Genomic DNA, 57,671 nt, shown 5'->3' on the forward strand with positions numbered 1-57,671 from the left:
GATTGTAACTGCTCATGTGAGAGTTTTTGGGTTAGCGCGCTGAAGAATAAGGATAAAGGGGCAATATGAGTGAGTTAACTTGGTGGCGTGGAGCCGTGATCTATCAAATCTATCCACGTAGCCTTTTGGATACTAATGGTGATGGCGTTGGCGATCTGCGCGGTATTATCACCAAGTTGGACTATATTGCCAGCCTGAATGTGGATGCCATTTGGATTTCGCCGTTCTTTAAATCGCCAATGGACGATTTTGGTTACGATATCAGTGACTATCGTGAGGTCGATCCCTTATTTGGTTCGATGCAGGATTTCGATGAGCTGATTGAAAAAGCCCATCAACGCGGCATTAAGGTCATTATCGACCAAGTGCTAAGCCATACCTCAGATCAGCATGCTTGGTTTTGTGAGAGCCGCGAGAGCCGCACCAATCCTAAGGCCGATTGGTATGTGTGGGCCGATCCTAAGGAAGATGGAACGGCGCCAAACAACTGGTTAGCGATTTTCGGTGGTTGCGCCTGGGAGTGGGAACCACGCAGACAACAATATTACCTGCACAACTTTTTACGCAGTCAGCCCGATATTAACTTCCATAATCCTGAAGTGCGTCAAGCCGTGTTAGATAATGTGGAGTTTTGGTTGAAGAAGGGCGTCGATGGGTTCCGCTTAGATGCGATTACCTTCTGTTATCACGATGAGCAGCTTCGGGATAATCCGGCAAAACCTAAGGATAAACGCCAAGGTCGCGGATTCAGTGAAGATAATCCCTATGCCTATCAGTACCATTACTACAATAATGATCGTCCGCAAACGATTCTATTTATTGAAGAATTACGCCAGTTGATCAATCGCTATCCGGGCGCTGTGACTTTAGGCGAAGTCTCCGCTGAGGATTCTCTCGCCGTGATGGCTGCCTATACCAAGGGTGAAGACCGCTTACATATGGCCTACAGTTTCGAGCTGCTGACCGATGACTATAGCGCCGCTTATATTCGCCAAACCGTCGAAGCACTTGAAGCGAGTATTGGTGATGGTTGGCCTTGCTGGGCGATTGGTAACCACGATGTGCAGCGCGTCGCCAGCCGTTGGGGACGGGGCAAGCAAACCCACGACATGGTGAAAATGCTTAATGCCATGCTCAGCTCACTTCGCGGCAGTGTCTGTAGTTACCAAGGAGAAGAGCTTGGCTTAACCGAGGCGCCAATTGAATACCATGAATTGCAGGATCCCTTCGGTAAAACTTTCTGGCCAATGTTTAAGGGCCGTGATGGTTGCCGTACTCCGATGCCGTGGGAACAGCACGCCGATTTTAGCGGCTTTAGCCAAGTGACACCTTGGTTGCCTGTGGCGAATGCACACAGAGCATTGGCGGTCGATGTGCAGGAAGCCGATCCCGCTTCAATGCTGCAGGGCTATCGTCAGTTCCTCGCGTGGCGCAAAGGCTATCCTATTTTAATCGAAGGGGAGATTGAGTTCCTCGACGCGCCAGAACCCTTATTGGTGTTTGTGCGCACGCTCGGTGAGCAAAAGTTACTGGTGTGCTTCAATCTGCTAGATCAGGAAATTGAATGGTCACTGAAGGAGCTCAACCTGCAGCAAGAAATTACCGGTCACGGGTTGAAAACTGCGCAAAGGGTCGCCGACACATTGACATTTTCGGCCTACGCCTGCTTTTATGCGCTGTTGAACTAGTTTTCAACCTCGCATAACACCACTTCGGATGGGCAGTACAAGTTATTATGACTGCCTGTCGTGGTACGAAAACGCCTAAGGGACATTCCCTTTAGATAATAAAAACATGATTAGAGAGCACAACTATGGCGTCATCTATAAACACCAGCAGCCACACGAGCAGCGTGAGCGAGGCGGGAAACGGTAATTATCGTTTTGCGTTAGTCTCATTGACCTCACTGTTTTTTATGTGGGGCTTTATTACTTGTCTGAACGATATTCTGATCCCCCACCTTAAGGCGGTGTTTTCACTCAATTACACCCAAGCGATGTTGATCCAGTTCTGTTTCTTTGGCGCTTATTTTCTGGTGTCGATCCCGGCGGGGCAGTTAGTGAAACGACTCGGTTATCAAAAAGGCATAGTCACAGGGTTAGTGATTGCGAGTATCGGTTGTGGTTTGTTCTATCCCGCCGCGTCCTTTGCCACCTACGGATTGTTCCTCGGCGCACTGTTTGTCTTGGCCTCAGGGATCACTATTTTACAAGTGGCGGCTAACCCCTATGTTAATGCGTTAGGCAGCAGCGAGACAGCATCGAGCCGCTTAAACCTGACGCAAGCTTTCAACTCTTTAGGGACGACGGTCGCGCCATTTTTTGGCTCGATTTTGATTTTGTCCGTTGCAGCTACGGCATCCTCTGAATTAGCGCAAGCCAATGCCGAGGCGGAAGTGGTTAAGCTACCTTATTTACTGTTAGCGACTGCGCTTGCAGTACTGGCGGTGATTTTCGCTAAGCTTGATTTGCCAGTGATCCGTGAACACAGCGAAGCCGCTGCGGGCGAAGTACAAACTCATTTAGGCAAGACTAGCGCACTGCAAAGCACCCATTTGGTGTTAGGTGCGGTGGGGATTTTTGTTTATGTGGGCGCAGAAGTGTCGATTGGTAGCTTCTTAGTTAACTTCCTTGGCGAATCACACATCGTCGGCATGCCAGAAGAGCAAGCGGCCCATTACATCGCCTATTACTGGGGCGGCGCTATGGTCGGACGCTTTATCGGTTCGGCGGTAATGCAAAAAATTCCTGCTGGCACAGTGCTGGCTTTCAATGCCTTGATGGCGGCATTGTTGGTGCTGGTGGCGATCACCAGCAGCGGCACGTTGGCAATGTGGGCGATTTTGGGCGTGGGATTATTTAACTCGATTATGTTCCCCACTATTTTCAGCTTAGCGCTGCGTGACCTCGGTCCACACACGTCGCAGGGTAGCGGTATTCTCTGTTTAGCCATTGTGGGTGGTGCGATTGTGCCATTATTACAAGGCGTATTAGCCGATAACTTAGGCATTCAATTGGCCTTTATTCTACCAGTGGTGTGCTACGGTTTTATCCTGTTCTATGGAGCGAAAGGCTCTAAGATGTAACGGCTTTGACCTATTCGATAAAAGCGATCCCCATGGATCGCTTTTTTATTGGACTTTTTTGCCTCTAAAAGGCGACTGGGCATCAGTTTACTTGCGTATTAGTGCCTGACCTCCTATGATCCCCCGGTTTTATTACTCACGGTGACCTGTAAATGTTGAATTCTCCGCTTTCTGCCAGCTCGAATGAATTAGTGATCAGTATCTTAGCTATGGTACTGAGCGAAGGAAAACCCTTAGACCGGGCCTATTCTCAGCATTTTTCGGGGTTAAAGTTAGTACCCGCCGAACAGGCGCGTATTGCCACTGTGACGGGCGATATTTTGCGCCGGTTAAATCTATATTGTTTCTTAGCCGAAATTAAGCCGGAAGAAATGGAGCGTTTAGGCTCTAAGCTGCTTAATGCGTGGCATTTATTCCACAAGCTAGAACTGCCTAAGATGCAGTATTCCTTGCCTGTCGATGCCGAGCGTTTGGCTGAGCGTATCGAGCAGGCGCAGCGCCAACCCGTACTTTGGGACGGTTGCCCAGAATGGCTAGATGCTATGGGTCAAGCCCAGCTTGGTGCATCCTGGGAGAAGGAGCGCGCCGCCTTAAGCACTCCACCCAAACGTTTCCTGCGGGTCAATGGCCTTAAAGTGAGTCGTGATGAGCTAGCGCAAAAACTGGTGGCCGAGTTTGTCACCACCCAAGCGGTGGAGGGCGTTGATTCAGCCCTTGAAGTGACCTCTGATTCCGCGCTGTTTCGCACTAACAGCTTTAAAGACGGTTTATTTGAGCAGCAAGATGCGGGCTCACAACGTGTGGCCGCCGCGCTCGATGCCAAACCGGGAATGCGAGTGATCGATGCCTGCGCGGGAGCGGGGGGCAAGACCCTACATATCGCCGCGCAGATGCAGGGCAAAGGCCGTTTATTGGCGATGGATGTGGAGCAATGGAAACTCGACAACCTCAAGGAACGCGCCCGCCGTAATGGTGCCCACAATATCGAAACCCGATTAATTGTTGGCTCAAAAACCATTAAACGCTTAAAACTCAGCGCCGATCGTGTACTGCTCGATGTGCCTTGCTCTGGCCTTGGGGTTTTAAAGCGCAATCCCGATGCCAAATGGCGTGATACCGCCGAACGTTTGCCGGTACTGATGGAGCTGCAAAAGCATATCTTAAGCAGTTATAGCCGCATGGTGAAGGTTGGTGGCATTGTGGTATACGCGACCTGCTCAATTTTCCCCTGTGAAAACCGCGGCCAAGTGGATGCTTTCTTAGCGGAAAATCCCAATTTCCGTTTACTCGAAGATGAAACCATCAGCCCCGCCGAGACGGGTTTCGATGGCTTTTATTTAGCAAAACTTGAGCGAATTCAAGAATAAACCCGCATTTTATCTCGCCACTAAAGCACGTTTTCATCCATCATTGAAAAGTTGCTTTAGTGCGCCTAAATACCTAAAATTCACCCCTGATTTACAAAGATTGTTCATCTTAGTAAGGTCGTTAACTTAAGCGCTAAATGACTAAGGGATGTATGGACGAAGGAATTGCGGTTACGGGCAGTATCGGCGAGATTAATGCTCAATTTAATCAAAGCGTTAGCTTAGAATGCTATAACGGCATCTTGTCTATGCTGCTCAATGGTGCGCCATTAGCAGAAATCCTCCATGCTTTAGTGTTAAAAATTGAAGATCAGCGTTTAGGCACGCATGCCTCCGTATTGCTACTCAGCGAAGACGGCAAAAAGCTGCTCACGGGCGCCGCGCCCCATTTACCCGATAGTTATAACCAAGCCATTCATGGGGTCGAAATTGGTCCTGGGGTTGGCTCCTGCGGTACCGCGGCATTTACTGGTCAGCGGGTGATTGTCGATGACATTGAACATCATCCCTATTGGGCACTGTATAAAGAGTTTGCATTAGCCCACGGGCTAAGGGCTTGTTGGTCTGAACCCATCAAAGATACTCAAGGCAAGGTCCTAGGTAGTTTTGCCATGTATTATGAGGAGGTTAAATCGCCGACTGCCGCGGATTTAACCTTGATAGCCGAGGCGGCGAGACTGGCGAGTTTAGCGGTAGAGCGCAGTCGGTCACTCGAGTTTCAGCGCCTTGCGGTGAAAATATTTGATCGCCTACCTCTGTCGTTAGTCATCACCAATGCCAGCCATTCCGTGCTCTATGCTAACGATGCATTCACCCAGATGGTTTATCCTGAAACCACTGATATTCATGATTTTTGCCCCGAACACTTTTTCTCTCCCTCTGAGCCCCACGAAATCGATTCCCTGTTTCAACATCTGTCTGAGGGCAAAATGTGGCAGGGTGAGTTGATTGGCCTGCGTAATAACGGTGAAACCTTTTACCTCGATTTAACCGTGACCGTGTTTCGCGAGCCCCATAGCAACGAGAATGGTTTTGCTTGGCTATTTTCCGATATCAGTGAGCGTAAAAAAGCGGCGCAGTTAATTAAGTATCAAGCCAACAATGATTCTCTCACTGGGCTGGCAAACCGTAATGCCTTGTTTAGACAAATCCAAGAGCTGATCTCCGCCGACAGCTTAACCCCTGGTTTTAGCTTTATGCTGATGGATTTGGACAACTTTAAACAAGTGAACGATACCTACGGCCACGACAAAGGGGATGCGTTGCTGGTGCAGGTCGTGGAGCAGATTAAGACCTGTTTAAATGAGCAGGCGGTATTTTCACGACTGGGTGGCGATGAGTTTGCGCTGCTGCTGCCGGGCCTTGTGACACAAAGAGAATTGTCACAACTGGCGGAGAAAATTAATCAGCAGGTTTATCGCCGTTATGAGCTGTCCCAAGATAAAGGGGTGTATAGCTCCGTGAGTATTGGGATTGCGCGCTTTCCCGAGGATGCGCTGGATTTGGAGCAGCTCTTAAACTGCGCCGATCAGGCCATGTATATCTCCAAGGCGAATGGCCGTAACCGCTATCATTTTTTCACCGAGCAAATGCAGCAGAATGCCGAGCGCATTGCGAATTTACATACACTGCTGAAACAAGCCTTAGAGCAAGAAGCCTTCGAGCTGTATTTTCAGCCGATTGTGGATGCGACAACTGGGCTTGTTCTGCGCGCCGAAGTACTACTGCGTTGGCAGCACGAGGGGCAGTTTATTTCCCCCGATGAGTTTATTCCTATCGCCGAGAACAGCGGTTTAATCGTTAACATTGGTCGCTATGTACGCAAGGCCGTGATGCAAACCATCATCGACATGCAAGCTCTGGGCTGGCCAATCAATTTAGCGGTGAACGTGTCGACCTTTGAGTTTTGGTCCCACGAGTTGCAGGATGCGTTTTGTGACTCCTTTGCCGATATTATCGAAGAACTGGGGTTAATTGAATTTCCCTACGAGCTTATCACCCTAGAAATCACTGAATCGCTGCTGATGAAACAGCATGTGCATTTAATCCAAGTGCTCAACGAGTTACGCGGCCGAGGCATTAAAATTTCCCTTGATGACTTTGGTACTGGCTATTCCTCCTTATCCTATTTGGCAAATTTCCCGATCGATCAAATCAAAATCGATAAGAGTTTTATCGATAGGTTAGATGAAGGCGAGCGCCACCTCGCATTGATTGAGGCGATTGTACGCTTAAGTCATGCGCTGAATTTGAGTGTGACGGCAGAAGGGGTCGAAACCGAGGCGCAGCTTAAGGTGATGATGGAAAACCATATTCAAGAAATTCAAGGCTATATCTTTTATAAGCCCATGCCCAAGGCGGCATTTTTTGAGTTACTTGCCGAGCAAGCTGCGGCCCATCACCATTCATGATGAGTTCAAACCAACTTCAAAAAAGAAGAGCGCCATAGGCGCTCTTTGTTTATCACTTAGTCGCTAACTGGCCATTAATCACCAAACTTAAGTATTCGGTAAAATCATGCCCATGGTTTTGCAACATCTTAGGGAACATCGAAATCGGCGTCGAACCTGGGAAGGTATTGATTTCGTTGAGCAGGATTTCATTATCTTGGGTTAAGAAAAAGTCGATGCGTGACAGATGGCGAAGCTTCATGCCCTTAAAGGCTTTAATTGCATAGGCGCGGATCTGCTCGCTGATGTCCGTTGGCACATTTTGCGCGACCACATCGGTGCGGGCCTTACTACTTTTCGCGTATTTCTCATCGAAGGTGTAGAAGGTATTGCTATCGCAGATGATTTCGCCCGGCAGGGTCGCAACCACTTCGCCTTGATACTCATAAACAGCGACTTCAAGCTCACGGGCTTTAATGGTTTTTTCGACAATCACATAGGGCGCATAACCGAAGGCATCTTTTAACACGCCAGCGACTTTGCTGCTGTCATCGACTTTATAGCAACCCACTGAAGAACCTTGAGATGCGGCCTTGACGAAAATCGAACCCCAGTTTTCGAGCGCGGCTTGGGTTTGGGCAATCGCTTCATCATCGTATTGATTTAAGAAGATATAAGGTGTGTTAGGAATGCCTAGGGCACTAAACCACATCTTAGCGGTGATCTTGTTAAAACAGTTGCTGCTGGCTTCGGATTCGCAACCAAAGTAGGGCAGTTGGATAAGGTTAAAATACGACTGAATGTCGCCTGTCTCGCCCGGATAGCCGTGAATGCAAGGGATCACATAATCCACAGGCCAAGGTGCCTTGGTCTCATCACGGAAGCGGATTTCGCGGTTATTGGTCAGCTCACAGTCATCGCCAGCGGCGGTTTGGTATTGGCCAAACTTGTCCAGTACTACGCGCAGTACATTAAACTGCTCGGATTTTGCTAATGAGGTTTCAAAATAATTAGCCGACAGTAGGGAAATATCGTGTTCCGCACTTCCACCGCCGCACAGCAAAAGTAAATTGATTTTTGACATTGTGATTCCTCGATTGAGCAAAATGCTGTTGAGTTGCCTTTTGCAACTCGCTTACTAACGACAACTAAGTGACTTCCTGCCATAGGGCTTTTATCTGCGACACGCACATAAGTTAGCCGCAGCCATCTTAGATTTCTTGCCACCTAAAGTGCAAGGACTCAGGCAAAGGAGTTTGACCGAGTGATGAATTTTAACGCATTTTTTATTGGGCAATAAAAAACGCGCCGAGGCGCGTTTTAAAGGATCTGTCTTTTAACGGACAAATTAGAAGTTCGCAGTGCGTGGCGCGCGTGGGAATGGGATCACGTCACGGATGTTCGATACGCCCGTCACGTAAGACACTAAACGCTCGAAGCCCAGACCGAAACCTGCGTGTGGCACTGTACCGTAACGGCGCAGATCGCGGTACCACCAGTAATCTTCTTTGTTCAGATCCATTTCTTCTAAACGCATATCCAGTACGTCTAAACGCTCTTCACGTTGCGAACCACCGATGATTTCACCGATGCCAGGGGCTAACACGTCCATCGCGGCAACGGTTTTACCGTCTTCGTTAAGGCGCATGTAGAAGGCTTTGATATCTTTTGGATAGTTCTTCACAACCACAGGGGCTTTGAAGTGTTCTTCGGCCAGATAACGCTCGTGCTCAGAGGATAAGTCGATACCCCAAGAGACCGGGAATTCGAACTCACGTCCACATTTTTGCAGGATCTCAACTGCATCGGTGTAATCTACTTGGGCGAAATCACTCGATACGAAAGATTGCAGACGCTCAATCACGGTTTTATCCACGTGCTGGGCGAAGAATTGCAAATCGTCCATACGCTCAGTTAATACCGCATTGAAGGCGTACTTCAGCATGCCTTCGGCAAGACTGGCGATATCGCTTAAGGTGGCGAAGGCCACTTCAGGCTCAACCATCCAGAATTCCGCTAAGTGGCGGCTAGTGTTTGAGTTTTCAGCACGGAAAGTCGGGCCGAAGGTATAGATTTTTGACAGGGCGCAGGCGTAAGTCTCGCCGTTCAGCTGGCCAGATACGGTTAAGAACGCCTCTTTACCGAAGAAGTCTTTGTCGTAGTCAACTTTGCCGTCGCTAGTGCGTGGCAGGTTTTCCATATCCAGTGTGGATACACGGAACATTTCACCCGCGCCTTCACAGTCCGATGCGGTGATCAGCGGTGTAGACACCCATACGAAACCGTTTTCGTGATAGAAACGGTGAATCGCTTGAGATAAACAGTTACGTACGCGGGCAACGGCACCAATAATGTTGGTACGTGGACGTAAGTGCGCTAGTTCGCGTAAATGCTCGATAGAGTGACGTTTAGCTGCCATTGGGTAAGTGTCTGGATCTTCAACCCAACCCGTCACTTCAACTTGTGTGACTTGCAGCTCGTAGGCTTGGCCAGCGCCAGGAGATTCCACAATCTCACCGGTTACGATCACAGAGCAGCCAGCTGTCAGCTTTAACACTTCGTTGTCGTAATTTTCTAAGCTATTTGGCACAACACCTTGGATAGGATTAAAGCAGGAGCCGTCATAGACAGCTAAAAAAGAGATGCCAGCTTTAGAGTCACGACGGGTTCTGACCCAGCCACGGACTGTGACTGTCGAACCAACTGCGTGCTCACCTTTAAATACAGAAGCGACCGATGCAATGCTCATTGTTGCTTAGTTCTCCAACGAAACGTTTTATATGAAAATTTTTGGAGGTTTATATTACCTTGCTGGTGGCTTTTCTCAAGCTGAAAAAGGTATCCTGAGGTTAATATTACTAATATTGAGTGATAGGGTGCCTTAAAACTTGGGAGGCGGTATGCGGAAAGTCAAAATATTTCAGATGATCCTCGCCACATTATCCATTCTGGGCTGGACCTTGGCGGTGTACGCGCTGATGGTGTTTGGCGAGGCTCGCCCCGAACGAGAGGTCGGATCCTACTTGAGTCGCGGTGAAACCTTCAGACACTATTGGGACCCAAGCGAAACCGAATTACTGCAATACATCATTTGGGGTTGCGGTGCGATAAGCCTGATAAGTCTGGCGTTTAATTACTATGTCGCCCACCACAGCAAACTGGGTTATTGGTTTAATATTCCCCTGTTGCTGTTAACCTCGCTGGTGGCGGGCTTATATGTGCATTTTGTGATTTAAACCGCCTAAAGCTGTGGGCGCTATTTACAACATCTCCTCGGGAAGACTCAAATGGCGGCAGAGGTGATCGATGATCGCCGCCGTCGCGCCCCAAATAAAGCGCTGCTGATAGGGAATAAAATGCACGCTGTAGTAACGCCCTTGGCGTAAAAACTGTTTGCGGTGGCGATTTTGCGGTTCGATAAAAAAGCTTAACGGCACGCGAAAACAGTCGGCGACTTCACCGGGATCGAGCCTTAAGGCAAAATCCTGCTTAATCATGCCCACCACCGGGGTGATTTCAAAGCCTGTAAAAGTATTGTGCGCGGGGAAGGTGCCTATCACTTCAACATTGTCCCGGCAAAGACCAATTTCTTCTTCCGCTTCCCTAAGTGCTGCCGTAATAGCGCTGCTATCACTGGGTTCAATCTTGCCGCCGGGAAAACTAATTTGCCCTGGATGCGCCCTAAGGTGCATCGGTCTTTGGGTTAAAATCAGATTCAGCTCGCCTTGGATTTCCTGTAAGGGGATCAGTACCGCGGCTTTACGTAACCCAAGGTGAGGGATAGCCGCCGGATCTTGCGTGGCTAAAGGATGCAGATTAAATCTGAGTCTAAATTCCGCTTGATCCATAGGCTTCCTATTCGTGTGCTGACGCTTATTGAGGGCTATCGAGTAAGGGTAAAATTCGGCTTATCTTGTCGAAGCTTTCTTGGTACTCGGCATCGACATTCGAGTCGGCGACTATGCCGCCGCCCGCCCAGCAATAGAGTTTACCTTGCTCAGCCACTAGCGTGCGTATGGTGATACTGGTGTCCATTTGTCCATCTTGGCTGATATACCCCATGGAACCACAATACAGACTGCGGCGTGAGGGTTCCAGTTCTTCAATAATTTCCATCGCGCGAATTTTGGGCGCGCCGGTAATTGAACCGCCGGGAAAGGCCGCCCGCAGCAAGTCACTGGCGTGGTATTGTGGGGCGAGTTTGGCGGTGACGGTACTGACTAAATGGTGCACCGCCGGAAAGCTTTCGACGGCAAATAAATGAGGTACTTGCACAGTACCGGGCGCCGCGACTTTGCCGATATCATTACGTAGCAAATCCACAATCATCACGTTTTCGGCGCGATCTTTAGGGGAGTTGGCGAGTGTTTGAGCCACCTTTTTATCCTGGTCAGGATCAGCATGACGTGGCAAGGTACCTTTAATCGGTTTGGTTTGAATGTCGTTACCGCGCAGCTGGATAAAACGCTCAGGCGAAATTGATAAAATCGCATTGTCATCCAGTCGCACAAAGGCGGAGAAGGGCGCCTGATTGGCACTTCGTAGTTTGCAGTAGGCCGTCCATTCATCGCCTTGATACTCTGCTTCAAAACGCTGGGTTAAATTAATTTGATAGCAATCACCACTATGCAGATACGCCTGTACTTGATTAAATTTCGCGGCGTACTGGGCTTTAGTGAGCTGCGCCGACCAAGGGCTGGTGAGAAGAAATTCCGCCTGTTTTGTGGTGTGGGCAATTTTTGCATCAATTATTTTCAACTGAGCTTCTAGCGCGGTTTCACCCAAATAGTGCACCATAAACCAGCTTTGCTGCTGATAATCGAAAATCAATGCCCAGTCGTAAAAGCCAATATTCATCTCGCCGAGGTGAATATCCTTTGCCGCAGTGCAGGGGAGCTGCTCAATTCGGCGGCCTAAATCATAACTAAAGCAGCCCATGGCGCCACCACTGAAGGGCAAATCGCAGGCAAAAGAGTGTGGATACCAATGGCGCAGCAGCTGTTTGACCAGCGAAAATGGGTCATCCTGCGGGCTGAGATGAGTTGGCTTGGCTAATTCAGGCAGATGAACTCGAATGTCAGTCAGCTCGCCTTGGGTGATCAGGGTGGCAATAGGATTTGCGCAAATAATATCGAATTTAGCGTCCTGATGGGACGCATTGGCCGAGTCGAGCAAGATGGCCCAAGGCTCGGCTGCAAAGTGTTCGAAGATTGCTGCAGTGCTGAATGTCCAGTCAAGTTGGCGTACTGCCAGCGGTAATGCCGCCCTATTTGCCATCTATTAACCCTATCTAAAAATGTGATGTAGCCCAAAAAGATGGGAAAGAGTATCATATTGGCCCAGAAAGAATTACACAAAAAAACAAGTAAGGCCCTAAAGGCTGCTGGAGCGCACCTACTATGTCATCTCACCATGAAACGTCTGAAAATGTAGTGATTAAACAAGCCGACTTCATTGAAAGTGTGGCGGATGCCCTGCAATACATCTCCTACTATCACCCCAAAGATTTTGTCGATGCCATGAGCGAAGCTTATGAGCGTGAGCAGAGTGCGGCGGCGAAGGATGCGATTGCGCAAATTTTGATTAACTCGCGTATGTCTGCCGAAGGTAAACGCCCACTGTGTCAAGACACGGGTATCGTGACCACCTTCGTTAAGATTGGTATGGGAGTTAAGTGGGACAAAACCGATATGACCGTGCAGCAAATGGTCGATGAAGGTGTGCGTCGTGCTTATACCAACCCAGATAACCCATTGCGTGCATCGATTGTGGCTGATCCTGCGGGTAGCCGTAAAAACACCAAAGACAACACCCCATCCGTGGTGCATATCGATATGGTGCCAGGCAACCATGTTGAAGTGGCTATTGCTGCTAAAGGCGGCGGCAGTGAAAACAAAGCCAAGATGGTGATGTTAAACCCATCTGATGATATCGCTGCTTGGGTTGAAAAAACGCTGCCAACCATGGGCGCGGGCTGGTGTCCTCCTGGTATGCTCGGCATCGGTATTGGCGGCACAGCTGAAAAAGCCGCTGTGCTGGCGAAAGAAGCGCTGATGGAAAGCGTGGATATCCATGAGTTAATGGCGCGCGGCGCAGAAACTACAGAAGAAAAACTGCGTTTAGACATTTTCGAACGTGCTAACAACCTCGGTATTGGTGCGCAGGGTCTTGGCGGTTTAACCACAGTGTTAGACGTGAAAATCAAATCTGCACCTACTCATGCAGCATCAAAACCTGTGGTGATGATCCCGAACTGCGCGGCAACTCGCCACGTACACTTCCATTTAGATGGTACGGGCCCTGCTGATCTTGCGCCGCCATCACTGAGTGACTGGCCAGAAATCACCCGCGAAGTGGGTAGCGATGTGCGCCGTGTTAACTTAGACACAGTCACTCAAGCCGATATCGAGCAGTGGAAGAGCGGTGAAACCATTCTGTTAAGCGGTAAAATGCTTACCGGCCGTGATGCTGCCCATAAGCGTATCCAAAGCCTGATTGAAAGCGGCGAAGGTTTACCAGAAGGCGTCGACTTTACTGGCAAGTTTATCTACTACGTTGGCCCAGTTGACCCAGTCGGTAACGAAGTTGTGGGTCCTGCTGGCCCAACTACCGCGACCCGTATGGACAAGTTCACCGATCTGATGCTGGATAAAACCGGCCTGATGGGCATGATTGGTAAGGCTGAACGTGGTCCAGCGACCGTTGAGTCTATCAAGAAGCACAAAGCTGTGTACCTGATGGCTGTGGGCGGCGCGGCTTACTTAGTGTCGAAAGCCATTAAGAAATCCCGCGTGGTGGCCTTTGCCGATTTAGGTATGGAGGCGATTTACGAGTTTGACGTACAAGATATGCCAGTGACTGTAGCGGTAGACTCAAACGGCGTGAATGCCCATGAAACGGGTCCAGCGATTTGGAAAGTGAATATCGCTAATGCCAAAGCTTAAGCAAATGGCCTAAGCGAATGTCCTTCTTGCAAAAATGTCGCTTTTTTAAGCGGGATTTGAGCGGGAAAGGGCGGCGAGTGGCACTCAATGACACCATTCGATGCAGACTGACAATTTGTCACAAAAAAATACGCTCAAGTACGCCTTTTGGCTTGCTTGAGCGTTTTTGTTTCGTTAGTGTGGCAAACTTATCTTCACAAAGACGATTGATGATCGTTTTGACCGTTCATTCGGTACAACTACCGAATGTGTTTAACAAAAGATGGATATAACAATGAAAATAGCTCCTCTCCTATTGGCGCTTAGCGCGGCAGGTTTGGCCTGTTCAGCCCACGCGGCCGATCCTAAGCCTTTTACTGTGCAACAGCTGGTTAAACTCAACAAATTGCATTCAGCCGCGGTGTCCCACGATGGCACTAAATTGGTCTACGGTCTGAAAACCGTTAATGACAAGGGAGAGGCGAGCTCAGATTTATATATTCTCGATTTGACGCAAGCGGACGCTAAGCCGATGCAGATCACTTCTGCTGCGGGTACTGAGCACGATGTCAGCTTCGCAAACGATGACAAATCGATTTATTTCCTCGCCAGCCGCAATGGTTCAAGCCAACTGTTCCAACTGCCATTAACGGGCGGTGAAGCGCAGCAAGTTTCTGATCTGCCATTGGATATTGATGGTTACAAACTCTCTAATGATGGCAAGCAAATCGTGCTCAGCATGCGTGTCTTCCCAGAGTGTAAAGACTTAGCGTGCTCAAAAGACAAATTTAAGGCTGAAGAAGATCGTAAATCGACGGGCCGTGAATACAAGCAGTTGATGGTACGTCACTGGGATACCTGGGAAGATCATGCCCGTAACCACTTATTTGTGGGTGCCCTTAACGGCGAGAAGCTGACTAAAGTGGTGGACATCACCCAAGGTTTAGACACAGAAACTCCACCTAAGCCATTCTCAGGCATGGAAGAAGTGACCTTCACTCCTGATGGCAAATATGTGGTGTACAGCGCCAAAGCGCCAAGCAAAGATCAAGCTTGGACGACAAACTACGATCTGTGGCAGGTGAGTGTGAACGGTGGCAAAGCCACTAACTTAACCGCCGCTAACATCGCCTGGGACGCCCAGCCAACATTCTCAAGCGATGGTCGCTATATGGCGTACCTCGCGATGACTAAACCCGGCTTCGAAGCTGACCGTTACCGCATTATGCTGCGTGATACCAGCACTGGACAGTCGAAGGAAGTGGCACCACTGTGGGACAGAAGCCCAGGCTCGCTGATGTTTGCACCGGACAACCGTACTCTGTATGTGACGGCACAAGACATTGGCCAAGTGTCTATTTTCAAAGTGAATACTCAGTTTGGTGATGTGCAGTCTGTCTACAGCGACGGCAGCAATAGCCTGATTGCGATCGCCGACGATCAACTGATCTTCGACAGCAAAACCTTAGTTGAGCCGGGCGATCTGTATCGCATCAACACCGACGGTCAAGGCCTGAAACGTCTGACAGAAGTCAACAAAGACAAACTGGCCGAAATCAAATTCGGTGAGTTCCAACAATTTAGCTTTAAAGGTTGGAGCAACGAAGATGTTTACGGTTACTGGATCAAACCTGCCAACTACCAAGAAGGCAAAAAGTATCCGATTGCATACCTAGTCCACGGTGGTCCACAGGGGTCATTTGGTAACGCCTTCAGTGGTCGTTGGAACGCCCAGTTATGGGCAGGCGCGGGTTATGGTGTTGTGATGGTGGACTTCCACGGTTCAACTGGTTACGGCCAAGCCTTTACCGATTCTATCAGCCAAGATTGGGGCGGTAAGCCATTAGAAGACTTACAAAAAGGTCTGGCAGCGGTGAGCCAACAACAAAAATGGCTCGATCCACAAAATGCCTGTGCCTTGGGTGGCTCTTACGGCGGCTACATGATGAACTGGATCCAAGGTAACTGGAACGATGGCTTTAAGTGCCTCGTTAACCACGCGGGTCTGTTCGATATGCGCTCTATGTACTATGTGACCGAAGAAGTGTGGTTCCCAGAGCATGAGTTTGGCGGCACTTACTCAGATAACAAAGCCTTATATGAGAAGTTTAACCCAGTAAACTATGTGGAAAACTGGAAGACGCCAATGCTGGTTATCCATGGCGAGAAGGACTTCCGTGTGCCTTATGGCCAAGGTTTAGCCTCATTCAGCTATATGCAACGCAAGGGGATTCCATCAGAGCTACTGATTTTCCCTGATGAAAACCACTGGATCTTAAAGCCAGAAAACCTCGAACAATGGTACGCGAACGTGTTCCGTTGGATGGACAGCTGGACGAAAAAGTAACGGATGATGGACTTAAATCCACTGGGTATTAAGTCCCATTAACTTGTTGCCAAAGCCAGAACCCTGTTCTGGCTTTTTAATACTAGGATTGTGAATCTAAGTCAGTTAAACACTGGACTTATCAAGGAATGAAGATGCTGATCAGAGCGGCGACGACAACAGATATTGAGGCGATAAGCGCATTAATCACGCAGCTTACACGAGTTTATATCGCCCCCACGTGCACAGATGTGGGCGCTGAAACCTTAGTCAAAGCCATGTCGGTTGAGTCGGTGGCTCATTATTTTGCCTTAGGTTATCAATATCATGTTGCAATTAATGAGACTGGCGAACTTGTCGGTGTGGTGGGGATGAAGGATAACAGTCATCTTTATCATCTATTTGTGGCGGATATTGCCAAGGGGCAAGGCCTGTCGCGTCAGCTGTGGGAGCTTGCTAAAGCTGAGTGTCTTGCTAAGGGAAATCCAGGCACTTTTACCGTTAACTCGGCGGTGAATGCGCTGCCTGTTTATCAGCACTTTGGCTTTGTTGCACAAGGTGATATTCGCGAGCGCGGTGGGATCCGCGATATTCCAATGCAACTCGTGCTTTGATCTATAACGATCTTTAACCATAAGACCCAAACATAAAATCAGAAGAAGAGAACCTATGGCGAATGTGAGTTTTTACCCAATCGGGACTGTCGGTGAAAAATGGGGCGATGCCGAAAAGGCCGCATGGTTTGCTAACACGCAAATTAAGCGTTCATACCAAGATAATGTAGTCACGCCACTAAAGGCGATGGAGTCACAACTGGCCGAAATAGGGCTGAGTGTGGTGCAATATGGCGCCTTATCGATTGACTCTGCGCGTTATCCCTTGTTTGCGGTTAAATCTGCTACGTTCGATCCGAACAAGAAAACCGTCTTAGTCACAGGTGGCGTACACGGCTACGAAACCAGTGGTGTGCATGGCGCCTTGGCTTTTTTGGCTAATAACGCGGCTCACTATGCTGAGCGCGTAAACTTAGTGGTGGCAGTGTGTGTGAGCCCCTGGGGTTATGAGACCATTAATCGCTGGAACCCCAAAGCTATCGATCCAAACCGCTCGTTTTATGCCAATAGCCCAGCAGAAGAGTCGGCAGCACTGATGGCACTGGTGGCAAGTGTCCCACAAGGTTTTGATGTGCATGTGGATTTACATGAAACCACCGACTCGGATGAAGATGAATTTCGCCCAGCATTGGCCGCGCGTGATGGCAAAGACTTTATCCCCGGCACCATTCCAGATGGATTTTATGCCGTAGGTGATACCGAAAATCCGCAGGATGCCTTCCAAAAGGCGATTATTGACGGGGTCAGCAAAGTCACCCACATCGCGCCCGCCGATGAAAAGGGCGAGATTATCGGCTCGACAGTGGTGCAACACGGGGTGATCAACTACCCATTGAAAGCACTAGGTTTATGCAGCAGTGTGACGGGTTGTATTTATAACACCACCACGGAAGTGTATCCCGACAGCCCATCGGCCACGCCCGCAGAGTGCAATCTAGCCCAAGTTGCCGCAATCACCAGTGCCATAGACTATGTGTTAGCGTTGAACTAGCTGAGTTTGTTTGATACTTGGCTTGAACAATCGTAACGCTAGCATGGCGTGAACAATTGATTTTGCTTAAGTTTCATCCATAAAAAAGCCCTCAAACGAGGGCTTTTGCATTGAATGACTTCTCTCCCTAGACACTATATCTATTAAGCGCTATTGCTCGGTAAATGGGCGGCCATAGTAGCTGTCGAGCAGTAGCTGTTTTAGCTCACTAATCAAAGGGTAGCGCGGGTTTGCGCCAGTACATTGGTCATCGAAGGCATCCTCGGCGAGCTCGTCTAGTTTGGCGAGGAAGTCGGCTTCGTTAACTCCCGCTTCTTGGATAGATGCTGGAATGCCCAGCGTCTTCTTGAGTTGCTCGATTTTTTCCAGCAATTTCTCGACTTTTTCCGCATCTGAACTTCCACCTAAGGCTAAATGATCGGCAATCGCCGCGTAACGACACAGGGCTTTGGGTCTGTCGTATTGGCTGAATGCGGCTTGCTTAGTGGGTAAGTCGGTCGCATTAAAGCGGATCACATTACTGATCAGTAGCGCATTGGCGAGTCCATGGGCTAAGTGAAACTCGGCGCCCAGTTTATGGGCCATGGAGTGACAGATCCCAAGGAAGGCGTTGGCGAAGGCGATACCGGCTATGGTTGCACCATTGTGCACTTTTTCACGGGCGATGGGAGATGCGGCGCCAAGCTCATAGGCATCGGGTAAATATTTGCACAGTAGGTCGAGTGCCTGCAGGGCTTGACCATCGCTGTACTCATTCGCCATCACGCTGACATAGGCTTCGAGCGCGTGGGTGATAGCATCGATTCCACCGAAAGCGGTTAAGGATTTAGGCATATCCATCACCAGATTCGGGTCAACAATTGCCATGTTAGGAGTGAGTTGATAGTCGGCGATGGGATATTTTTTACCAGTTTGTTCATCGGTGACTACGGCAAAAGGTGTGACCTCAGAGCCTGTGCCTGATGTGGTGGGGATTGCCACCATAGTGGCTTTGACGCCCATTTTAGGGAATTTATAGATACGTTTACGGATATCCATAAAACGCAGCGCTAAATCGGCAAAGTCGACATCGGGATGCTCGTACATCACCCAAATAATCTTGGCCGCATCCATGGGTGAGCCACCGCCTAAGGCAATAATCACATCGGGCTTAAAGCTATTGGCGACTTTGGCACCTAGGCGTACGGTGGCCAGTGTGGGGTCGGCTTCCACCTCGTAAAAGACTTCGGTTTCAAGGCCCTGTGCTTTTAAAATCTTTAAGGTTTCGTCGCAATAACCTTGGTTAAACAGGAATCTGTCGGTCACTACGAGGGCGCGTTTTTTATCGCTTAATTCTTCAAGGGCAATGGGTAAACTGCCGCGGCGAAAGTAGATAGATGAAGGAAGCTTGTGCCACAGCATGTTTTCAGCCCTCTTAGCGACGGTTTTTTTATTGATTAAATGACTTGGGCCGACGTTTTCCGAAATCGAGTTTCCGCCCCAAGAGCCACAACCTAAAGTGAGCGAGGGAGCGAGTTTAAAGTTGTACAGATCGCCAATGCCGCCCTGTGACGCAGGAGTGTTGATTAAAATTCGCGCGGTTTTCATTCTAAAACCAAAGGTTTTCACCCGCTCAGTTTGGGTGTCTTGGTCGGTATATAAGCCTGATGTATGGCCAATACCGCCTAAGGCAACTAAGGCTTCTGCTTTATCGACGGCATCATTGAAATCGGCGGCGCGGAACATGCCAAGTAATGGGGATAGTTTTTCGTGGGCAAAGGCTTCGGCCTCTGTGATATCGGTGACTTCACCAATTAATACCTTAGTAGTGTGGGGGACATCAATGCCCGCCATTTGCGCTATGGTTGCGGCGCTTTGGCCGACGATATCGGCATTTAAGCCGCCATTTTTAAGGATGACTTGTTGCATCGCAGCGGTTTGCGCTGCATTTAAGAGGTAACCGCCATGGGTCGCGAAGCGCTCTTTGACTTGCTCGTAGATACTGTCAACCACAATTACCGCTTGCTCTGAGGCACAGACAACGCCGTTATCGAAGGTTTTAGACATCAGAATCGAGCTGACCGCGCGTTTTATGTCGGCGGTTTCATCAATAACAATCGGCGTGTTACCCGCGCCCACGCCAATTGCGGGTTTGCCGGACGAGTAGGCGGCTTTCACCATGCCTGGGCCACCTGTGGCGAGGATAAGGTTCACTTTAGCGTGGGTCATTAATTGATTGGAAAGTGCCACACTGGGCTCATCAATCCAACCGATAATGTCCTTGGGCGCACCGGCGGCAATAGCAGCATCTAGCACCAGTTTAGCCGCTGTGGTGGTCGAGACTTTCGCCCTTGGGTGAGGGGAGAAAATAATCGCATTGCGGGTTTTAAGGCTGATCAATGCTTTGAAAATGGCGGTGGAAGTGGGATTCGTGGTGGGGACAATCCCACAGATAATGCCCACGGGCTCGGCGATAGTGATAGTACCGAAGGTGGGGTCCTCGGATAAAATTCCGCAGGTCTTTTCATCTTTGTACTTGTTGTAAATGTACTCGGAGGCAAAGTGGTTTTTAATCACTTTGTCTTCTATCACTCCCATTCGGGTTTCGGCGGCGGCCATTTTCGCAAGCGATATGCGCGCATCGGCGGCGGCCAGTGCGGCGGCGCGGAAAATGGCATCGACTTGAGCTTGGCTAAAACTGGCATATTCGGCTTGCGCTTTGGCGACGCGCTCGACCATGAGATCCAGTTCTTGAGCATTAGTTACTGTCATGATTAAGACTCCTAAAAAGATTTAGGGAATGCGCGATTCGCTAAATCTTCTTTATGGTAAAAAATTACACCTAAAGCTGAGGTGAAAGTGTGATCGCCTAGTCAGTTTGGCGCTCTTATGTAATAAAAATACAGTAACTATGATCTGTTTTACCCTCTTTGACTTAGAATCGGCCGAGGATTGCCAGCAGCTATTACTCAAACTTGTGATTTAACCTCAAAAATCTCATTTTTCAGTCATCTGCGGTTAAGCTACTATACTTGCCCTTACGGTTAGTTTGATGAAATTGGCGTGACACGCTCAATAAGGACTGCAACTTGGAGTTAACACTTTACGTTAAATTTTTTCTCGGCCTCGTTGCCATTATCAACCCCATTGGTTTGTTGCCAGTGTTTGTGAGCTTAACCAGTCATCAAACCGAAGCCGAGCGTAACCATACGGGTAAAGTGGCTAACTTTGCGGTGGTGGTGATCCTGCTGGTGACCATAGTGGCGGGGCAACATATTTTGAATATGTTCAGTATTTCACTCTCGGCTTTTAGAATTGCCGGCGGCACGCTGATCGCCATTATTGCGATGTCGATGCTGCAGGGTAAATTGGGTGAAGTAAAACGCAACCAAGAGGAAGACCGCGAATCTTCGGCGATGGAGTCCGTGGCGGTGGTGCCGTTAGCCTTGCCGTTAATGGCAGGCCCTGGTGCGATTAGCTCGGTCATCGTGTTTGCCGCAGAGCATAATTCCTTCTCCAATTTCGTGGCGATGTTTATCACAGTGATCATTTTTGGCTTGGTGAGTTTCGCCCTGTTCAGAATGGCGTCAATCATCTACAAAATTCTTGGTAAAACAGGGATTAACGTTATTACCCGTTTGATGGGGCTATTAATGCTGTCGATTGGGATTGAGGTGATTGCCGCTGGTATTAAAGGGCTGTTCCCACAACTCTTCAGCTAATTGACCTTAACGGGGGAGGAGCATGTTCCTCCCTTGTTTTGGTTGTGTACCTGCAATTGATACTTTTTCAATCTCTATTTCTCACACAGTTTATTATCCGTAGAAGATGGGTTACCGCCGAAATAAGTTTATGCAAGCATCTGTTTTTTAGGTGTTTAGTAACAGCTAAATTAGGTGAAAATGGTCGTTCTCGCGTAAATCCTATGCTATACCTATTTTGTCTTATCTCTTAACCTCGCTTTAATAAGGAAATCACTATGAAATGGCAATGGATTGGCAACCTCAGCTTGAAACAAAAATTACTCATGGTTGTATTGCCGCCCTTATTTGCATGTTTTTTATATGGTGCTTTGTTTCTCATTGAAAAATATGAGTATCGTCAAGAGCTTAAGCTTATCGTCCAATTGAGTGAATTGGCAGTCACCAACAGTAATCTGGTGCATGAGCTACAAAAAGAGCGTGGCATGAGCGCAGGCTTTATTGGCTCAGCGGGTAAAGCCTTTGCAGGCAAAATCCCAAGTCAAAGACAACTGACGGATAGCCAGTTAAAACAATTCCAAGATTTCATTTCAAACAATGCGTTACCCGAAGTGTTTGCGCCTAAACTATGGGAGATTAACACGCAGCTTGGTCGCCTTTCGGGGATCCGTTCGCAAATCGACAGTTTATCCATCAGTGTGGCCGATGAAGTGGCCTATTACACCGATCTCAATAAACAGTTATTAGCTATCGTCGATGAAACGGCAAAGGCGGGCGCTAACCAAGAAATTGCCATTAAGGCCGCTGCATTCAGTGCCTATCTACAAATGAAGGAACGTGCGGGGATTGAGCGTGCGGTCTTAAGTTCAACCTTCGGTCAAGCAGGTTTCAAACCTAAGGTGTATGCCAAGTTTATAACCTTAGTCTCAGAGCAAAATACTTATCTGGAGCGCTTCTTGGCACTTGCCACGCCCAATCTTATAGAGGGTATTCGTCAGCTGCAAAGTGGTAACGAAGTCAGAGAAGTTGAGGCGCTGAGACAAATAGCAATCGACCAAGATAATCAAAAAATTCAGCAACAAAACCCAGAGGACTGGTTTGCGAAATCCACGGCACGTATCGACCGTTTACGGGATTTTGAGCAAGAAGTTTCTACCGATCTGGTTAAGACCACCACAGACCGACTCTATACAGCCAACGAGCATATGTTCTTCGTGCTGGTGACATTAACCGTGGTGTTAGTGTTAGTGCTGCTGCTGAGTCTGTCGGTTATCCGTTATCTACACGACAGTGTGCACCATGTGTATTCGACGGTGACAAAGGCCAGAAAACATTATGATCTCAGTGTGCGTTTAACCCAAAACAGCTCGGATGAATTTGGGGAATTAGCCATTGCATTCAACGATATGATGAATGATTTTGAGAGTGTGATCCTGCAAGTACGTGCCAGCGCAAGCAAGTTACAGCAAGCGGTAGAGCAAATGGATGTGTGCACCCACGCAATGGAGCAAGATGTGATGGCAGGGCACAGTGAGGCCGAACAAGTGGCCTCGGCAATGACGGAGATGAGTGCGACGGTGGCAGAAATCGCCAGTAACGCCGTTAATGCATCGGAAGCCTCCACCGCGGCGAATCATGAGGCAAAAGCGGGTAATATCGAAGTGGGTCGTACCAGTGCCGCCATTAAGGCTTTAGCCGATGATATTGATGGCGCCTCTAAGGCCATTAATGAACTCGACCGTGAAATCCACGGTATTGTGGTGGTACTCGATGTGATAAGCGGCATTGCCGAACAAACGAATCTACTTGCACTTAATGCGGCGATTGAAGCGGCAAGGGCAGGCGAGATGGGACGGGGCTTTGCCGTCGTGGCCGATGAAGTGAGAAGTCTTGCCCAGCGCTCACAAACCTCGACCTCGGATATTAAGAATATGACGGATAGACTGAAATCGGGCGCCAGCATTGCCGTTAAAGCCATGGAACGCGGACTCGCACAGGCCAATAACAGCGTGCACGAAGCCGAGCAGGCGGGGATTGAGCTTAAACGCATCGTCGAGCAAGTGGATATTATCGACCGCATGAATGAGCAAATTGCCACGGCAACCCATGAGCAGTCTGCCGTGTCTGAGGATGTGAATCGCAATGCATTGAAGATCAGTGAAATTTATCTCAATACCCAGAGGATTTCGGATGAATTACGGGAATTGACCAAGGCACTGACCTACGATGCGGCGCTAATGTCCAAGGAAGTGAACAAGTTCAACGTCAATTAATGGCGAAAGTCGGACATAAATCTCAATTTATCAGGCGGTTTGTTTAGCAATTGCGCAACCGCCTGAAATCAACTCTTTTTTACTTGACCACCCACAGGCTTTTGCGTACAGTACCGCTCCGTTAACGACGAAAGCTTACGAGTAAAGCTTATAAGGTCGTAGCAGCGTGGCTGATTAACACGTAAAACGAATCACAACAATCTGGTGAGATGTCCGAGTGGCCGAAGGAGCACGCCTGGAAAGTGTGTATACGGAAACGTATCGAGGGTTCGACTCCCTCTCTCACCGCCACATTTAAGCAAAGGGAATCAGTATCTTACTGGTTCCCTTTGTTGTTTCTGGGCAAAATCTGCGTTTCCCTGTCCGTTTATGCCCGCATTAAACCCCATCATTTCAGGTATGCGACTTGCTATGCGTTGCGAGTCTTTCGGTATCCACTTGCCATAGCGCTTCTTGAGCATCGTGATGTTTCACACTCAAGTTGGCGTGCTAGCCATTCACGTGGTTCGTTTTAACAAAACAGCCAATACTGTGACGATGAACGAATTCAATAATATTGTTTACTGTTAACTAATTGATTCATTGATTTAAATTGAGTTAGCATAGGGTGTATTCGCTCAGTGGATTTTCAAATGCTGTGAACAATAAGACAATAGAGTTTTACTCAAAAAGTGCTGAACAGTTTGCATCTCAATACGACAGCTTGTCTTTCGAAGCTGTTCATAAGGAATGGCTTGAATATCTTCCTAAAGAGGGAATGATACTCGATGTTGGAGCTGGTTCTGGACGTGATGCTCGTTATCTCGCGCAACGTGGTTACAGTGTTGTAGCCGTTGAACCTGCCAAAGCACTATTAGAAATAGCAAAACAGCGCTCTATGGATTTAGACGTTTTTTGGCTCAATGACTCTTTGCCTGAGCTTTCCTCTGTCTTTGCATTACACACCAAATTCGATCTTATTTTATTAAGTGCGGTTTGGATGCATATCCCGCCATCTCACCGCCAACGCGCTTTTCGTAAATTGAGTTCATTGCTCAAACCTAATGGGAAGATGGTGATCTCGTTACGACATGGCGCTAGTCCTGATGATAGGCTGATGTTTGATGTGAGTTCGTCAGAAGTGGCTGAATTAGCAAGCCAATTCGGCTTACAGTTTGAGATAGGTAGAGCATCTCAAGCTGATCAGCTTGGAAGATCCGAAGTTGTTTGGGAAACAGTTGTATGTACCTTACCTGATGACGGCACTGGCGCATTTCCACTGATCAGAAATATCGTGGTAAATGATAGTAAGTCATCCACCTATAAGTTGGCTTTACTGAGGGCATTATTACGAATTGCTGAAGGGCATGCTGGAGCTGTCATCGAACAACATGAAGACTCTGTTTTACTACCATTAGGACTCGTGGCGTTGTACTGGCTTAAGCTATATAAGCCGCTTGTGGATGGTCCTAAACCGATGCAGCAAAGCAGCAATGTCAATAAAGGGCTCGGATTTATAAAACCAAATGGCTGGGGGAGTTTGGCTAGCTTTGCTAACAACGATTTTTATTTAGGTGCTGCGTTTGTCGAGACTTCATTAATCGATGCAGTGCATCACACACTAAAAGATATTAGCTCCACTATCAAAAATATGCCGGCAAAATATATTACCTTGCCAGGTACTGATAAGGCTGTATTTGAAGTTGAAATACTGCCGAATAGATCCCCGAAAAGCTATCTATCAATAGATTTCAATTATCTGAAGTCATTTGGTATTTTTAAAGTACCCAAACGAATTTGGGATTCGTTAACCCAGTACAGTATTTGGATTGAACCAGCACTAATCAACGAGTGGTGTTCAGTTATGGCTGGATATGAACTTAATAAACAGCATGCTTATAGTCAGGTCGATTTTTATGCTGCGCTTAAGTGGGAAGATGCTCAGCGTAATACGCAGCAGATCAGAGACAGAGTACAAGAACTGCAACAAGTTGCGGATCTGAATTGTTGTTGGAGTGGGGCTCTGTTGGAGCATAGTGAATTTGCGATTGACCATGCTTTTCCATTCGCGCGATGGCCTAATAACGATCTTTGGAATCTACTTCCGACTAAGCACTCCATTAATGCAAATAAAAGTGATCGTCTTCCGACAAAATTGAGAATGCAGCAATCTAAGGATTGGATCCTTGATTGGTGGGAGATTGCATGGAGCGAAAACAAAAATGTATTTTTTACGCAGGCAAGTTTTGCGCTGCCAGGGTTAGGTGTTAATACAGATCAATTCAGTGATGTATTTGAAGCGATGCTTTTTCAGCGAGATCGAATAAAGTCACTTCAACAATTAAAAGAATGGTGATTCGGCCTAATAGTATTTTCAGGTCTAATAACACACCAAACTTTGACATTCTCGAAACTCAACTTTATGTAAATCAGTTTTCCATTCTAAGTGATGCGAATTATAGGTTCGCATCTGCTGAATTATGCTGGCGATGAAGTCTTTCAAGGTTCTGGCATTACGTTACATAACACCACGGCAATATTATTTTTCCTGTTTTGAAAAATGCAGTAGCCGATTATTGGCGGGCATGGCGGTATCAGCAACCAATGTGAAGGCTTGCGCTTGGGCGAGCTGAATAATCCATTCTATGTCCCGGATACCACTCTCACTATCTCTTTGTTTTAAATACTGATCGAATTGACGATTACTGTCGCTGGTAAACTGGCCTTGGTAGTTAAAAGGGCCGTAAATACAGAGGGTATTGAGTTGTGGCAAATATTGGCCCAAGCCAGCAAAAAAGGCTTCAACCATGGTTTGACTCATAATATGCAGGGTATTGGCGCTAAACACGGCGTCGATGCGGGTGTCATTGATGGGCCAGGGTTGGGTGACATCGAGTGCGAAGGGCAAGCCGAGGTTGTTGATACCTTTTTGATGCCCTTGTTGGCGACATCTTGCGCTAATACCCTCAAGGTAATCGGTTTGATCGCTGGTTTGCCAGAAAAGCTGAGGCAGATTTTCAGCAAAGTAGACCGCGTGTTGTCCGGTGCCGCTGCCAATTTCCAGCACCTGTTTGGCGCTGGCAAAGGCGGTTTGTAGTACGGCGAGTATTGGACCTTTGTTATTTTCACAGGCTTGAGAAAAAGGCAGTAAGCTAGGCGGCGTTTGAGGATCCTGAAACATGGTATGTCCTAAATTTATCCTTGTGGGGGCAGGCAAAGTGTTTGTCTTACAAAAACGCGGTGTCAGCCTGCCATTGCGGTCGTAATGGCCTGTAGCTTAAGCCAATGTGGCGGTAAATTCTATTGATAAGCACGATTTAGGATGGCCGCACGGGTTGAGTTTTATTCGGCTCTACAATCTTCTGTTGACCACGATATTAGCTTAGATATACTCGAAAATTCTGAACAAATGTAAAAAATATAAAACAAAAACAGCTTAAATCTGTTCAAAGGATCCCTATGTCTGCTAAACGCTGCGCGTCTTATTACAATGCCACCATCAAGCAAGAGTCTGATTATCCTGAACTTGAAGGCGATATTCGGGTCGATGTGGCCATTATCGGCGGCGGGTTTACCGGTGTGGCAACGGCGGTGGAATTGTCTGAAAAAGGCTACAAGGTCGCATTATTAGAGGCCAATAAGATTGCTTGGGGCGCGACAGGGCGAAATGGCGGCCAAGTGACGGGGAGTTTGTCCGGCGATGCCGCCATGACCAAGCAATTGCGGCGTCAGCTTGGTCAGGAGGCCGAGGATTATGTGTGGAATCTGCGCTGGCGTGGGCACGATATCATCAAAAGCAGAGTGGCGAAGTATGGCATTGATTGTGATTTAAAATTTGGCCATATCCAGACGGCGTATCGCCCCTCACATCTGGCAGAGTTACAGCAAATGTTCGATGAAGCCAATCGCCGTGGCATGGGTGAGTTTATGACCTTAGTGCCAGAACAGGATATGCCCGCCTATTTAGCTTCGCCCTTGTATCACGGCGGTTTAGTTAATCGACGCAATATGCATCTGCATTCGGTGAATTTATGTCTTGGTGAGGCGCGAGCCGCAGCCTCCTTAGGCGCTAAGATTTTTGAACACTCGCAGGTGCTGGATATTCAGCAAGGAGAGCTGGCAACTGTTGTCACGCCAAAAGGAACGGTTAAGGCAAATAACGTGCTTATCGCGGGCAATGCCTACCACAAATTGGGCCGACCCAAGCTACGGGGCATGTTATTTCCCGCCTCCCTTGGTAATTGTGCGACGGCGCAATTGCCGCCAGAGCTGGCTAAGCAACTCAATCCGCAGGATTTAGCTGTGTATGATTGCCGTTTCGTGCTGGATTATTACCGCTTAACCGCCGATAACCGTTTGATGTTTGGCGGTGGCACCAATTACAGCGGCCGCGATGCTAAAAACGTTGCTGCCGAGCTGCGTCCGGCGATTGAACGCACTTTTCCCCAGTTAAAAGGTGTCGATATTGAATTTGCTTGGGCTGGCATGGCGGGAATTGTGATTAACCGTATTCCCCAGCTGGGCAAGATAGCGCCTAATATCTTCTATTGTCAGGGATATTCGGGTCATGGCGTCGCGACTTCCCATATTATGGCAGAGATCATGGGGCAGGCGATCGATGGCCAAATGCGAGAGTTCGATCTCTTCGCCGCGATGCGCCATATTCGGATCCCACTGAATGAATGGTTTGGTAATCAGGTTCTTGCGCTAGGGATGTTGTATTACACCTTGAGGGAAAATTGGCGCTAAATATCGAGTAATCCGTCAAGCTCAAGCGGCGTTATTGGTTGCCGATTAGATGATTTGATATTCTGGTTCGCCGCGATGGACTCGCTACTACGCATTCTCCATCGCCAGTTTTTCCGCGAGATAATCCACTAATACCCTTACTTTGGCGCTCAGGTGACGATTCTGCGGATAGAGCGCCCAAATGCCTTCTTTAGCTTCACGGTGCGCGTCGAGAAAGGAGATGAGTGTACCTGCATGTATATCTTCTTCAATATAATAATCAGGCAGTTGCACTATTCCTATGCCCTTTAATGCTGCATCTCGCAGGGCGTAGCCGCTGTTGCAGATAAGGTTGCCACGTACCTTGATATTGCGCTCACGGCCATTTTCAATAAAGCGCCAGTAATTGTGATTCCCGATCAGGCAATTATGTTGATTTAACTCCGAAAGCGTATGGGGCTCACCGTATTTTTCAACGTAACTGGGCGAGGCGGCCACATAATGGGTACGGCTACTCAAGGGTTTAGCCATCAGGCTGGAGTCGGCGAGTTTGCCAAGGCGAATGGCTAAATCGTAACCGCCTTCAATCAAATCTAAGGTTCTGTTGGTCAAGTCGACATTAAATTCCACGCTGGGATATTGCACCATAAAATCATTGAGTAACGGCATGATAAATTTTTCGCCGTAGGCCACGGGCGCGGTGAGTTTTACCAATCCTTGGGGTGAGCCTTTTAGATCGGTAATTGCCCGCTCGGCCTCCTCGAGTCCTGTTTGCAATTGGCGGCAATGGCGATAATAAATCGTGCCTTCTTCGGTGAGCGATACCTTGCGTGTTGTACGATAAAACAGCTTAGTACCGAGTCGATTTTCCAGCGCACCGATTTGCCGACTCACGTGGGCGGTGGACACATTGAGGCGCTGTGCGGCCAAGGTAAAGTTCTCAGCCTCGGCCACTGCTACAAATTCTGATATGCCATCCCAAAGGTACATTGTTGCTTCTCAGTAAAAATGAATTGCCAAAATGCTAGATTATCAATCCTCAGGAAATAAATACAATCTAGTGACTGCATTACCGCACACTATTTTTAAGCTTATCCATCCACCTCAATCTATGCTTACAAGCGAGTAGGGCTAGGGTAAGCCGTAAATCGATAAGCCCATTGATTAAAAGAAGGAAAGACAAGCATGTCGAACGAAAAACCACAGTTTATCAAGTCAAAGGCCGCCGTGGCCTGGGGGCCAGGACAGCCGCTCAAGATTGAAGAAGTCGATGTGATGTTACCAAAAGCTGGCGAAGTGTTAGTTCGCATCGTGGCGACAGGGGTGTGCCATACCGATGCGTTTACTTTAAGTGGTGACGATCCAGAAGGCGTATTCCCAGCGATCCTCGGCCATGAGGGCGGTGGTATTGTTGAGCAAGTGGGCGAAGGTGTGACCAGCGTGCAGGTGGGCGACCATGTGATCCCTCTCTACACGCCTGAGTGTGGCGAATGTAAATTCTGTTTATCGGGTAAAACAAACCTGTGCCAGAAGATCCGTGCGACCCAAGGCAAAGGTTTGATGCCAGATGGCACCACGCGTTTCTATAAAGATGGCCAGCCCATTTTCCATTACATGGGTTGTTCTACCTTCTCTGAATACACGGTATTGCCTGAAATTTCATTGGCTAAGGTTAATAAAACTGCGCCATTAGAAGAGATCTGTCTGCTAGGTTGTGGTGTGACAACAGGTATGGGCGCCGTAATGAACACCGCTAAGGTGGAAGAAGGCGCGACCGTGGCGATTTTCGGCCTAGGTGGTATTGGTCTTTCGGCCATTATTGGTGCGACCATGGCTAAAGCCAGCCGAATTATTGCCATCGATATTAACGAATCTAAATTCGAACTTGCCCGTAAGTTAGGTGCAACCGATTGTATTAATCCGAAACATTTCGACAAACCTATTCAAGAGGTGATTGTTGAGATGACCGATGGCGGCGTAGATTATTCCTTCGAATGTATCGGTAATGTCAATGTGATGCGCAGCGCGCTCGAGTGTTGCCACAAGGGCTGGGGCGAGTCTGTGATCATTGGTGTTGCAGGCGCAGGGCAGGAGATCTCCACCCGTCCATTCCAACTGGTGACGGGCCGTGTATGGCGCGGTTCTGCCTTCGGTGGCGTGAAAGGACGCTCGCAATTACCTAAAATCGTTGAACAATACCTAGCAGGTGAGTTTAAACTCGATGACTTTATCACCCACACTATGGGACTTGAGCAAGTCAACGAAGCCTTCGACTTGATGCATGAAGGCAAGAGCATTCGCAGCGTGATCCATTTCGATAAATAAGCGCTCAGTTTGCCATCACAGCAGCAGATAACCGTTAACGGCTTATCTGCTGCTTATGCGTTTTAAGCTTGTTATAGGGTCTTGAACGGCAAGCTAAATGCTGAAAGTGAACAGGAAAGGGATTGAAATGACCATAGAAAATATCAGCTGTAACAAGAGTTTTGGTGGTTGGCACAAACAGTATCGCCATCAATCTCAGGCGCTGAATTGCGAGATGCGCTTTGCGATTTACCTGCCACCCGAGGCGGCCAACAAACCTGTGCCTGTGTTGTATTGGCTATCGGGTCTCACCTGTACCGACGAAAACTTTATGCAGAAGGCGGGCGCGCAGCGTATTGCGGCTCAGTTGGGAATGGCTATCGTCGCCCCCGATACGAGTCCCCGTGGCGATGATGTCGCCGATGCGCCGGATAAAGCCTATGACTTGGGCCTCGGCGCGGGGTTTTATTTAAACGCGACCAGAGCGCCTTGGAATCGCCACTATAAAATGTACGACTATATAGTGCATGAGCTGCCTGCGCTGATTGAAGCGAATTTCCCCGTAACTGGGCAGCGCGCTATCTCTGGCCACTCCATGGGCGGACACGGCGCGTTAGTGATAGGGTTAACTAATCCCCACAGATACAGTTCAATCTCGGCTTTTAGTCCTATCAGCAATCCAAGCAATGCGCCTTGGGGGATTAAAGCCTTTACCGAGTATTTAGGGGAAAATCGCGAGCACTGGCGCCAATACGATGCCTGTGAGTTGCTAAAACTGGCGATTAATGAAGTGCCGGTGTTAGTCGACCAAGGTGATGCCGACAGCTTTTTAGAGGCGCAACTGATGCCACAAACGCTTAGTGATATCGCCAAAGCAAAAGGCTACCCCTTAGATTTGCGTATGCAGGCGGGGTACGACCATAGCTATTACTTTATTGCGAGCTTTATTGAAGAGCACCTTAAATTCCATAGCTTGTATTTTAAATAAGGCTGCCAATCGTTAACCCCTTTCAGGATTAAACTTTAGAGTTAAAGCCTAGGGGTAAATATTAAAAAGCGCGGTGAACACAAGTTCGCTGCGCTTTTATTTTCTACGGATAAATTGCGATGTCATTCAACATGTCATGTTGATCAATCAAGCCTGAATAATCTGGATGCAGCGGCTATATCTCAAATGAGAAAAAGCTGTTAAGTTCTCGACATTAATGATGATTAATTCTCGATATTCTCATCACGCAATATTGGCGAATAAATATACGCAAGGATAGGAGCTCAATATGAAATGGATGTTCGTACTGTTACTGGCGATAACCTGTACCGCCAATGCCATGATTATCAGGCATGATGTTGATGACGCGAAATATCAAGCGGCGGCGCAAAGCGATAATTCGACGGTCAGCTTTTTAGGACTTTATAAAGGCGATGAAATCGTGCTTGGTACTGGCAGCCTTATCGATAAGCAATGGATTGTGACGGCGGCGCACGTGGCTAATGAGCTAACGGTCGGCAATAAGGTGCAATTTAAAACGCATTTTTACCCGATTAAAGACGTGATAAAACATCCACTTTGGAAAGAAAGGCACTTTCCCTACGATATTGCCTTGGTTCAATTGGCTTCTCCCATTGAGGATGCAACACTCGCTAAGTTGAATCATACCTCAACCGAAACGGGCAAAATCGCCACCTTCGTCGGACGTGGCGATTATGGTAATGGACTGGTGGGCGTTGCGGGGGCCGACAAACAATTACGCGCGGCACACAACGGCGTGGTCGGGGTGCAGGAGCAATGGCTGCAATTTGCATTTGACCGCGATGCGAATGCCTTACCATTGGAGGGGATAAGTGGCCCAGGAGATTCGGGCGGCCCCGCGTATCTCACATCGGCCGATTCAGTTTGTCTTATCGGTGTCAGCTCATGGCAAAATGCCGAGTCAACCAATTGGGAAGAGGGCAAGTATGGCGTGATTGAACATTACTCACGTATTTCATATTTTCGGGATTGGATTGAGCAAACCTTATTTCAGGCATCAAAGATTGTGCTCGCTGGCTGCTCTGATAGCTAATTGATAACCTATGTACAATGTTGGCTTAACCTCAACTTATCAGCTTTAGGAAACTATGGGTAAACTACCGATTTTGTGTTGTTCACTGGCCATGTTGTTTGGTTGCAATACGAAGGGGACCTATGAACAAACAAGCCAAGAGTTGACGGGGCTTGAATTGATAGCGCCCCACCTTGGTTACTTTAAATCATGGGCACCAATGGGCAATGAAGGAGCTCACCAGATGACGGCTGAGCAACAAGCTGAGCAAGTTCAGGCTCTGAATTTGTGCTTGGAACAATTGCGCTCATCCGCTGAAATATTGCCAAGCCACGCACTTCGAAGTGTTTTACTCGTCCAATGTATGCAGAAACAAGGCTGGTATTTCGTGGTTGAAGAACTGTATATCACTCAGTAGTACAAATCACGCACAAATTTCTCTCCATCTCTTAGGATTTTAGCAAGTGCAATCGCATTGAGAGGGGCAATCTACAAGATATGCTTGATACAAAAACGCCTGCAATTGCAGGCGTGTTTGTCCGTGCTTAGTCACTAAGCAGTGTTAACTCTCTACTTTTTAACCCATTTTCCTTGGGCGTTTTGCACATAGTTGCCTTTATCTGTGGCGGCGATGGCTTTTTCACCGGCAAGTTTAGCCACATCGGCTGCGGAGATATTGTTCTTTTTCGCGATGGTCTCGTAATGGGCGCGGCGTTTGTTATTCACATCGTCCATCACGGCTTTGGCCTCGCTATTATTTTGCACTAGGCCCAAATAGCCATTGAGCTGCTCACCTAAGTAACCTTGGGATTTGGCTTCCTGTAGTGACATGGCAAAGGCATTTAAGCTGAATAAACTCAGGCCGAGCAACAGGAGTAATGTTGGCTTTTGTAGCAGGGTTTTGAGTGGCATTGATTTCATTGTATATTCCTCAATTCTTAGTGATTAGAACAACTTATCATCTGATAGAAGCTGATCTAGCTCCTTATCCACTTTGATTTTTATCTCGTGTTCAATTTTCACATTGAGATTAATCACAATCGGTTTGTCAGGCGGCTCAATCTTTACCGTTGGCGCACAACCTTGCAATGCCGCCAGTAGCAGCAATGCACCTAAACTCATTTGCTGTAATTGAATGATCTTCACTGAGGTTTCCTTGTTACTTCACGGATTTTTCGATTCTGTCCTGCAGATCGTTACCAATCTGAAGACTCCTGAATAATTGCAGCATGTTCTCTTCATGAGAGTAATTCAAGTGGATGGGGCGTTCAATCCCTCGGCTGCGGCCTTTGACTTCCACTAAGAGGTTGGCATCGCCGGTTTGATCCATATCGAAACTACTGGATAACTGGCTGTATTCTAAATGTTCTAGCGCCGAAAATACAAAATCGAGATAAGGCTGCGATTGACGCATTTGATCGACCGCCGGATTGCCCGAAATCGCAATAAGACCACCGGGCGCACGGGCCGCCAACTGGCCACCGCTGATCGAGACTTTGCCATCGACCAAATCCACGGGTAATACACCATCGAAAATACCATCGGCATAGATACCCATTTGCGGCTGAATGCGCAGCACTTCCTCAAGGCTCATGCCCTGCAATAATAGATAGGCGTGGGATTTGTCCTGTAATTTTAAATTAAAATCAGGCAGTAAGAACTGGCCGCTCAATACTTTACCCTTAGCGGTCATCGACACGTCGGTATCACTCAAGCCCGTGAGTTGTTGCAGCCAATTGTCGGGAAGCTTTTCGGCATCCTTGGCGAGGACAATATCGGCCTCTACTTCGATGTCGGTCAAAGGAAAGCCGGGATCGAACAAGTTAAAGGTCATCACGGTCTGCGGGCAGTTCAGTCGGCTTAAACTGCTGAAATAGCCTAGCGCTTGCGGCGCCTTATAGGATTGCCCCCAAGTGAACTCGCATTGGGCCTGTAATTTCCCGCCTTCAAAGGTCGTGTCTTGATAAAAACCTTCCAGCTCTGTCATCGACTGGGTAATTTGCATGGCAAATTGAGTCTGCTCTGGCTCATGTGTCAGCTTAAATTGTGCCTGTAATTGGTTATGGCCTGTCACATTTAACTCAGTGGGCAAGGGCTGGGTTTGATTCAGCAAAGATAGCGCTTCTGTCATGCTGGTATCGACAACCCACTGGCCGGTTAACAGCAGTGGCTTGTGAGGCGCGGCGAACTGTAATTGATGGTCGCTTTGCAGCTCAACCGTGCCGACTTGCCACTGTTCATGGCCGTGAAGACGTTGGTTTTGCCAGTTTAATGTCTGCGTGAGTGCCAAATTATCCAGTTTAAGCACAGTCTGTTTACGTGTGCGGCCTTTGGCGCTGAGCTGCTTTTCAATCAAGAGTTGCTGTGCTTGCCAGTTCACTTGATTACTCAACTGACTCGATTGGATAGCACTTTCAATGGATTGCAGCGAGGTGTAATCGAGCGTCATCGCCTTTGATGTCTCAAGGGAGAACGCCTTGAGGCTAATATCGTTGCGACTGCTCTGTATTGCGGTAGTGGCGCTATTGTTGCCAGTAAGATTGTCTACCGCTTGGCTCACGCGCAGCTGCGACAGGGCGAGTGATAGCGGCGGCAGTTTGAAGGCAAACTCGGTCGATTGTGCGCCAGTGGTATCCTGAGTTGCTAACGGGGTTGCACTCGCGGCCATGGGGGCCTTAGCGTTGAGTTGAATACTGCCAAGGCTTAACTGCGTCTGTTTAGTTTGATGCTCGGCGGCTTGCGCTGTTTGTTGTAGCTGCAGATCTTCAAGTGCAAATTGTAAAGTATCGCTTGAGACATTCGAGTCACTCGTCACTGGCGCAGTGCTGATTTGCCAATTCAGCCCTTGAGGTGACTGATCAACGCTGAGATGACCCGCCGTTTGCAGCATTCCCGTGCTCCAACTGAAATCCTGCGGGGCTGCGCGCCAGAGCTCCCGCAGCGACAGCGGGGTCGTTTGCTTAAGCACCAGTTGCCAGCGGCTCTTGACATTCCAAGCATCTGGCGTGGGCGTTAACTGGATATCTTGCAAGTGAATATGTGTCTCAAGTTTACCGTCTAGGGTGCTTAACTCCAACGCGGGCAGCGCTATTGGTTTATGGGGGCTCGCTTGAGATATCAGCGCATAGTGCAGCGGCGCTGTCATCGAAAAGGCAAGGCCCACGGGCGCCTCGGTGCTTTTCAGCCCCGAGAGCAGGGTAAGGAGCGCTTGATAGTCCACATCGCTCAATTGCTGTGAGTGATTAAGCGCCGCTAATAGTTGCGTGTGCTGCGCCGCATTCGGCGTAAGCGCAAGGCTAAAGGGCTCAAGGGTGAGATTAAGTGAAGCAAGTGATCCACTAAGCTCAAACCCCAAAGCAGGCTGCGGCGCGAGCGTTAAGTCGGCAAAATGGCTTAAGCTGATGCCGGGTTGCTGAATGCGGTGGCGGCTTGTGATTTCGCCTGTGGCGAGTGTCATCGTGCTCTCAGAACTGAGTTGCCCACTTAATCCTATCCCAAGTTGTTGCCACTGTTGATCCCACAGGGTTAATTGGCTGAGGATGCTCCCTTGGGTTTGGCGCAGGCCAATTTGATGCAGGTTTTCCAGTAGCGGCGCGATATTCAGTTCGCTTTTCAAGCGCCATTGTTCGTTGCCAAGCGTGGCGGTAAGGTGGGCTAACGGTTCACCCTCAGGGCTGCTAAAGGCCGTGGTTAATTCAGCTTGATGATTCAGGCTGAGTTTATCCATCACCAGCTGATAGGCGGGAAGCTCTGCCTGCGGCGCTAATCTGAGCGTGGTTTTACCTATATCAATTAAAGGTAAGGATTTGATATTTAACGCCAGCGCCGGTGTTTGTTCATCGGCGATGGTGGGGCTTCGCTCCAGCAGTGATGCGCCGAGTTCAACGTCTATCTCGCCCGTACTAATGCGCTTGATTTTTTGAGTCAAGCTCTCAACTTGGACAAGTTGCTTCAGTTCTTCAAGGCTTTTGGGCCAGTTGAGTTCAAGCTGAATATCCAGGTTATTGATCACTAAATACGAGTCATGTACACGCAGGCTCGCAGAGCGAATGTGCCAATGTTCTAAACCCATGGGGCCTAAACGAATATCGCTAAGCTCACCGTCCATGCCGCTTAAGGCATAATTCGCGACGCGAAGGATCAGGGCTTCGGTTCGACTGTTGACTATCCAAATGGTTAGCGCCGCGCCAGCTAACAGGCCCGCCACAGTGGTGGCAATCAGGCTTTGTTTTAAGCGCTTTTTGAGTGTAGGACCGCGGCGGGGCGCCGTTGGCGCTGCGGCCGCAGTCGCTTCTTGAGTCATCGCCCGATGCGCGTGCTCGGCAGTCTCCTGATCTGGCGATGTCGGCGTGTTAACCATGGGGTTCGAATGTCATCCTTATCATCAGCGCCTTGCTATTGTTCCCCGTGGGAGCATGAGGCGATTTGGGGCTGCCGATGCTGAGCGGCAAGCGGGATTAGCGGCAGTTTAACACTCAAGCCGCTGGCTGACTAATAAAGAACTTGGCAATCTTGCGCGAAGCAAGACTGAGTGCCTGTCATTATTCATCCTGATTTTACAGGCACTTATACGGCTTAAAGTAAAATAGCGTTTATCCCGATTGTTTATCCGCGTCGCTTATCCCAAGAGCTGAGCGCCAATCACGGCAACTCCGCAGAGCATAGCTAACAGTAAACCGAGCTTCCCCCCTGCGACGCGGTAACCCTGTGGCAGGTTTGCCTTATCACGCGTTTGTCTTTGTACCCACACCATGGCCACGGGTAAAAAAATCGCGAGGATCACGAGGGCGATTGCCGCATAACCGAGGGCGGTAATAAATCCCTGCGGGTAAAAGAGGGCAAAACCCAGAGGAGGCACGAAGGTAATGGCGCCGGTAACACTGCGACCCGCGGCATTATCCTGCTGCCTTAAGTTCGCCGCCATAAAGTCAAACAGACCGAGGCTCACCCCTAAAAAGGAGGTGGCCAGCGCCAGATCGGCAAACACACTGATGGCAGAACTTAAGTATTGGCTGTGCAGTACACTGGCTAACTGATTGATAAAGCCTGAAAGGCTCTGATTCGTCATCAGTTGGCTTTGACTGAGTACGCCTTGGCTGCCCAGTTGCCACAGCAGGTAAATCAGTAGCGGTAACGCCGAGCCGAGCAGCATGATTTTACGCAGGCTTTTTACCTCAACGCCTAAGTAGCGCACCACGGACGGAATCGAGCCATGAAAACCAAAGGAGGTAAAAATCACTGGAATGGCCGACACGATAAGCCCTTGCTCTAGTGGCAACTCGAGTAAATGTGTACCTTCAACCTGTGGCAGTAATAGGGCCAGCATTAGGATTAACGCAATGATTTTCAAACTAAAGAGCACGCGATTGATCAAATCGACACAATGGGTACCTAAACCGACAATGGTGCCGACTAACAGGGTAAAGAAGATGGCGCCGGCCTGTGGCGGCAGATTTAATCCTAACCAAGCATTGAGTTTTTGATTGACTTGCTCGCCGCCACCCGCGATATAGGCGGCGCACAGGGCGTAGAGTAAAAACATCAGGGCAACACTGGCAATCACTTGGCCCTTAGCGCCCAAAAGCGTGCGCGCTAATTGGTTCAGGCTCGCATCGCTCGGGGCAAATTGATGGATTTCAACCATAAGCAGGGCGGTGTAGGCCATCAGCGCCCACAGGAGCAACATAATGATGCTCGATACACCAAAACCGAGTCCTGCCGAGGCGATAGGGAGTGCGAGCATACCCGCGCCAATGGTGGTGCCTGCAATCAGTAACAAACTGCCGAAAAATTTATTTTGTGTCATAACTTTACGCTCAAACGTCTTTATTAATGGCTCAACTGTCTCAGTTGAGTGCTTTATTGAGGAGCTGTGCAGAGTGGCGCGTGATACTGGGAACTATAGGGTACGTGGGTGTACCTGTATTGTGATCGTGGCGCAATCTGCGGATCGTTGGGGATATGGCCACAATGGAAGGTCAGGCGAGTGTGCCTATCTATGCCATTGCGGCTACAGATAGGGATAATAAGCTGTGGTAATACGCATAAAACTCGCCTTTGCTTGGGGTTAATTCGGCACTTAATAACATCGAGTGAGTTGAGCACATCTAATGGATTGGTCACATCACATAACGAAGGCAATTCGCCTGTTTTTAAATTTGTCTTAAATGTTAATAAGTTGCGTCAATGCCTCGTGCGGGTTCGAGGACGCAGGCTACGATAGGCAGTTAAGTTGTACTTGTCAACCATTACAACAGTATTTTGCTGATTTTTTGTCAGGGGCCAAGTGTACAATTTGTGTGACGTCGTGCCGTTTTTAGCAGAGGTTAAGAGTAGCAAGGTGGATTATGGAGGCTGAACTTTTGTTGGTTACGGCAAGTGAATAGGCCGTAACTGAATGCAAAATCAAGAATACTCTGCCGTAGACCAAAAGGAATGCGGCAGAGAGGTACTGCGAGGTTTGAAAGCGGACTACTTTTGCTGCGCCTTTTGATGGCGGGCGAGCAAGTTGGCGTTAATATCACTTAAGCTTAGTGATTGATCTTCAAGCAAGACTAACAAGTGATACACCAGATCCGATGCCTCGTTAATCAGCTCCTCCTTATCGTGAGTCGCCGCGGCTAAGGCGGTTTCTAATCCTTCTTCACCGACTTTTTGGGCGATGCGTTTGGTGCCTCGGGCAAATAAAGAGGCGGTGTAGCTCGACTCAGGGTTTTGCCCCTTACGAGAGGCGATAAGCTCGGCTAGATTGTTTAAAAACGGGTGCGCATTGCCATCGAGCCAGCAGCTTTCGGTGCCTTTATGGCAGGTTGGGCCATTGGGCAAGACCTGCACCAACAGGCTGTCGTTATCACAGTCTTTATCGATGGCGACCAATTTTAGGGTATGGCCTGAGGTTTCGCCCTTGGTCCATAAACGTTGCTTAGAGCGGCTAAAAAATGTCACATCACCGGTCGCCAGCGAGTGCTGCAGCGCGGCTTTATCCATAAATCCAAGCATTAACACCTTGCCCGATAGGTGATTTTGGATAACCGCAGGGATAAGCCCCTGTTGTTTTTCCCAGTCGAGGCTATTGACCAGTTCTGCGCTTGCAGGGCCTTGGCAACAGCTTGAAGTGGTTTCAGTTGTCATATCTGCATACCTTATTATTTCTATCAATCGCTACTGATGTTGAGTTACTGGCGAATGGCGATGCCTTCGGCCGCTAAATACTGTTTTAACTCGCCGATATTGATAATGGCTTTATGGAACACGCTGGCCGCCAGCGCTGCATCCACCTTAGCCTCGATAAACACATCGCGAAAATGCGCCATAGTGCCAGCGCCGCCCGAGGCGATAAAGGGCACGTCGCACAGCTGGCGTACTAGGCTCAACTGTTTGATATCATAGCCCCCGCGCACACCATCTTGGTTCATCACGTTGAGCACGATTTCGCCGCAGCCGCGTTTTTGTACTTCTTCGACCCAATCCTGAGTGTACCAAGCGGTTTCTTTGGTGGCGGCTTCATCGCCGGTAAATTGCTTTACTTTATAACTGTCGCTTGCCGCATCATAAAAAGAGTCTATGCCGATCACTATGCATTGGCGGCCAAATTCATCCTGCAGACGCGAGATTAAACTCGGATCGCTAAGAGCGGGTGAGTTAACCGAAATCTTATCCGCGCCAAAGGCCAATAACTCACGGGCTTGGCCTATGGTTTTAATGCCACCGGCGACGCAGAAGGGGATATCGATTTGCTCCGCCACTCGGCTCACCCAAGACTTATCGACTACTCGGTCATGGGCACTGGCGGTGATATCGTAAAACACCAGTTCGTCGGCGCCCTCTGCGGCGTAACGCGCCGCGAGTGGCACTATGTCGCCAACAATTTCATGGTTGCGAAACTGTACGCCCTTGACCACGCAGCCATCTTTCACATCTAAACAGGGGACTATTCGTTTGGCCAGCATTGGATTGCCTCCGCCACATTAAACTGATTGATAAGTAAAGCTTTACCGATAATGATGCCCGCGGCGCCACTGTCTCTGACGGCGGCAACATCTTCAAGGGTGGCAATGCCGCCCGAGGCTTGCCACGCGATATGGGGATAGCGGCTGGATAGCTCGCGGTAAAGCTCTGTATTGGCGCCAGTGAGGGTGCCATCGCGGCTGATGTCAGTCACCAGCGCATGTTTAAGCCCCACTTGGCTAAAGTCTTCGACGATAGATTCTAGACTCTTACCGCCACCGCTTTGCCAGCCAGAAACCGCAACGATTTTCTCGCCGCTCTGATTGATATTCACATCCAGTGCGAGGCAAATTGCCTCGCTGCCAAACTTGTTAAACCAGCCTTTGACTAACTCGGGCTCTTTGACGGCGAGCGAGCCTATCACCACGCGTTTAACCCCAAGGGATAATAACTCGGCGACTTGTTCTTCAGTGCGGATCCCGCCGCCCACTTGAATATTGGCACTTAGCCCTGCAGTCAGCTTAGCAATCAAAGCCGTTTGGCGTTTAGCGGGTTCTTTGGCGCCAGTTAAATCCACGATATGCAGCCAGTTTGCCCCTTGGTCTTGGTAGGATTGCAACTGGGCCAGTGGGCTTAAATCGAAGGTAGTTTGCTGCCCATAATCCCCTTGGTAGAGCCTAACTACCTTGCCATCAATTAAATCAATTGCTGGAATGATCATCTGTTGTCCTTAAATTCTTTTTGCTGCATTTGCTGCCGCGCTTTATTGCTGAATGTTGTGGCTGAAAAAGCTGGCTCAGTCAAAGTTAGCTCAGTCAAACTTGGTTCAGTTAAAAGCTAATAAGCGATTGCATTTACTGCATTTTTAAAAAGTTACCTAGGATTTGTGCGCCCACGGCGGCGCTCTTCTCGGGGTGAAATTGCACGCCCATAAAGTTGTCTTTACCTATGGCGGCGCTAAAGTCTTCACCATAACGGCATTGTGCCAAGGTGTAGTCGCTTAATGGCGCGCGGTAGCTGTGCACAAAATACACATAACTGTCAGCTGGAACACCGGCAAACAGCGGGTGAACCTGAGACGGATTGCTAAAGGTCAGTTGGTTCCAACCCATGTGCGGCAGAGGTAAACCTTCGGCCTTAAGTATTTGACGGTCTAGCTCGTCGATCTCGGTTGGAATAATGCCTAGGCATTGGCAATCCAGCGCTTGGCCGCCGCGTTCTTTAGAGAGCAGGGTGAGCATTTGCATCCCTAAGCAGACGCCTAGCACGGGTTGAGTTAACCCTTGAATTAATTTGACTAAGGTTTTTTCAGATAATGAAGCCATCGCGGCGCCAGCGCTACCGACACCTGGCAGTACCACACGTTTAGCGGCTTTAATGCTGGCCTTGTCATCGGTGACTAACACCTTAGCGCCGAGGCGCTCAAAGGCGAAACGGACCGAGCTTAAGTTGGCGCAACCTGTGTCTATGATGACAACATCAAATTCATCTATGTTTGCTGACATTGGGTTTTCCTATTGATGGGTCAGTGGGGGAAGTGGTTTGTCGCCACATTTCCGAAACTGACCCTCGTTAAAATCATCAGGCTTGGTATTATTCGCTAATCAACCTGCATCAGGTCATTAAGTACCTAACTCAGATTTAACACGGCGTTAGAGCACGCCTTTACTCGATGGTAAGACATCACCTTCAACTTTGACGGCCTGACGCAGCGCGCGGCCCAGCACTTTAAATAACGCTTCGACCTTGTGGTGATCGTTGTCTCCCTCGGCGGCTACATGCAAGGTACAACGCAAGCCATCGGCAAAGGAGCGGAAAAAGTGCGGTACCATTTCGGTGGCCATTTCACCGACTTTTTCCCGTTCAAATTGGGCGGCGAATTTAATAAAAGGCCTGCCGGAGAGATCGAGTAAGCATTCGCCCTTGGCCTCATCCATCGGCAAACTAAAACCAAAACGGGCAATACCGCGTTTATCGCCAAGGGCTTGGCGCAGTGCATCCCCAATCGCCAATGCCGTGTCTTCAACGCTGTGGTGATCGTCTATCTCCAGATCGCCATCGACATTCACCTCCATTTTGAAGTTTCCGTGGGTGGCGATTTGATCCAGCATATGGTCGAAGAAACCTATGCCGGTGTTGATGGCGCCTTTGCTGGCATTGTCGAGATCGACAGTCACGCGAATATCGGTTTCCTTGGTGGTGCGTACCACAGTCGCGGTGCGGCCCTTGTTGAGTAAGGCATCGGCAATCGCATCCCAGCCTAGGCTGCCACGGTGATATTGAAAGCTTTTAATCCCCATGGCATTGCCCAGTTCCACATCAGTGTATCTGTCACCAATCACGGCGGACTGAGTAAAATCGATGGTGCCTTGGGTTAAAAAGTCTTTTACCAGCCCAAGTTTAGGTTTGCGGCAGCTGCAATTTTCATCGTTAAAGTGCGGGCAGATGAGTACATCTTCAAACTTAACCCCTTGACTGGAGAGGATTTGCATCATCATATTGTGCGGCGCATCGAAATCTTCCTGCGGGAAGGAAGGGGTACCGAGTCCATCTTGATTGCTGACCATCACCAACCTAAACCCAGCTTTTTGCAGGCGCAGTAAGGCGGGGATCACTTGAGGCTCGAATACCAGTTTGGCGAGGCTATCGACCTGTTTGTCGGTGATGGGCTCTTCAATTAAGGTGCCATCGCGGTCGATAAAAAGTATTTTCTGGGCGACATTTGGGGTAAATACTGGGTTCATGCTGCTACCTTTCAATTCAGTTTGTTATCTTTATAAAATCAGTCTATTAGGCCAATGCTGCGTTAATACTTGCATCAAATGTTCACAGCTTTTGCGATTCAAAGAGCGACACTAAGCGGTCGGTGTCAGCCTGAGAGCTAAAGCTAAAACGAATGGCTTTAGCCAATCTAGGGTCCTTATAGGCCCGCGCGACAATGCCATTGTCGATAAGCAGCTGTGCCACTTTTGCCACATCGTCAAATTCGGCGAGCACATAGTTGCCATTGGGTGTTAGCACGGCGCCGCCCCATTGCTCGCAGTACAAATTCAGCGCCGCCGCGAGTCGCTCGCCCTGAGCATTGAGCGCTTTGACTTGGGCTTTCATCCGTGCAATCCCAGCTGCTGATAGTGCTTGCACGGCCACTTCACTCACCGGCAATGGCACAGGATAGGGCGCAATCACCCGCATGATGATTTCGATAATCTCTTCATTGGCGAGCAAAAAGCCGCAGCGCGCGCCCGCTAAGGCAAAGGCCTTTGAAAGGGTGCGTAGCACCACAAGGTTTGGGTAAGACTCGAGTAAATCGGCGACGCTATATTTGGGGCAAAACTCGATATAAGCCTCATCGACGACAACGATGGCGTCGGGTAGGGCTTGGATGGCTTGCTCTATGCGCGCCTTGTCAATCACAGTGCCAGTTGGGTTATTGGGATTACAGATAAACACTAACTTAGCGCCGCGCGCGGCCGTCGCAAAGTCACTTGGGAGACCGTACTGAGCCGTTAAGCTTAATGCCTTAACGCCCACATTAAAGGTTTGCGCGCTAATGGCGTACATGCCGTAAGTGGGCCCAAAGGTGGCAATTGAGTCGATGCCTGGGACACAAAAGGCCCGGATCAGCAGTTCGATGGCCTCATCGGCGCCGCGACTGGCAACAATTTTGCTCTCCGCAACACCGCTATATTGACTGTAGGCATTGATTAACGCGGGCGGTTGGCACTCGGGGTAACGATTTAACTTAGATAAATCGAGTTCGGCAACGGCCACATTATTGAAGGGCGATTCGTTAGCGTTGATCCAAATATCCCCACGACCACCCAGCCTGCGAGCACTTTGGTAAGGCGTTAATTCGAGCAGCTCGGGCCGCGCAAGACTGGCGGCAAGGGGTGTTGGCTTGATGCTTGTGTTATCGAGAGTATTGTTGTCGAGAGTATTGCTGGTGCAATTGGCGCTCGGAATATTTGTCACAGGCACATTACTCGTTGGTGCTTGGCTAGTTGGCACTTGGCTCATCCTATTCATCCTAAGTCTTGCTATGGCTTTAATTAAGCGTACTGTTGATTGCGTTACTTACTTCCATCAGTCCTTAAGACTGGCTAAGCGTATCGCGACCGCATTTTTATGGGCATCGAGTAACTCATTGCTGGCAAGGGTCATTACCGCTTGCCCGAGTCCGAGCAGGCCCTTAGCACTGAGCTCTTGCACCGTAAAGCGACGGCTAAAGTCTGCCAAGGAGAGGCTAGATACCGCGCGGCTATAACCGTAAGTTGGCAATACATGGTTAGTCCCACTGGCATAATCCCCAACCGATTCGGGTGTATAGGCCCCTAAAAACACTGAACCTGCGGCGCGAATATGATTTAGTACGTCCCGTGGGAAACGGGTTTGAATAATTAAGTGCTCTGGCCCATAGCGATTCGAAACGAGCGCCGCTTCTTGCATATCTTTTACCAAAATGGTGCGGCTGCCTTTTAGGGCGGTTGCGGCAATCTCTTGGCGCGGCAGGGCGGCCAGTTGTGAATCGAGCGCTTGATTGACTGCTTGTGCTAATGGCTCAGAATCTGTGACTAAAATGACCTGCGAATCTGGGCCATGCTCCGCTTGCGAGAGTAAATCCGCAGCAATAAATGCGCTATTGGCATCGCTATCTGCTATCACCAACACCTCGGAGGGTCCCGCTGGCATATCGATAGACACAGTGCAGCGACCATCTTGAGAGACTAAGCGTTTGGCTTCGGTGACATAACGATTACCCGGGCCAAAAATCTTATCGACGCTAGGAATCGTTTCAGTACCAAAAGCGAGTGCGGCAATGGCTTGCGCGCCGCCCACTTGATAAATTTCAGTGATCCCACAGGCGTTTGCCGCATACACAATCGCATCGTTAATCGGCGGCGGACTCACCAATACGCGTTTTTCACAGCCGGCGATTTTGGCTGGCAGAGCCAACATCATCACGGTCGAAATGAGGGGCGCGCTGCCGCCGGGAATATATAAACCGACTTTTTCAATCGGTTCGCTACGAAGCTCGCAGCGAACACCCGCTTGGGTTTCAATCTCTATGGGGCGAAATTGCTGCGCGCTGTGAAACACATCAATATTGGCCATCGCTTGGGCAATGGCGGCTTTAAGCTCGGTCGAGACTCGTGCGCTGGCGGCGCTAATCTCGCTTTCACTCAAGCGCAGACTGTCGATATTGGCACTATTAAAGCCATCAAACTTTTGATTAAACTCTTTCAGCGCCGCATCGCCACGGCTAGCCACGGCATCAACAATCGCCCGAACACTTTGTTCTAAGCCGCTGTCACCAATTAAAGGTGAGCGTTGGAGCGCGGCTTTTTGTTCATCGGCGGATAACGCTGCCCAAGTCAAAATATCCATAGATCACCCCATCATTTTTTCAATTGGCATTACGAGGATAGAGCTGGCGCCGAGCGCGGTGAGTTGCTCCATGGTGTCCCAGAATAAATCTTCAGTACTGACGGCGTGGATGGCCACTCGATTAGTATCGTCGTTTAATGGCAGCACCGTTGGGTTTTCGGCGCCGGGCAGCAGGGCGACAATTTGATCTAAGGTTTCAGTGGGCGCGTGCAGCAAAATATATTTACTTTCACGGGCGCGGATCACGCCGTTTACGCGGGATAAAATTCTGTCGATTAAGGCTTGTTTGCTCGGCGTTTGAGTTTGGGTCGATTGAATAACACAGGCCATGGATCGGTAGATGACTTCGGTTTCGTATAAACCGTTGGCCTCAAGGGTGGCGCCGGTGGAGACTAAGTCACAAATGCCATCGGCAAGCCCTGCACGCGGCGCGACTTCAACCGAGCCTTTTAACATACAGTCGCGATAACTTATGCCTTTTTGTTGCATAAAACGGCGAAGCAGGTTGGGGTAGGAGGTGGCAATTCGCAAGCCTTCCAAGGAAGAGGCATCGGCATAGCTAAATTCGGTTGGCACGGCTAATGATAGGCGACAGGCACCGAAATCCAGTTGGCGTAATTTCACAAACTCGGCAGGTTTATTTAAGGTTTGACGCTCAATCTGCTCTTCTTCGAGCACGTTCTCACCAATAATGCCTAAATCGACCACGCCATCCATCACCAGCCCTGGAATATCATCGTCACGCACTCTGAGTAAATCGATAGGCATGTTGTCTGCGTGCGCGATAAGGCGTTGTTCATTAATGGAAAACTTAACACCGCAGCTCTTGAGTAATTGCTGTGAGTCGGTGGATAAACGGCCAGATTTTTGGATGGCGATGCGTAAACGGTTTGATTCAGTCATAGTCTTGTCTCGCTCAAAGTTAACAAATTCAAAATGATATTCTTTTGTCGCATGGTTTAACTGGTTTCTATGTTTGGCCGGTATTCATCTAGCTAACATATTGAAATTACATACTAAACACGGGTTAAGTTGTAAGTTAAAAAGCCTAAAAGCAAAAACCCCCGGAATTCCTTCCAGGGGTTAGTGATCAACTTTGAATCAGTCCGCCAGAAGGATACAGTCCTCCGGCAGTGAGCGTCCGAAGGCTACCGCATATGGTGGTGATGATGGTGGATAGCGTTCAGTAATGGGCTCATATGTCTCTCTATACTCTGTATTCTGTTGAATTCGGTGTTGATGGATACTTATCCATCGAACGTTTTTTTAAGCTAACCGCTTTCTGTGCCGTTTGCAACAGCTAATTTTAACTAAATAAGAATATTTATGCGCTTTATGAAAATGTTTCATCTTGATGATCGCTGGAGGTAAATCAACCGATTGCAAGAGGGGACTACTTGAGGTTTGCTAGGGATGGGCACAAAGCTGACTCTACGTTTAGAACCGTTCGGCAGCTAGAATAGCGGCAAGGATGGCAGATTTTATCTAGTAGTATTCTCTAGACTGGCGAGTGCGGATGAGTGTCAGTCACAGCGCTAATGCAGGATTAGTGCTGTGACATCCTTTTTATTGTGCTAAATATGCTCCAAACAGATGTTCAACTGTCTGTTGGCAATATTTATCTTCACCACGCCAATATTCGGCAAATACCCAGTCATTTTTGCCTTGCCGTTGTCTATCGACAGTATTGGATTTTAATATTCCCAGACTGGCTAATATTTCGATTAATATTTGTCGTTCAGCTTTGCTCGATTTTATTACACTCGCTAATCTTTTCTCCAATGCGCTGGGATAATCGTTCGGCTCAGATGTTTCGATAATCGTTAATATCTCCCTAAAACAGGAAATATCTTCAGACGTCGGCTCTGGAATATCGGCCTTGATAAATTGGTTTAAATCAAAATAGGTATACAAAATATCGCCATGGCGCACGCCGCCCCATTTAATGCGCTCGAAATTGAATACGTTAATATCCATTTCGATATAGGATTCGCTTCCTCGGATGCCATATTGACTGTCTCGGCAAATGCCGCAGGTATAGGAGTGTGTAGTTGGTTTGCCATCCATATAAGAAGAGCCTGAAATGACAGGTGTGTATTGATGAGATGGGATTTTTTGGGCGATCGCATAGGATGCAAGGGATGAGCGCCAATCCAATCGCCGAGAGGTTAGACTGCTTAAAAATCCTTTTGTTACTTGTGCTTGCGAAATGCCTTTTACTAGCGTTGTGGTGGCAAGGATACATTCATCATGGGAGATAGTTAAAGGATCAAACATTAATCCTTTCGATTTGGCATAGATAAAGTCGGGATCGGAGATACTTCTGTTTTTTACGTCAATCCAACCATTCTTCCAATAGGTGGAGAATAAAATCCTTTTTGCTTTTTTATCCATAGCTGATTCTATTTTATCCTTTAACAATTGTTTTAATTTATCTTATAAAAGCGCAATTAAAGCGGTTAGCTCTCTACATTTATATAAGCATCGTTTTGATAGTAATAACTGACAGCATGAATTATGTCATGCAAGGTAGCATGTGGCAGCTGTTGCACTAAATTAGCCTTGATGCTTTGCAAATCCGCAATGCTTAAAAAGTATTGATAACCTTGAGTTTGCGGGTAGAGAGGCTCATCCTGTTGGTCGCGTTCTTCTTCAAGCTCATCGTCAATGATTAACACCGACATTGTGGGACTTAATGGTTGTTCTAGGGCTTTGTACACATCCAAGTGCCACGAAAAAGAACCAAGTTGGGATAATAGGGTTTCCAAGGTTAATGTTAATCGCATGAAATATCCTTTTGAGCGAGCATCATTTACATCATTATGGCGAGTGAATTTTGGTTAAGGATTCAATAGACCTAGCATGAATTCGGTTAACGCAAATGATGAGAAAATAAACAGTAAATTAATCAAAGCCCGCATAATCCAAGGTAATGTACCGTAGGAAAGGCGATATTTATTTGAGGCAATCACTATAACTCCCATGATGCCAAACCAAGGTGTAAAAAAGAATATGGTTTGCCATTTAACCAGAGCAACGGCGAGATCGTGTAGCGCACCGCTGACCAAAAAGGTGACAAGTACGGCGAGCCACATCGGCAGAAACTGACTGCTAGGACGCATGACATTACGTGATAAATAATAACCCCAAATCGGATTCCAATAATGCCAAAAAATGGGGAATGACTTAGCACCCAGGGCGCGTGATAGCATATTCCTCATCGAGTGACTGGCACCCAGTGGAACACCATTTCGCTTTTTCACATATTGTGACAAGGATAAGGTCGTTGGCATGGTTAATCTCCGCCTAATGCTTACCACTGAGTGCGTAGCTTTTTACACGTCTCGTAATGTCAGACCTCATGTTCAGATAATTGTTATAGCTTTATTCTTTAATTCCATGCTTTGCGAGAAAAGGTCTAATACGCTCAATTAATTTAGATTGTTTTGCTTGTGCTTCTTGCATGGCGATTTGTGCTCCAGTTTGCATCAATTGTGGCGTTTTTTCTAAGAGTTTTTTACCTATAGAAGTTTGATAAAATTGGGTTATTTTAATGATTTCTTCATTTGAGAAAGCTTCAGAGTACTGTTTTTTTAATTCGTTTATCACTCTGGGACGATCAACATCTTCATTAAACCATGCTCTATAAATACCCTTAAGTTCTTCTTTAGCCTTATTATCTAATTTATAGTTGGTGGCTATTTGGTCTACTATTGGTAACATAGCTTCAAATCCACCAGCCATTTGTTTATCGATTGACATCACTCTAAACATTTCATCTATTGGTGCTTCTTGCGCTACTACGGGAGTAGATAAAATAAATAACATTAACGGTAATAATTGGAACTTTTTCATTTTATATCCTTAATCATCTCAACGTTTATAAACGTAAACCTTAATTGAGTTATATATCCATAATTGAAGCTTCGTGCAAAATTAAGTCATTAGCACAATCATTAACGCAACTTAGCAGCTTATCACTTAGCAAGCAATCGGGAAAAAGTTGAGTTAAGCCTTTGGTTGTTAAATCATTTAAACTACGCTACTCCATGTTTTAGCTCAAGAAGCTCGGCGCTAGATTAAAACTATTGGTATTATCAGGCGGGCTTAATTACACTGCGGCAACAGCGTTATGCTCCTTAGCGAAGGCTAACGCCTTAACCAACAACTCGCTTTTTTGAATCGTTTTTATAGGAACTCGCTCGCCATTGACTCACTCTCGACGCTCAGCTCCGCGGCAAGTTAAACATCAGCAATCAAATCAGCAGTCGCTTGATGCTCCTCGTTCGATGAGCAGATTGACGAATGAAGTGCTGCGCGCTTTTGCCAGCGATGGCGTGCTCGCTAAGTATATTCAAGGGTTTAGTGCGCGTCATAGTCAGGTTGAGATGGCGCAAATCATCAGTGAAGCGATTGCGAGTAAGGGCAATGCACTGATCGAAGCGGGTACAGGGGTCGGTAAAACCTTCGCCTATTTAATTCCCGCTATGTTAAGTGGCAAGCAAGTGATTGTCAGTACTGGCAGTAAAAACTTGCAGGAACAATTGTTTTTAAAGGATTTACCCGCATTGACATCTATGCTTGGGATTGCGCCCAAGCTTGCGCTATTAAAAGGTCGCAATAACTATTTGTGTCAGTATCGGCTTGATAGGCAGATGCAGGAGGCCAGCCATATTGAGGCGCGATTATTGGACGATTTACTCAAAATCAACCAATGGGCGGGCATGAGTAAAGACGGCGATATTGGTGGCTTAACCTCAGTGCCTGAACATTCTCCCGCGCTTCCCTTAGTCGTCAGTACCAAAGAGACCTGTCTTGGCCAGCGCTGCGAATTTTATGATGCCTGTTTTACCCGTAAGGCTCGCAGCCGCGCGATGGACGCGAAAATCATCGTCGTAAATCATCACTTATTCTTTGCAGACAGTGTGTTAAAGGACACAGGCTTTGCTGAATTATTACCCGAACCTGATGTGGTGATCTTCGATGAAGCGCATTTGCTGCCGGATATCTGCGTCAGTTATTTTGGCCAGCAATCCTCGAGTCGCACTATTGATGACTACCTGCAAAAGTTATTGCAGATTTATCAAACTCAGCTCAGCGATACGGGGCAGATTGCCCAATTTTGTCAGCGTTGTTTAGCCAAATTGAGTGACTGGCATAATGGATTGTTTTCTATTGCCGAGTCGGATTGGCGTATGCTGCTTGGCAATAAGTCAATTGCGCTAGCATCATGGGATTTACTCGCAGAGTTAACCGCGCTGCAAAAACTCTTGCTCGCCCATGTGGGGCGCAGTGAGTTATTAGATGATATTGCCGTTAAACTGGCTGACCTTAACCATAAGCTCAATCAGTTTTTCCAATGTGACAATCCACAGGCTGCCTATAGTGTTGAATTTGGTAGCCGTTTTGTGATGCTACGGATTTCACCGATTAATATTGCCCGCGAATGTCAGCAGTTATTTGTGGCCAATACCAGTTGGATTTTTACCTCGGCAACCTTACAAGTGAACCGCAGCTTAGCGCATTTTGCCAAGGAGTTAGGGATCAGTGAGGCCAAGGCGCATATTTTGGATAGTCCCTTTGATTATCCACGTCAGGCGTTATTTTGTGTGCCTAGGCAACTGGGCAATGTGGCGAATCAGCAGCAAGCAGTCAAACAGTTAGTCGATGTATGTGTGAAAGCGATTGAGGCAGCGCAGGGGCGAACCTTTATTTTGTTTACCAGCCATAAAATGCTCGAGCAAACCGCAATGGCATTGCGCACACGAACTCAATATCCACTCTTGGTGCAAGGGCAGGCGGGCAAGCAGAGTCTGCTGACCAAGTTTCGCCAACTGGGGAATGCGGTATTACTGGGGACGAGCAGTTTTTGGGAAGGGGTGGACGTGCGCGGCAAGTTATTAAGCTGCGTGATAATCGATAAGCTGCCCTTTGTGTCACCCGATGAGCCGCTTTACCGTGCCCGCGCCGACAATATTAGCCGTCAGGGCGGCGATCCTTTTACTCAAGTGTCATTACCTCAGGCGATTATTGCGCTCAAACAAGGGGTTGGACGTTTGATCCGTGACGAAAAGGACTGCGGCGTACTCATTCTTTGTGATAATCGGATTGTGAATCGCGCCTACGGACAGGCATTTTTAAACTCCCTGCCGCCGATGGCGCGTACGCGAGATTTAGACCAAGCCCTGCAATTTTTAAGGAAAATCCCTTAATCGCCTAGTGATCTAATTCGTCACGCTGGCCGAACAACGGATGAAAAAGGCCTGCAGTTGCAGGCCGTTAAGGATTAAAAGCTTGCCGTTACCCCAGCATAGACGCTGCGGCTCTTTTGAATGTAATCCAAATCGGTGGCAATTTGATCGCGTTCGGCGTCCGTCAAGTTAGTTACTCCTAGTTTGACCCTAAACATTGGGTTTATTTGATAATTAACGCCGATATCTAATGAGCCATAACCATCAGACTTGACCTTAGTTCGCAGATATTGTTCACCCGTGTAGTGGTAGGCGATAAAGGTGGATAATCCCTCCAGCGCTTGCCATTGCAGTTTGAGGTTGTAGCTATCTTCGGGTGTTAGGGTAAAAGGCGCGCCATTTTGCTTATCCTTGGCATCGGTTTTACTGTAGTTGCCACTCAGGCTTAAGCTGTCGGTTAAGTCGTACCATGCCTGCAATTCCCAACCGGTAATCTTAGCTTCATTAACGTTTTGATAAGTGAGTACCGCGCCTGGGGTTCTGTCCCAGGTTTCGGTGATGATTTTGTTTTCCACATCATTGCGGAAATAGGTGACTGAACCGCCAAAATCGTCCGCTTGATATTGGGTCGATAGCTCGTAGTTGACCGAGGTTTCGGGTTGTAAGTCGCCATTACCGGCCACAGAGCAGGCGCCGCGACAGGCTGGGATAATATAATCGGCTTGAGACTGCGACATATTCGGAGCTTTAAAGGCTTTACCCCCACCACCTTTGATCACCCATTCGGAGCTGAGCGGATAAACCAGATACAGACGAGGGCTAAATTCGGTGCCATACACATCGTGGTGATCGACTCGTCCGCCGAGGGTGAGGCTAAGCTCCCCTAAACTGAATTCGTCCTGCAGATATAGCGCCGCTTGGCTATCGTCTAGGGTGCCATCGCCTAAAATATTGCGGCTGTTCTCAAGTTTGGTCCAACGGTATTCGGCGCCGCCAGTGAGCATATGTTCGCCAAGTAACACTGTGGTTTGCCCATCAAGATTGTGGTTTGATTGAGTAATATGGCCGATCTGTGCGATCAGCGCCGAATCATCGGTCACTTCGACATTTTCATAATAATAGCGTAGGCGCGTATCGCCCCAATCCCAGCGGCCATTATGGGTAAGGCCTGAACTGATGCGTTCTGCCTGCTGGTTGTTGGTCAGGATAGTGCCGTAGTTATTCCAATCGGATTCACGCTCATCGTTGGCGTAACTGATATCAAATTGCAGATCCTGCTGCGTGTCGATTAACCATTGTAGATTGGCTAAGGCGCTGATTTCATCCCTGTCTTCAAGCGCATCTATGGTTGGTTTTAAGTCAGAACGCCACGCATCACGTTTATTGCTATCCACAATCAAGTTCGCCAGCAGTTTGTCTTTAATGAGCGCACCGCTGCTGTAGAAGTTGTATTTAGTGCTATCGCCACCTTCACCACTGGTTGGCGTGTCGTATTGCACGCCAACACTGGTTCGCCAGCTTTCGGTTGGTTGACGTAGGATGACGTTGACTACACCGCCCAAAGCTTCGGAGCCATAGAGGGACGACATGGGGCCACGGACAAGTTCGATGCGCTCGATGGCAGACATGGGGATAGATGATAGGTCGAAGTCATTGCCATAGTTGGAGGTGAGCGCCTCGCGGGAATTGACTCGGCGGCCATTGATTAAGATTAAGGTGTAGTCGGAATCTAGGCCGCGAAGGCTGATTTCGTTACGGCCATAGGGCGTGCCTTCGCTGATATTCACCCCCTGTAAATAGCGAACGGCGCTGGCGAGATCGTCGATCACTAAAGCTTCAAGCTCACTACGATTGATCACCGAAACCGATGCTGGCGCCGAGAGCTCGGAGTGTTTTGTTTGAGTGGCAGTGATGACCATGCGTTCCATCTCGGGCGCATCTTGTGCTTGAGCGAGTGTGGCGGCCGCGCTCAGTGTTAAGGCGATCGCGCAGGTGAGGGCGTTACGGGAAAATCGCGGCAGGCGGATATCAGGTTGTGCAGGCATTTCATTCTTCCTTGTAAAATTTTGGCGAATGATAATTATTCTTAAATGCGCCAGCAAGTTGCTCTCGCCGATAATCGTGTAAAGCTAGTGTAAATATTTATATGAATAACAATAAGATATGGTATCTGATGCGGTTATTTTGTGGGACGCGATAATAGAGTGCCTAACCAATTACCGATACAAACGACTGGCGCTCTAACCCATTAATTTGTTTGGTATCCAGCGCAATAAGACGTTGTAAGAGAAACTTAAAAAATCAAATACGCAAGTGTGGGAAAGAAAGGGGAAAGGACGTTATAAAAGAAATACAGAAGAAATATAGAAGAAATATAGAAGGGATACACCTATCCCTTCTTCTTGAGTGGGGCGATTAGACTTTTAGGCCAACCATTAGTTGGTCAAGTTGTCCCGCAGTTGCTTGCAGTTCATCACAACCCGACACAGATTGGTTCGCCGATTGCTCGACATCGTGGGATTGATTGCGAATTTCCATCAGATTGGTCGCGATTTCGTTAGCCACGGCAGATTGTTCTTCGGCTGATGTTGCGATCAGTACACTCATTTCGAACACACGGCTGCTGTGGTGGGCAATCGACTCGAGATCTTTACCCGTTTGCAGCACATGTTGCTTACCTTCACTCGCTTGGCTAACGGTGCGCGACATGACTTGCGTCAGGTTGCGGCTACCTTGTTGCAATGACTCGATCATCGATTTGATTTCAACCGTTGCCGCCTGTGTGCGACCGGCAAGGGTTCTTACCTCATCGGCAACCACCGCAAAACCTCGGCCCTGTTCGCCTGCACGCGCCGCTTCAATCGCGGCATTGAGGGCGAGTAGGTTAGTCTGCTGCGAAATGGCATTAATGGTCGACACCACTTCATCAATCTTACTGGCGTTTTCATTGAGGACATTCACCGCATCCGAGGCCTCAGAAATTTCATCCGACAGTACATCAATCGCGCTTACTGTGGTTTCAATATCCTTAGAGCCTGCATTCACCTGCTGATTCGCCTCTTGGGTTTCGGCGGAGGATTGCTCGGCGTTGCGCGCCACTTCTTTAACCGCGGCGGTCATTTCTTCCATTGCTGTGGCTAAGGAATCGAGATGCTGACGTTGATTGACCGCAAGGGCTTGTCCTTGCTGCGCCGTGCTTCTAAAAGATGAAACCACTTCCCGAATTTTGCTGGTGGATTCAGCGATTTGCTTCACTAGGGTATGTTGACGTTCAACGAGAGTGTCGATGCTGATCGCAAGAATGCTGAACTCATCTTTCACTTCGAAGAAGTTTAATCGCCCAGTCAAATCCCCAGAAGCGGCACGTTTGAGCGCCATGACTGTGGTGTAGAGTGCGCCGCCGACGAAGGTGGAAATGTAATAGCTAAAGAGGAAGAGCACGAATAACAGCACCGCCATCACGCTATAGACCAAGATATTATCGTCGGCTAAGAGCGCATTAAGCTGACGATCATCGACGGGAATAATGGTCAACATATTGTGCTCGTTCACCGAGCTTATGGCTCTATTAGGTGAACTGCTGGTATCGATACCGCCACCACTGCGTGCAATGGTTTGCGCGCGGCTGTCGGCCTCTGAAACCGTGACAATCTGTATATTCTGCGAGCCTTGGCTCAACATATTCGGTAGATTTTGGCGTTCTTGCTCGGGTAGTTTGTTATAGATCTGCGCCGCGAGTTGATTGATTTTCTGTGACGAGTCCTGAATGCCGTTCAAATGGCTTTCGAGCAGGGTGTCCCTAAACTGAGTATTTAAAAAGACCGCTAATCCCACAATCATAATCATGGGAACTAGGGCGAGAATTGCAAATTTGGTTTTTAAGGTCATGTGGATAAGATATTGATCTATCCAGCGAAATTTAACTTCTTTCATTAGCGCCTCGATAAATTGGGCTGTGACCAAATGGATATCGGTCGGTTTGCCATAGACTTTATGCTTTTCTGCTTTGTAAGCTGTTGCTTGTATTATTGTTGTCCAATTGCGGCATTTTTGTTTGTTTTGCTGCAATTTTGGCAAGGTACAAACATAAGTTTACAGTTTAGTTACATCGGTCGCTAGTAGTTAGTGTTTGATGAAGCGACTGCTGTAAAAATCAGCAAATGTTTTTCCAAGGCGTCAAACTCAACGGATTTGTTGGGGTAACACATGAATTTGCATGATAAAAACCCCGAATAAACCCTAGTAATATGCCGCTCGCTCGCGTAAAATTTCTCTCCTTTTATTTCGTTATAGCTAGCAAAGCGTCTGGCATTAACGCCCGATAACCTGAGCACCCAAATAGCCTGAAAGTTTGGCGCCCATAGCACTTGTTTATCAAGCGCGACTATGCAGTGGAAGAGAAAATGCAGCAGTTAACTGAGATCGTAGAACAAGCCTTAGTCATTATTGACCAGGCCAGTGATCTAAAAGCACTGGATGATATCCGTGTCGATTACCTAGGTAAGAAGGGTAAGATCACCGACATGATGAAAATGATGGGCAGCTTAAGTCCTGAAGAAAAACCCGCTTTTGGTCAGGCGGTCAATGATGCGAAGCAGGCCATTCAACAGAAATTAACTGAGCGCATCGACGGCCTGAAAAGTGCCGAACTGGAAGCCAAGTTAATCGCCGAGAAGATTGATGTGACGCTACCTGGCCGCACTATCGATATCGGCGGCTTACACCCAGTGACGCGCACCATTGAACGTATCGAAACCTTTTTTGGGGAATTAGGGTTTACGGTAAAACAAGGGCCAGAAATCGAAGATGACTTCCATAACTTCGACGCCTTGAATATCTCTGAGCACCACCCAGCGCGTGCCGACCACGATACGTTCTATTTTAATCCTAAGCTTATGCTGCGTACCCAAACGTCGGGCGTGCAGATCCGTACTATGGAAACTGAAAAGCCACCATTGCGGATTATTTCACCGGGTCGTGTGTATCGTAACGACTACGACCAAACTCACACGCCAATGTTCCACCAAGTGGAAGGTTTGCTGGTGGATGAAAACGTTAACTTCGCCGAATTAAAAGGCGTGTTACACGACTTCCTGCGTAACTTCTTCGAGGAAGATTTGCAGGTGCGTTTCCGTCCTTCTTATTTCCCATTCACTGAACCTTCAGCCGAAGTAGACGTGATGGGTAAAAACGGCAAATGGTTAGAAGTGTTAGGTTGCGGTATGGTGCACCCGAACGTGCTACGTAGCGTGGGCATCGATCCAGAAAAATACTCTGGTTTTGCTTTTGGTATGGGCGTTGAGCGTTTAACTATGCTGCGGTACGGCGTAAACGATCTACGTGCGTTTTTCGAAAACGACCTGCGTTTCCTGAAGCAATTTAAATAACGGAGCTGTATAGCATGAAATTTAGCGAATCTTGGCTTCGTGAGTGGGTCAATCCTGCC

45 protein-coding genes and 1 tRNA gene (1 of these 46 only partly in view) are annotated in these 57,671 nt (G+C 48.3%); 21 read left to right on the top strand and 25 right to left on the bottom strand.

Translation table 11 applies throughout. From position 1 onward, the window contains the following. Nucleotides 1-65 precede the first annotated feature (65 nt). From CBX96_RS04525 to CBX96_RS04540, 4 genes are all read left to right on the top strand, one after another. Nucleotides 66-1,688 (top strand): alpha-glucosidase, encoded by a 1,623-nt coding sequence (locus CBX96_RS04525; protein WP_109285867.1) that lies wholly within the window; start codon nt 66-68, stop codon nt 1,686-1,688. Between the two features lie 125 nt (nt 1,689-1,813). Next, nucleotides 1,814-3,085 (top strand): sugar MFS transporter, encoded by a 1,272-nt coding sequence (locus CBX96_RS04530; RefSeq protein ID WP_109285868.1) that lies wholly within the window; start codon nt 1,814-1,816, stop codon nt 3,083-3,085. Between the two features lie 152 nt (nt 3,086-3,237). After that, nucleotides 3,238-4,452: an RsmB/NOP family class I SAM-dependent RNA methyltransferase gene (locus CBX96_RS04535; protein ID WP_109285869.1), complete on the top strand. Its 1,215-nt coding sequence runs from the start codon at nt 3,238-3,240 to the stop codon at nt 4,450-4,452. A gap of 152 nt (nt 4,453-4,604) precedes the next feature. Continuing rightward, nucleotides 4,605-6,863: an EAL domain-containing protein gene (locus CBX96_RS04540; protein WP_109285870.1), complete on the top strand. Its 2,259-nt coding sequence runs from the start codon at nt 4,605-4,607 to the stop codon at nt 6,861-6,863. A 52-nt stretch (nt 6,864-6,915) separates the two neighbouring features. Here the strand turns inward: CBX96_RS04540 and CBX96_RS04545 are convergent, their stop codons facing one another. Both CBX96_RS04545 and asnS read right to left on the bottom strand, forming a co-directional pair. Beyond that, the gene (locus tag CBX96_RS04545; protein ID WP_109285871.1) at nt 6,916-7,926 is read right to left on the bottom strand and encodes a D-alanine--D-alanine ligase; all 1,011 of its coding nucleotides are present in this window, start codon (nt 7,924-7,926) and stop codon (nt 6,916-6,918) included. A 264-nt stretch (nt 7,927-8,190) separates the two neighbouring features. Beyond that, nucleotides 8,191-9,591, bottom strand: a complete 1,401-nt coding sequence (gene asnS, locus CBX96_RS04550) for an asparagine--tRNA ligase (RefSeq protein ID WP_023267973.1) — start codon at nt 9,589-9,591, stop codon at nt 8,191-8,193. A 151-nt stretch (nt 9,592-9,742) separates the two neighbouring features. Here asnS and CBX96_RS04555 point away from each other — a divergent pair, with 151 nt between their 5' ends. After that, the gene (locus CBX96_RS04555) at nt 9,743-10,078 is read left to right on the top strand and encodes a hypothetical protein (protein ID WP_011622890.1); all 336 of its coding nucleotides are present in this window, start codon (nt 9,743-9,745) and stop codon (nt 10,076-10,078) included. A 24-nt stretch (nt 10,079-10,102) separates the two neighbouring features. Here CBX96_RS04555 and CBX96_RS04560 read toward each other — a convergent pair whose 3' ends face one another. Continuing rightward, entirely contained in the window at nt 10,103-10,690 is a 588-nt protein-coding gene (locus CBX96_RS04560) for a CoA pyrophosphatase (RefSeq protein WP_109285872.1), read from the bottom strand. A gap of 25 nt (nt 10,691-10,715) precedes the next feature. Beyond that, complete coding sequence (gene pabB / locus CBX96_RS04565; protein WP_109285873.1) at nt 10,716-12,119, bottom strand: aminodeoxychorismate synthase component I; 1,404 nt, start codon at nt 12,117-12,119, stop codon at nt 10,716-10,718. A gap of 122 nt (nt 12,120-12,241) precedes the next feature. Between pabB and CBX96_RS04570 the strand changes: the two genes are divergently transcribed. The 4 genes from CBX96_RS04570 to CBX96_RS04585 all read left to right on the top strand — a co-directional run bounded on the left by CBX96_RS04570 (nt 12,242) and on the right by CBX96_RS04585 (nt 17,696). Beyond that, a complete protein-coding gene (locus tag CBX96_RS04570; RefSeq protein ID WP_109285874.1) occupies nt 12,242-13,786 on the top strand; it encodes a fumarate hydratase in 1,545 nt (514 codons plus the stop codon). A 274-nt stretch (nt 13,787-14,060) separates the two neighbouring features. After that, nucleotides 14,061-16,112 (top strand): S9 family peptidase, encoded by a 2,052-nt coding sequence (locus CBX96_RS04575; RefSeq protein ID WP_181382139.1) that lies wholly within the window; start codon nt 14,061-14,063, stop codon nt 16,110-16,112. Between the two features lie 134 nt (nt 16,113-16,246). Continuing rightward, a complete protein-coding gene (locus tag CBX96_RS04580; protein ID WP_109285876.1) occupies nt 16,247-16,705 on the top strand; it encodes a GNAT family N-acetyltransferase in 459 nt (152 codons plus the stop codon). A gap of 55 nt (nt 16,706-16,760) precedes the next feature. After that, nucleotides 16,761-17,696 (top strand): M14 family metallocarboxypeptidase, encoded by a 936-nt coding sequence (locus tag CBX96_RS04585; protein WP_109285877.1) that lies wholly within the window; start codon nt 16,761-16,763, stop codon nt 17,694-17,696. A 150-nt stretch (nt 17,697-17,846) separates the two neighbouring features. On the opposite strand, the gene adhE is transcribed toward CBX96_RS04585, so the two are convergent. Continuing rightward, entirely contained in the window at nt 17,847-20,447 is a 2,601-nt protein-coding gene (adhE, locus tag CBX96_RS04590) for a bifunctional acetaldehyde-CoA/alcohol dehydrogenase (protein WP_109285878.1), read from the bottom strand. A gap of 317 nt (nt 20,448-20,764) precedes the next feature. Between adhE and CBX96_RS04595 the strand changes: the two genes are divergently transcribed. The 4 genes from CBX96_RS04595 (at nt 20,765) to CBX96_RS04610 (ending at nt 25,984) form a co-directional block, all read left to right on the top strand. Next, on the top strand, nt 20,765-21,397 hold the full coding sequence (locus CBX96_RS04595) for a YchE family NAAT transporter (RefSeq protein ID WP_011622460.1): 633 nt from the start codon (nt 20,765-20,767) through the stop codon (nt 21,395-21,397). Nucleotides 21,398-21,654: 257 nt separating this feature from the next. Beyond that, on the top strand, nt 21,655-23,649 hold the full coding sequence (locus tag CBX96_RS04600) for a methyl-accepting chemotaxis protein (RefSeq protein WP_109285879.1): 1,995 nt from the start codon (nt 21,655-21,657) through the stop codon (nt 23,647-23,649). Between the two features lie 203 nt (nt 23,650-23,852). Further along, a tRNA-Ser gene (locus CBX96_RS04605) sits at nt 23,853-23,940 on the top strand. Nucleotides 23,941-24,286: 346 nt separating this feature from the next. Continuing rightward, nucleotides 24,287-25,984, top strand: coding sequence for a class I SAM-dependent methyltransferase (locus CBX96_RS04610; protein ID WP_258294073.1), 1,698 nt, complete (start codon nt 24,287-24,289; stop codon nt 25,982-25,984). Between the two features lie 183 nt (nt 25,985-26,167). On the opposite strand, the gene CBX96_RS04615 is transcribed toward CBX96_RS04610, so the two are convergent. Further along, the gene (locus CBX96_RS04615) at nt 26,168-26,809 is read right to left on the bottom strand and encodes a DUF938 domain-containing protein (RefSeq protein WP_109285881.1); all 642 of its coding nucleotides are present in this window, start codon (nt 26,807-26,809) and stop codon (nt 26,168-26,170) included. A 278-nt stretch (nt 26,810-27,087) separates the two neighbouring features. Here CBX96_RS04615 and CBX96_RS04620 point away from each other — a divergent pair, with 278 nt between their 5' ends. Continuing rightward, nucleotides 27,088-28,377, top strand: a complete 1,290-nt coding sequence (locus CBX96_RS04620) for an FAD-binding oxidoreductase (RefSeq protein WP_109285882.1) — start codon at nt 27,088-27,090, stop codon at nt 28,375-28,377. Between the two features lie 87 nt (nt 28,378-28,464). Here the strand turns inward: CBX96_RS04620 and CBX96_RS04625 are convergent, their stop codons facing one another. After that, nucleotides 28,465-29,346 carry a LysR substrate-binding domain-containing protein gene (locus CBX96_RS04625; protein ID WP_109285883.1) on the bottom strand — a complete coding sequence of 294 codons (882 nt, stop codon included), beginning with the start codon at nt 29,344-29,346 and terminating at the stop codon, nt 28,465-28,467. A gap of 195 nt (nt 29,347-29,541) precedes the next feature. On the opposite strand from CBX96_RS04625, the gene CBX96_RS04630 reads away from it, so the two are divergent. The 4 genes from CBX96_RS04630 to CBX96_RS04645 all read left to right on the top strand — a co-directional run bounded on the left by CBX96_RS04630 (nt 29,542) and on the right by CBX96_RS04645 (nt 33,120). After that, nucleotides 29,542-30,681: an S-(hydroxymethyl)glutathione dehydrogenase/class III alcohol dehydrogenase gene (locus tag CBX96_RS04630; protein ID WP_011622557.1), complete on the top strand. Its 1,140-nt coding sequence runs from the start codon at nt 29,542-29,544 to the stop codon at nt 30,679-30,681. 127 nt (nt 30,682-30,808) lie between these two features. Then, complete coding sequence (gene fghA / locus CBX96_RS04635) at nt 30,809-31,648, top strand: S-formylglutathione hydrolase (RefSeq protein ID WP_011622558.1); 840 nt, start codon at nt 30,809-30,811, stop codon at nt 31,646-31,648. 289 nt (nt 31,649-31,937) lie between these two features. After that, nucleotides 31,938-32,723, top strand: coding sequence for a trypsin-like serine protease (locus CBX96_RS04640; RefSeq protein WP_109285884.1), 786 nt, complete (start codon nt 31,938-31,940; stop codon nt 32,721-32,723). Nucleotides 32,724-32,778: 55 nt separating this feature from the next. After that, nucleotides 32,779-33,120 carry a hypothetical protein gene (locus tag CBX96_RS04645; RefSeq protein WP_086903647.1) on the top strand — a complete coding sequence of 114 codons (342 nt, stop codon included), beginning with the start codon at nt 32,779-32,781 and terminating at the stop codon, nt 33,118-33,120. Between the two features lie 152 nt (nt 33,121-33,272). Here CBX96_RS04645 and CBX96_RS04650 read toward each other — a convergent pair whose 3' ends face one another. From CBX96_RS04650 to CBX96_RS04725, 16 genes are all read right to left on the bottom strand, one after another. Continuing rightward, on the bottom strand, nt 33,273-33,623 hold the full coding sequence (locus CBX96_RS04650; RefSeq protein ID WP_011626323.1) for a YdbL family protein: 351 nt from the start codon (nt 33,621-33,623) through the stop codon (nt 33,273-33,275). A 24-nt stretch (nt 33,624-33,647) separates the two neighbouring features. Then, nucleotides 33,648-33,848: a YnbE family lipoprotein gene (locus CBX96_RS04655; RefSeq protein ID WP_109285885.1), complete on the bottom strand. Its 201-nt coding sequence runs from the start codon at nt 33,846-33,848 to the stop codon at nt 33,648-33,650. 13 nt (nt 33,849-33,861) lie between these two features. Further along, on the bottom strand, nt 33,862-37,062 hold the full coding sequence (locus tag CBX96_RS04660) for a YdbH domain-containing protein (protein ID WP_109285886.1): 3,201 nt from the start codon (nt 37,060-37,062) through the stop codon (nt 33,862-33,864). Nucleotides 37,063-37,320: 258 nt separating this feature from the next. After that, entirely contained in the window at nt 37,321-38,508 is a 1,188-nt protein-coding gene (locus CBX96_RS04665; RefSeq protein ID WP_109285887.1) for an aromatic amino acid transport family protein, read from the bottom strand. A gap of 665 nt (nt 38,509-39,173) precedes the next feature. Then, nucleotides 39,174-39,833 carry a bifunctional phosphoribosyl-AMP cyclohydrolase/phosphoribosyl-ATP diphosphatase HisIE gene (gene hisIE / locus CBX96_RS04670; protein ID WP_258294075.1) on the bottom strand — a complete coding sequence of 220 codons (660 nt, stop codon included), beginning with the start codon at nt 39,831-39,833 and terminating at the stop codon, nt 39,174-39,176. A gap of 44 nt (nt 39,834-39,877) precedes the next feature. Next, nucleotides 39,878-40,651 carry an imidazole glycerol phosphate synthase subunit HisF gene (gene hisF, locus CBX96_RS04675; RefSeq protein WP_109285888.1) on the bottom strand — a complete coding sequence of 258 codons (774 nt, stop codon included), beginning with the start codon at nt 40,649-40,651 and terminating at the stop codon, nt 39,878-39,880. Further along, entirely contained in the window at nt 40,633-41,370 is a 738-nt protein-coding gene (hisA, locus tag CBX96_RS04680; RefSeq protein ID WP_109285889.1) for a 1-(5-phosphoribosyl)-5-[(5-phosphoribosylamino)methylideneamino]imidazole-4-carboxamide isomerase, read from the bottom strand. The genes hisF and hisA overlap by 19 nt, the downstream gene beginning before the upstream one ends. A 133-nt stretch (nt 41,371-41,503) precedes the next feature. Then, nucleotides 41,504-42,154 (bottom strand): imidazole glycerol phosphate synthase subunit HisH, encoded by a 651-nt coding sequence (hisH, locus tag CBX96_RS04685; protein ID WP_109285890.1) that lies wholly within the window; start codon nt 42,152-42,154, stop codon nt 41,504-41,506. Nucleotides 42,155-42,301: 147 nt separating this feature from the next. Then, nucleotides 42,302-43,393 carry a bifunctional histidinol-phosphatase/imidazoleglycerol-phosphate dehydratase HisB gene (gene hisB, locus CBX96_RS04690; RefSeq protein WP_109285891.1) on the bottom strand — a complete coding sequence of 364 codons (1,092 nt, stop codon included), beginning with the start codon at nt 43,391-43,393 and terminating at the stop codon, nt 42,302-42,304. Nucleotides 43,394-43,475: 82 nt separating this feature from the next. Continuing rightward, a complete protein-coding gene (gene hisC, locus CBX96_RS04695) occupies nt 43,476-44,666 on the bottom strand; it encodes a histidinol-phosphate transaminase (protein WP_109285892.1) in 1,191 nt (396 codons plus the stop codon). A 66-nt stretch (nt 44,667-44,732) separates the two neighbouring features. Further along, entirely contained in the window at nt 44,733-46,034 is a 1,302-nt protein-coding gene (gene hisD, locus CBX96_RS04700; protein WP_109285893.1) for a histidinol dehydrogenase, read from the bottom strand. Nucleotides 46,035-46,037: 3 nt separating this feature from the next. Beyond that, nucleotides 46,038-46,937, bottom strand: coding sequence for an ATP phosphoribosyltransferase (gene hisG, locus CBX96_RS04705; protein WP_086903682.1), 900 nt, complete (start codon nt 46,935-46,937; stop codon nt 46,038-46,040). A 663-nt stretch (nt 46,938-47,600) separates the two neighbouring features. Beyond that, nucleotides 47,601-48,428, bottom strand: coding sequence for a hypothetical protein (locus CBX96_RS04710; protein ID WP_109285894.1), 828 nt, complete (start codon nt 48,426-48,428; stop codon nt 47,601-47,603). Between the two features lie 65 nt (nt 48,429-48,493). After that, the gene (locus CBX96_RS04715) at nt 48,494-48,820 is read right to left on the bottom strand and encodes a hypothetical protein (RefSeq protein ID WP_055648366.1); all 327 of its coding nucleotides are present in this window, start codon (nt 48,818-48,820) and stop codon (nt 48,494-48,496) included. Between the two features lie 54 nt (nt 48,821-48,874). Continuing rightward, complete coding sequence (locus tag CBX96_RS04720) at nt 48,875-49,327, bottom strand: acyltransferase (protein WP_037417914.1); 453 nt, start codon at nt 49,325-49,327, stop codon at nt 48,875-48,877. 91 nt (nt 49,328-49,418) lie between these two features. After that, a complete protein-coding gene (locus CBX96_RS04725; protein ID WP_109285895.1) occupies nt 49,419-49,889 on the bottom strand; it encodes a DUF2059 domain-containing protein in 471 nt (156 codons plus the stop codon). A 434-nt stretch (nt 49,890-50,323) separates the two neighbouring features. Between CBX96_RS04725 and CBX96_RS04730 the strand changes: the two genes are divergently transcribed. Continuing rightward, on the top strand, nt 50,324-52,246 hold the full coding sequence (locus tag CBX96_RS04730; RefSeq protein WP_181382140.1) for an ATP-dependent DNA helicase: 1,923 nt from the start codon (nt 50,324-50,326) through the stop codon (nt 52,244-52,246). Between the two features lie 74 nt (nt 52,247-52,320). On the opposite strand, the gene CBX96_RS04735 is transcribed toward CBX96_RS04730, so the two are convergent. Then, nucleotides 52,321-54,270, bottom strand: a complete 1,950-nt coding sequence (locus tag CBX96_RS04735; RefSeq protein ID WP_109285896.1) for a TonB-dependent receptor domain-containing protein — start codon at nt 54,268-54,270, stop codon at nt 52,321-52,323. Nucleotides 54,271-54,640: 370 nt separating this feature from the next. Then, entirely contained in the window at nt 54,641-56,158 is a 1,518-nt protein-coding gene (locus tag CBX96_RS04740; protein WP_109286031.1) for a methyl-accepting chemotaxis protein, read from the bottom strand. 470 nt (nt 56,159-56,628) lie between these two features. Here CBX96_RS04740 and pheS point away from each other — a divergent pair, with 470 nt between their 5' ends. Both pheS and pheT read left to right on the top strand, forming a co-directional pair. Beyond that, nucleotides 56,629-57,612 carry a phenylalanine--tRNA ligase subunit alpha gene (pheS, locus tag CBX96_RS04745; RefSeq protein WP_041413005.1) on the top strand — a complete coding sequence of 328 codons (984 nt, stop codon included), beginning with the start codon at nt 56,629-56,631 and terminating at the stop codon, nt 57,610-57,612. 14 nt (nt 57,613-57,626) lie between these two features. Then, nucleotides 57,627-57,671 carry the 5' end (the start) of a phenylalanine--tRNA ligase subunit beta gene (gene pheT, locus CBX96_RS04750; protein WP_109285897.1) on the top strand. 2,343 nt of this gene lie beyond the right edge of the window, so only the first 45 of its 2,388 coding nucleotides appear in the window; the start codon lies at nt 57,627-57,629; the stop codon falls past the right edge of the window.

Source organism: Shewanella sp. BC20 (assembly GCF_003129585.1).
Classification (GTDB): domain Bacteria; phylum Pseudomonadota; class Gammaproteobacteria; order Enterobacterales; family Shewanellaceae; genus Shewanella; species Shewanella seohaensis.

Coding starts and splice junctions, on each gene's coding strand:
- hisIE (WP_258294075.1), bottom strand. CDS start 39,833: ATGACAACTGAAACCACTTCAAGCTGTTGCCAAGGCCCTGCAAGCGCA.
- CBX96_RS04540 (WP_109285870.1), top strand. CDS start 4,605: ATGGACGAAGGAATTGCGGTTACGGGCAGTATCGGCGAGATTAATGCT.
- CBX96_RS04660 (WP_109285886.1), bottom strand. CDS start 37,062: ATGGTTAACACGCCGACATCGCCAGATCAGGAGACTGCCGAGCACGCG.
- CBX96_RS04715 (WP_055648366.1), bottom strand. CDS start 48,820: ATGCGATTAACATTAACCTTGGAAACCCTATTATCCCAACTTGGTTCT.
- CBX96_RS04525 (WP_109285867.1), top strand. CDS start 66: ATGAGTGAGTTAACTTGGTGGCGTGGAGCCGTGATCTATCAAATCTAT.
- CBX96_RS04640 (WP_109285884.1), top strand. CDS start 31,938: ATGAAATGGATGTTCGTACTGTTACTGGCGATAACCTGTACCGCCAAT.
- CBX96_RS04630 (WP_011622557.1), top strand. CDS start 29,542: ATGTCGAACGAAAAACCACAGTTTATCAAGTCAAAGGCCGCCGTGGCC.
- CBX96_RS04560 (WP_109285872.1), bottom strand. CDS start 10,690: ATGGATCAAGCGGAATTTAGACTCAGATTTAATCTGCATCCTTTAGCC.
- CBX96_RS04530 (WP_109285868.1), top strand. CDS start 1,814: ATGGCGTCATCTATAAACACCAGCAGCCACACGAGCAGCGTGAGCGAG.
- CBX96_RS04585 (WP_109285877.1), top strand. CDS start 16,761: ATGGCGAATGTGAGTTTTTACCCAATCGGGACTGTCGGTGAAAAATGG.
- CBX96_RS04625 (WP_109285883.1), bottom strand. CDS start 29,346: ATGTACCTTTGGGATGGCATATCAGAATTTGTAGCAGTGGCCGAGGCT.
- hisF (WP_109285888.1), bottom strand. CDS start 40,651: ATGCTGGCCAAACGAATAGTCCCCTGTTTAGATGTGAAAGATGGCTGC.
- hisH (WP_109285890.1), bottom strand. CDS start 42,154: ATGTCAGCAAACATAGATGAATTTGATGTTGTCATCATAGACACAGGT.
- hisC (WP_109285892.1), bottom strand. CDS start 44,666: ATGAGCCAAGTGCCAACTAGCCAAGCACCAACGAGTAATGTGCCTGTG.
- hisA (WP_109285889.1), bottom strand. CDS start 41,370: ATGATCATTCCAGCAATTGATTTAATTGATGGCAAGGTAGTTAGGCTC.
- CBX96_RS04600 (WP_109285879.1), top strand. CDS start 21,655: ATGAAATGGCAATGGATTGGCAACCTCAGCTTGAAACAAAAATTACTC.
- fghA (WP_011622558.1), top strand. CDS start 30,809: ATGACCATAGAAAATATCAGCTGTAACAAGAGTTTTGGTGGTTGGCAC.
- hisB (WP_109285891.1), bottom strand. CDS start 43,393: ATGAACCCAGTATTTACCCCAAATGTCGCCCAGAAAATACTTTTTATC.
- CBX96_RS04720 (WP_037417914.1), bottom strand. CDS start 49,327: ATGCCAACGACCTTATCCTTGTCACAATATGTGAAAAAGCGAAATGGT.
- CBX96_RS04665 (WP_109285887.1), bottom strand. CDS start 38,508: ATGACACAAAATAAATTTTTCGGCAGTTTGTTACTGATTGCAGGCACC.
- CBX96_RS04555 (WP_011622890.1), top strand. CDS start 9,743: ATGCGGAAAGTCAAAATATTTCAGATGATCCTCGCCACATTATCCATT.
- CBX96_RS04580 (WP_109285876.1), top strand. CDS start 16,247: ATGCTGATCAGAGCGGCGACGACAACAGATATTGAGGCGATAAGCGCA.
- hisD (WP_109285893.1), bottom strand. CDS start 46,034: ATGGATATTTTGACTTGGGCAGCGTTATCCGCCGATGAACAAAAAGCC.
- CBX96_RS04725 (WP_109285895.1), bottom strand. CDS start 49,889: ATGAAAAAGTTCCAATTATTACCGTTAATGTTATTTATTTTATCTACT.
- CBX96_RS04740 (WP_109286031.1), bottom strand. CDS start 56,158: ATGAAAGAAGTTAAATTTCGCTGGATAGATCAATATCTTATCCACATG.
- CBX96_RS04650 (WP_011626323.1), bottom strand. CDS start 33,623: ATGAAATCAATGCCACTCAAAACCCTGCTACAAAAGCCAACATTACTC.
- asnS (WP_023267973.1), bottom strand. CDS start 9,591: ATGAGCATTGCATCGGTCGCTTCTGTATTTAAAGGTGAGCACGCAGTT.
- CBX96_RS04545 (WP_109285871.1), bottom strand. CDS start 7,926: ATGTCAAAAATCAATTTACTTTTGCTGTGCGGCGGTGGAAGTGCGGAA.
- pabB (WP_109285873.1), bottom strand. CDS start 12,119: ATGGCAAATAGGGCGGCATTACCGCTGGCAGTACGCCAACTTGACTGG.
- CBX96_RS04575 (WP_181382139.1), top strand. CDS start 14,061: ATGAAAATAGCTCCTCTCCTATTGGCGCTTAGCGCGGCAGGTTTGGCC.
- CBX96_RS04645 (WP_086903647.1), top strand. CDS start 32,779: ATGGGTAAACTACCGATTTTGTGTTGTTCACTGGCCATGTTGTTTGGT.
- hisG (WP_086903682.1), bottom strand. CDS start 46,937: ATGACTGAATCAAACCGTTTACGCATCGCCATCCAAAAATCTGGCCGT.
- CBX96_RS04535 (WP_109285869.1), top strand. CDS start 3,238: ATGTTGAATTCTCCGCTTTCTGCCAGCTCGAATGAATTAGTGATCAGT.
- CBX96_RS04615 (WP_109285881.1), bottom strand. CDS start 26,809: ATGTTTCAGGATCCTCAAACGCCGCCTAGCTTACTGCCTTTTTCTCAA.
- CBX96_RS04730 (WP_181382140.1), top strand. CDS start 50,324: ATGAGCAGATTGACGAATGAAGTGCTGCGCGCTTTTGCCAGCGATGGC.
- CBX96_RS04620 (WP_109285882.1), top strand. CDS start 27,088: ATGTCTGCTAAACGCTGCGCGTCTTATTACAATGCCACCATCAAGCAA.
- CBX96_RS04710 (WP_109285894.1), bottom strand. CDS start 48,428: ATGGATAAAAAAGCAAAAAGGATTTTATTCTCCACCTATTGGAAGAAT.
- CBX96_RS04570 (WP_109285874.1), top strand. CDS start 12,242: ATGTCATCTCACCATGAAACGTCTGAAAATGTAGTGATTAAACAAGCC.
- pheS (WP_041413005.1), top strand. CDS start 56,629: ATGCAGCAGTTAACTGAGATCGTAGAACAAGCCTTAGTCATTATTGAC.
- CBX96_RS04735 (WP_109285896.1), bottom strand. CDS start 54,270: ATGCCTGCACAACCTGATATCCGCCTGCCGCGATTTTCCCGTAACGCC.
- adhE (WP_109285878.1), bottom strand. CDS start 20,447: ATGACAGTAACTAATGCTCAAGAACTGGATCTCATGGTCGAGCGCGTC.